This is a genomic window from Tianweitania sediminis, assembly GCF_017813335.1.
Lineage (GTDB): Bacteria > Pseudomonadota > Alphaproteobacteria > Rhizobiales > Rhizobiaceae > Tianweitania > Tianweitania sediminis.
Window position 1 is genome coordinate 1,200,834 of sequence record NZ_JAGIYY010000001.1, and the last position, 57,156, is coordinate 1,257,989.

General features: G+C 61.4%; 52 protein-coding genes (2 of these 52 running past the window's edge). 25 read left to right on the forward strand and 27 right to left on the reverse strand.

What is annotated here, in order from left to right; translation table 11 throughout:
• The 3 genes from J5Y06_RS05885 to J5Y06_RS05895 form a co-directional block, all read left to right on the forward strand.
• A protein-coding gene (locus J5Y06_RS05885) for a cell division protein FtsX (RefSeq protein WP_385931101.1) crosses the window boundary here: on the forward strand, positions 1–914 show its 3' portion. It extends 85 nt beyond the left edge of the window; 914 of the gene's 999 nt are visible here — the last part of the coding sequence; its start codon lies beyond the left edge, outside the window; it ends in the stop codon at positions 912–914.
• A 155-nt stretch (positions 915–1,069) separates the two neighbouring features.
• A complete protein-coding gene (locus tag J5Y06_RS05890) occupies positions 1,070–1,687 on the forward strand; it encodes a YdcF family protein (protein WP_245247577.1) in 618 nt (205 codons plus the stop codon).
• A 70-nt stretch (positions 1,688–1,757) separates the two neighbouring features.
• Complete coding sequence (locus J5Y06_RS05895) at positions 1,758–2,567, forward strand: lysophospholipid acyltransferase family protein (protein ID WP_209334094.1); 810 nt, start codon at positions 1,758–1,760, stop codon at positions 2,565–2,567.
• On the opposite strand, the gene J5Y06_RS05900 is transcribed toward J5Y06_RS05895, so the two are convergent.
• Complete coding sequence (locus tag J5Y06_RS05900) at positions 2,544–3,068, reverse strand: gamma-glutamylcyclotransferase (protein ID WP_209334095.1); 525 nt, start codon at positions 3,066–3,068, stop codon at positions 2,544–2,546. The genes J5Y06_RS05895 and J5Y06_RS05900 overlap by 24 nt on opposite strands.
• 102 nt (positions 3,069–3,170) lie before the next feature.
• Here J5Y06_RS05900 and J5Y06_RS05905 point away from each other — a divergent pair, with 102 nt between their 5' ends.
• Positions 3,171–4,160, forward strand: coding sequence for a DUF2125 domain-containing protein (locus J5Y06_RS05905; protein ID WP_209334096.1), 990 nt, complete (start codon positions 3,171–3,173; stop codon positions 4,158–4,160).
• On the opposite strand, the gene J5Y06_RS05910 is transcribed toward J5Y06_RS05905, so the two are convergent.
• Positions 4,157–5,086 carry a prephenate/arogenate dehydrogenase family protein gene (locus J5Y06_RS05910; RefSeq protein ID WP_209334097.1) on the reverse strand — a complete coding sequence of 310 codons (930 nt, stop codon included), beginning with the start codon at positions 5,084–5,086 and terminating at the stop codon, positions 4,157–4,159. The genes J5Y06_RS05905 and J5Y06_RS05910 overlap by 4 nt on opposite strands.
• An 11-nt stretch (positions 5,087–5,097) precedes the next feature.
• Positions 5,098–6,210: a histidinol-phosphate transaminase gene (gene hisC / locus J5Y06_RS05915; RefSeq protein WP_209334098.1), complete on the reverse strand. Its 1,113-nt coding sequence runs from the start codon at positions 6,208–6,210 to the stop codon at positions 5,098–5,100.
• A gap of 172 nt (positions 6,211–6,382) precedes the next feature.
• Here hisC and metX point away from each other — a divergent pair, with 172 nt between their 5' ends.
• Entirely contained in the window at positions 6,383–7,579 is a 1,197-nt protein-coding gene (gene metX / locus J5Y06_RS05920) for a homoserine O-acetyltransferase MetX (protein WP_209334099.1), read from the forward strand.
• Positions 7,576–8,214 (forward strand): methionine biosynthesis protein MetW, encoded by a 639-nt coding sequence (gene metW / locus J5Y06_RS05925; protein WP_209334100.1) that lies wholly within the window; start codon positions 7,576–7,578, stop codon positions 8,212–8,214. Before metX ends, metW begins: the two co-directional genes overlap by 4 nt.
• An 11-nt stretch (positions 8,215–8,225) precedes the next feature.
• On the opposite strand, the gene J5Y06_RS05930 is transcribed toward metW, so the two are convergent.
• The gene (locus J5Y06_RS05930) at positions 8,226–8,957 is read right to left on the reverse strand and encodes a class I SAM-dependent methyltransferase (RefSeq protein ID WP_209334101.1); all 732 of its coding nucleotides are present in this window, start codon (positions 8,955–8,957) and stop codon (positions 8,226–8,228) included.
• 101 nt (positions 8,958–9,058) lie between these two features.
• Here J5Y06_RS05930 and gloB point away from each other — a divergent pair, with 101 nt between their 5' ends.
• Positions 9,059–9,823 carry a hydroxyacylglutathione hydrolase gene (gene gloB, locus J5Y06_RS05935; RefSeq protein ID WP_209334102.1) on the forward strand — a complete coding sequence of 255 codons (765 nt, stop codon included), beginning with the start codon at positions 9,059–9,061 and terminating at the stop codon, positions 9,821–9,823.
• Here gloB and yddG read toward each other — a convergent pair.
• The 4 genes from yddG to J5Y06_RS05955 all read right to left on the reverse strand — a co-directional run bounded on the left by yddG (position 9,820) and on the right by J5Y06_RS05955 (position 12,271).
• Positions 9,820–10,707 (reverse strand): aromatic amino acid exporter YddG, encoded by an 888-nt coding sequence (gene yddG / locus J5Y06_RS05940; protein ID WP_209334103.1) that lies wholly within the window; start codon positions 10,705–10,707, stop codon positions 9,820–9,822. The two genes, gloB and yddG, sit on opposite strands and share 4 nt — an antisense overlap.
• A 62-nt stretch (positions 10,708–10,769) precedes the next feature.
• Positions 10,770–11,516: a DUF3108 domain-containing protein gene (locus tag J5Y06_RS05945; RefSeq protein ID WP_209334104.1), complete on the reverse strand. Its 747-nt coding sequence runs from the start codon at positions 11,514–11,516 to the stop codon at positions 10,770–10,772.
• 107 nt (positions 11,517–11,623) lie between these two features.
• On the reverse strand, positions 11,624–11,989 hold the full coding sequence (locus J5Y06_RS05950) for a cell division protein ZapA (RefSeq protein ID WP_209334105.1): 366 nt from the start codon (positions 11,987–11,989) through the stop codon (positions 11,624–11,626).
• Between the two features lie 12 nt (positions 11,990–12,001).
• A complete protein-coding gene (locus J5Y06_RS05955) occupies positions 12,002–12,271 on the reverse strand; it encodes a DUF4164 domain-containing protein (protein ID WP_209334106.1) in 270 nt (89 codons plus the stop codon).
• A 271-nt stretch (positions 12,272–12,542) separates the two neighbouring features.
• Between J5Y06_RS05955 and tkt the strand changes: the two genes are divergently transcribed.
• The 5 genes from tkt (at position 12,543) to J5Y06_RS05980 (ending at position 20,044) form a co-directional block, all read left to right on the forward strand.
• On the forward strand, positions 12,543–14,528 hold the full coding sequence (tkt, locus tag J5Y06_RS05960; RefSeq protein ID WP_209334107.1) for a transketolase: 1,986 nt from the start codon (positions 12,543–12,545) through the stop codon (positions 14,526–14,528).
• Between the two features lie 54 nt (positions 14,529–14,582).
• The gene (gene gap, locus J5Y06_RS05965) at positions 14,583–15,590 is read left to right on the forward strand and encodes a type I glyceraldehyde-3-phosphate dehydrogenase (protein ID WP_209334108.1); all 1,008 of its coding nucleotides are present in this window, start codon (positions 14,583–14,585) and stop codon (positions 15,588–15,590) included.
• A gap of 164 nt (positions 15,591–15,754) precedes the next feature.
• Positions 15,755–17,602 (forward strand): potassium/proton antiporter, encoded by a 1,848-nt coding sequence (locus J5Y06_RS05970; protein WP_209334413.1) that lies wholly within the window; start codon positions 15,755–15,757, stop codon positions 17,600–17,602.
• 93 nt (positions 17,603–17,695) lie between these two features.
• Positions 17,696–18,892: a phosphoglycerate kinase gene (locus J5Y06_RS05975; RefSeq protein ID WP_209334109.1), complete on the forward strand. Its 1,197-nt coding sequence runs from the start codon at positions 17,696–17,698 to the stop codon at positions 18,890–18,892.
• Between the two features lie 123 nt (positions 18,893–19,015).
• Complete coding sequence (locus J5Y06_RS05980; RefSeq protein WP_209334110.1) at positions 19,016–20,044, forward strand: class I fructose-bisphosphate aldolase; 1,029 nt, start codon at positions 19,016–19,018, stop codon at positions 20,042–20,044.
• Between the two features lie 57 nt (positions 20,045–20,101).
• On the opposite strand, the gene J5Y06_RS05985 is transcribed toward J5Y06_RS05980, so the two are convergent.
• From J5Y06_RS05985 to J5Y06_RS06050, 14 genes are all read right to left on the reverse strand, one after another.
• Positions 20,102–20,941 carry an alkaline phosphatase family protein gene (locus J5Y06_RS05985; RefSeq protein WP_209334111.1) on the reverse strand — a complete coding sequence of 280 codons (840 nt, stop codon included), beginning with the start codon at positions 20,939–20,941 and terminating at the stop codon, positions 20,102–20,104.
• Between the two features lie 66 nt (positions 20,942–21,007).
• The gene (locus J5Y06_RS05990; protein ID WP_209334112.1) at positions 21,008–22,597 is read right to left on the reverse strand and encodes an ABC transporter substrate-binding protein; all 1,590 of its coding nucleotides are present in this window, start codon (positions 22,595–22,597) and stop codon (positions 21,008–21,010) included.
• A 112-nt stretch (positions 22,598–22,709) separates the two neighbouring features.
• The gene (locus J5Y06_RS05995; RefSeq protein ID WP_209334113.1) at positions 22,710–24,374 is read right to left on the reverse strand and encodes an ABC transporter ATP-binding protein; all 1,665 of its coding nucleotides are present in this window, start codon (positions 24,372–24,374) and stop codon (positions 22,710–22,712) included.
• Positions 24,374–25,195 (reverse strand): ABC transporter permease, encoded by an 822-nt coding sequence (locus tag J5Y06_RS06000; RefSeq protein WP_209334114.1) that lies wholly within the window; start codon positions 25,193–25,195, stop codon positions 24,374–24,376. The genes J5Y06_RS05995 and J5Y06_RS06000 overlap by 1 nt, the downstream gene beginning before the upstream one ends.
• On the reverse strand, positions 25,192–26,151 hold the full coding sequence (locus J5Y06_RS06005; protein WP_209334115.1) for an ABC transporter permease: 960 nt from the start codon (positions 26,149–26,151) through the stop codon (positions 25,192–25,194). The genes J5Y06_RS06000 and J5Y06_RS06005 overlap by 4 nt, the downstream gene beginning before the upstream one ends.
• A gap of 16 nt (positions 26,152–26,167) precedes the next feature.
• On the reverse strand, positions 26,168–27,757 hold the full coding sequence (locus J5Y06_RS06010; RefSeq protein WP_209334116.1) for an ABC transporter substrate-binding protein: 1,590 nt from the start codon (positions 27,755–27,757) through the stop codon (positions 26,168–26,170).
• 427 nt (positions 27,758–28,184) lie between these two features.
• Positions 28,185–28,673, reverse strand: a complete 489-nt coding sequence (dps, locus tag J5Y06_RS06015; protein WP_209334117.1) for a DNA starvation/stationary phase protection protein Dps — start codon at positions 28,671–28,673, stop codon at positions 28,185–28,187.
• A gap of 138 nt (positions 28,674–28,811) precedes the next feature.
• Positions 28,812–30,296, reverse strand: a complete 1,485-nt coding sequence (locus tag J5Y06_RS06020; RefSeq protein ID WP_209334118.1) for a UdgX family uracil-DNA binding protein — start codon at positions 30,294–30,296, stop codon at positions 28,812–28,814.
• Between the two features lie 11 nt (positions 30,297–30,307).
• Positions 30,308–31,543, reverse strand: a complete 1,236-nt coding sequence (locus J5Y06_RS06025) for a putative DNA modification/repair radical SAM protein (protein ID WP_209334119.1) — start codon at positions 31,541–31,543, stop codon at positions 30,308–30,310.
• Positions 31,544–31,599: 56 nt separating this feature from the next.
• The gene (locus tag J5Y06_RS06030; RefSeq protein WP_209334120.1) at positions 31,600–32,985 is read right to left on the reverse strand and encodes a glutamine synthetase family protein; all 1,386 of its coding nucleotides are present in this window, start codon (positions 32,983–32,985) and stop codon (positions 31,600–31,602) included.
• 43 nt (positions 32,986–33,028) lie between these two features.
• A complete protein-coding gene (locus tag J5Y06_RS06035) occupies positions 33,029–34,003 on the reverse strand; it encodes a WD40 repeat domain-containing protein (protein ID WP_209334121.1) in 975 nt (324 codons plus the stop codon).
• Between the two features lie 2 nt (positions 34,004–34,005).
• Positions 34,006–35,091 (reverse strand): CobW family GTP-binding protein, encoded by a 1,086-nt coding sequence (locus tag J5Y06_RS06040; protein ID WP_209334122.1) that lies wholly within the window; start codon positions 35,089–35,091, stop codon positions 34,006–34,008.
• A 112-nt stretch (positions 35,092–35,203) separates the two neighbouring features.
• Entirely contained in the window at positions 35,204–37,267 is a 2,064-nt protein-coding gene (locus J5Y06_RS06045; protein WP_209334123.1) for a TonB-dependent receptor domain-containing protein, read from the reverse strand.
• A gap of 93 nt (positions 37,268–37,360) precedes the next feature.
• A complete protein-coding gene (locus tag J5Y06_RS06050) occupies positions 37,361–38,158 on the reverse strand; it encodes a creatininase family protein (protein WP_209334124.1) in 798 nt (265 codons plus the stop codon).
• Positions 38,159–38,268: 110 nt separating this feature from the next.
• Here J5Y06_RS06050 and J5Y06_RS06055 point away from each other — a divergent pair, with 110 nt between their 5' ends.
• Together J5Y06_RS06055 and J5Y06_RS06060 are read left to right on the forward strand one after the other, a co-directional pair.
• The gene (locus J5Y06_RS06055) at positions 38,269–38,754 is read left to right on the forward strand and encodes a MarR family winged helix-turn-helix transcriptional regulator (RefSeq protein WP_209334125.1); all 486 of its coding nucleotides are present in this window, start codon (positions 38,269–38,271) and stop codon (positions 38,752–38,754) included.
• 96 nt (positions 38,755–38,850) lie between these two features.
• The gene (locus J5Y06_RS06060) at positions 38,851–39,873 is read left to right on the forward strand and encodes a LacI family DNA-binding transcriptional regulator (protein WP_209334414.1); all 1,023 of its coding nucleotides are present in this window, start codon (positions 38,851–38,853) and stop codon (positions 39,871–39,873) included.
• Between the two features lie 69 nt (positions 39,874–39,942).
• Here the strand turns inward: J5Y06_RS06060 and J5Y06_RS06065 are convergent, their stop codons facing one another.
• Positions 39,943–40,296 carry a hypothetical protein gene (locus J5Y06_RS06065; RefSeq protein ID WP_209334126.1) on the reverse strand — a complete coding sequence of 118 codons (354 nt, stop codon included), beginning with the start codon at positions 40,294–40,296 and terminating at the stop codon, positions 39,943–39,945.
• Positions 40,297–40,508: 212 nt separating this feature from the next.
• On the opposite strand from J5Y06_RS06065, the gene J5Y06_RS06070 reads away from it, so the two are divergent.
• Positions 40,509–41,444, forward strand: a complete 936-nt coding sequence (locus J5Y06_RS06070; protein ID WP_209334415.1) for a 2-hydroxyacid dehydrogenase — start codon at positions 40,509–40,511, stop codon at positions 41,442–41,444.
• Between the two features lie 4 nt (positions 41,445–41,448).
• Here J5Y06_RS06070 and J5Y06_RS06075 read toward each other — a convergent pair whose 3' ends face one another.
• Complete coding sequence (locus tag J5Y06_RS06075; RefSeq protein ID WP_209334127.1) at positions 41,449–42,222, reverse strand: gamma-glutamyl-gamma-aminobutyrate hydrolase family protein; 774 nt, start codon at positions 42,220–42,222, stop codon at positions 41,449–41,451.
• 85 nt (positions 42,223–42,307) lie between these two features.
• On the reverse strand, positions 42,308–42,943 hold the full coding sequence (locus tag J5Y06_RS06080) for an exopolysaccharide biosynthesis protein (RefSeq protein ID WP_209334128.1): 636 nt from the start codon (positions 42,941–42,943) through the stop codon (positions 42,308–42,310).
• 234 nt (positions 42,944–43,177) lie between these two features.
• Between J5Y06_RS06080 and J5Y06_RS06085 the strand changes: the two genes are divergently transcribed.
• Entirely contained in the window at positions 43,178–44,287 is a 1,110-nt protein-coding gene (locus J5Y06_RS06085) for a TRAP transporter substrate-binding protein (RefSeq protein WP_209334129.1), read from the forward strand.
• Positions 44,288–44,417: 130 nt separating this feature from the next.
• Here J5Y06_RS06085 and J5Y06_RS06090 read toward each other — a convergent pair whose 3' ends face one another.
• Together J5Y06_RS06090 and J5Y06_RS06095 are read right to left on the reverse strand one after the other, a co-directional pair.
• On the reverse strand, positions 44,418–46,223 hold the full coding sequence (locus J5Y06_RS06090; RefSeq protein WP_209334130.1) for a TRAP transporter large permease: 1,806 nt from the start codon (positions 46,221–46,223) through the stop codon (positions 44,418–44,420).
• Positions 46,220–46,804 (reverse strand): TRAP transporter small permease subunit, encoded by a 585-nt coding sequence (locus J5Y06_RS06095; protein ID WP_209334131.1) that lies wholly within the window; start codon positions 46,802–46,804, stop codon positions 46,220–46,222. Before J5Y06_RS06095 ends, J5Y06_RS06090 begins: the two co-directional genes overlap by 4 nt.
• Positions 46,805–47,181: 377 nt before the next feature.
• On the opposite strand from J5Y06_RS06095, the gene J5Y06_RS06100 reads away from it, so the two are divergent.
• From J5Y06_RS06100 to J5Y06_RS06140, 9 genes are all read left to right on the forward strand, one after another.
• Positions 47,182–50,658 carry an indolepyruvate ferredoxin oxidoreductase family protein gene (locus J5Y06_RS06100; protein ID WP_209334132.1) on the forward strand — a complete coding sequence of 1,159 codons (3,477 nt, stop codon included), beginning with the start codon at positions 47,182–47,184 and terminating at the stop codon, positions 50,656–50,658.
• Between the two features lie 83 nt (positions 50,659–50,741).
• Positions 50,742–53,057, forward strand: coding sequence for a putative bifunctional diguanylate cyclase/phosphodiesterase (locus J5Y06_RS06105; protein WP_209334133.1), 2,316 nt, complete (start codon positions 50,742–50,744; stop codon positions 53,055–53,057).
• 222 nt (positions 53,058–53,279) lie between these two features.
• On the forward strand, positions 53,280–53,948 hold the full coding sequence (locus J5Y06_RS06110; RefSeq protein ID WP_342453372.1) for an N-acyl amino acid synthase FeeM domain-containing protein: 669 nt from the start codon (positions 53,280–53,282) through the stop codon (positions 53,946–53,948).
• A gap of 53 nt (positions 53,949–54,001) precedes the next feature.
• Complete coding sequence (locus J5Y06_RS06115) at positions 54,002–54,619, forward strand: NUDIX domain-containing protein (protein WP_342453373.1); 618 nt, start codon at positions 54,002–54,004, stop codon at positions 54,617–54,619.
• Positions 54,620–54,667: 48 nt separating this feature from the next.
• Positions 54,668–54,817: a DUF3096 domain-containing protein gene (locus tag J5Y06_RS06120; protein WP_209334134.1), complete on the forward strand. Its 150-nt coding sequence runs from the start codon at positions 54,668–54,670 to the stop codon at positions 54,815–54,817.
• A gap of 100 nt (positions 54,818–54,917) precedes the next feature.
• The gene (locus J5Y06_RS06125) at positions 54,918–55,151 is read left to right on the forward strand and encodes an aa3-type cytochrome c oxidase subunit IV (protein WP_209334135.1); all 234 of its coding nucleotides are present in this window, start codon (positions 54,918–54,920) and stop codon (positions 55,149–55,151) included.
• 44 nt (positions 55,152–55,195) lie between these two features.
• The gene (locus tag J5Y06_RS06130) at positions 55,196–56,461 is read left to right on the forward strand and encodes a Re/Si-specific NAD(P)(+) transhydrogenase subunit alpha (protein WP_209334136.1); all 1,266 of its coding nucleotides are present in this window, start codon (positions 55,196–55,198) and stop codon (positions 56,459–56,461) included.
• A complete protein-coding gene (locus J5Y06_RS06135) occupies positions 56,461–56,868 on the forward strand; it encodes an NAD(P) transhydrogenase subunit alpha part 2 (RefSeq protein ID WP_209334137.1) in 408 nt (135 codons plus the stop codon). Before J5Y06_RS06130 ends, J5Y06_RS06135 begins: the two co-directional genes overlap by 1 nt.
• A 4-nt stretch (positions 56,869–56,872) precedes the next feature.
• Positions 56,873–57,156, forward strand: the 5' portion of a protein-coding gene (locus J5Y06_RS06140; RefSeq protein WP_209334138.1) for an NAD(P)(+) transhydrogenase (Re/Si-specific) subunit beta. Its footprint extends 1,114 nt past the window's final position; only the first 284 of its 1,398 coding nucleotides appear in the window; it begins with the start codon at positions 56,873–56,875; its stop codon lies off the right edge, out of view.

The following is a 57,156-nucleotide window of genomic DNA, read 5'->3' on the forward strand; positions in this document are numbered from 1 at the left end:
GCACCTCGCCAATCGTGCCGGAACAGAATGTGGCCGGACGCGCGCTCGTGTTCGTGATCGCGATCATGACGTTCCTGTCGTGTCTGACACTCGGCGCGGTTTCCCTTGTTCGCGATACCGCGTCCGTTTGGGAAAGCCAGATATCGCGCGAAGCGACGATCCAGATCCGACCGGTTGACGGCTTGGACATGGAACAGGCGTTGGCGGACGCCGCGCGCATCGCGTCGGGCTTCGCCGGTGTGCTGAACGCCCGCATCGTGGATCGGGCCGCGACCGCGCGCCTGCTGGAACCCTGGCTCGGCAGCGGCCTTGATCTCGACGAGTTGCCGGTGCCGCGCCTCGTGGTGGTACGGATCGACGAAACGGCACCGCCGGATTTCGCCACCATGCGCAGCGCGCTGACATCGCAGATCCAAAGTGCGTCCCTTGATGATCATCGCACCTGGGTGGATCGGCTGGTGGCGATGGCCCACACAACCGTCACCATTGGGTTGGCCGTTCTCGTCCTGATGCTGTCGGCCACCACTTTGTCGGTTGTGTTTGCAACCCGCGGTGCCATGGACGGCAATGGTCACATCATCGAAGTGCTACACTTCGTGGGGGCGGAAGCGCGCTTCATCGCAGCCGAATTCCGCCGTCACTTTCTTTGGACCGGCTTGAAGGGTGCCTTGGTGGGCGGCGTCCTCGCTGTTCTAGTGTTTCTCGCCTTCGGCTGGTGGTCGTCGCGCAACTTCGCGACGCCCGAGGCGGACCAGGCCTCCGCCTTGTTTGGCAACTTCGCCATCGGACTGTCCGGGTATATCGGCGTGGCCCTGGTTGTGCTGGTGATCGCGGCATTGACTGCGGCCACGAGCCATTTCACCGTTGTACGGTCGCTGAGCGAGATCGACCTGTCGCAGCAAGCCTCAAGCTAGGCTTATGTTTGATGATGATGCTCATGGAGCGTTTACCCTCCCGATGCGTTGGAGGATAGTTTATTGTGTTGAACAACATGCCAGAGCAACAGGCAGTCAGGACCGAAAGTCCAGTTTCGCAGGTCACCTTACCGAGACCTGGCGCTGTTGCGCGCATGGTTCGCTGGTCTCTCGGCCTTTGCTTGACTTTGATTCTCGTGATCGGGATCGGCTTCATCGGCTTTGCCCGGCATGTGAGCACCCTTTCCACGCCCGATGACCCGGCACCCGCTGATGCCATCATTGTTCTCACTGGCGGCCTTTATCGGCTCGATGCTGGTGTGAACCTTCTGAACTCCGGCAAAGGAGAGCGCCTGCTGATCAGCGGGGTCAATCCAAGCGCCGGGCGCGACGATCTCAGGGCCGCTACAGGCGGAGACAAGCGCCTGTTTTCCTGCTGCGTCGACATCGACCACGCTGCGCTCGACACGATCGGCAATGCCGCGGAAAGCGCCAAATGGATCGACGTCCACAACTACCACAGCGTCATTCTGGTGACCAACAACTACCATATGCCGCGCAGCCTCCTGGAGATGCGTCGCCTGCTTCGGAATGCTGAAATCCGTCCATACCCGGTTGTGAACACATCCCTGGACGATGGCTCCTGGCTGACCAAGCCGGATGCGTTGCGGGTGATTGCAACGGAATACGCAAAATATGTTGCGGCGCTGGCGCGCGGCATGACCGGGACCACCGGCACGGCTGCTTACGCCGCCTCGAGCCGGATCGACTGACCGCCAAGCCCTATCGCCGCGGCTCAAGTTCGGGTAACCAGCGTTTTCCCGACCTCCCTTGCATCGTTCGATGATCGCTTTCCGCTCGCTCCTTTACAACGTTGCCTTTTACCTGAGCCTGATCGCCCAGATGATCTTCTGGACGCCGATCTACTTCTTTCTGACGCGCGCTCAGGCTTGGTTCATCCCGAAGTTCTGGGCGCGTTCCAGCCTTTGGCTGCAGGAAGTGATAGTGGGGACCAGAAACGAGATTGGCGGGTTAGAAAATCTTCCGGCCGAATCCTTCATCCTGGCACCCAAGCACCAGTCCTTTTGGGATGTGCTCGCCTTCTTTCCCTACCTTCGCGATCCGCTGTTCATTCTCAAACGCGAGTTGATGTGGATCCCCTTGTTCGGCTGGTACGTGGCCAAGATGCGGATGGTGCCTGTGGACCGTGGCGAACGCTCCAAGGCGCTGCGGGCCGTGGTGGCGCGCGCCAGTGAAGAGATGGCGCGCAACCGGCAGCTCATCATCTACCCAGAAGGCACGCGCCGCCCGCCAGGCGCGGAGCCGGCCTATAAATGGGGCATTGCCGAACTTTACAGTCGCTTGAACGTGCCGGTCGTGCCCGTGGCGCATGTCGCCGGCCTTTATTGGCCACGCCGACGCTTCATGCGCTACCCCGGCACGATCCGCGCCCGCTTTCTGCCGCCCATCGAGCCGGGGCTTGATCGAAAGGTTTTCCTGGAGCGCTTGATCCGCGAAACGGAAGCCGGCTGCGATGCACTCCTGGTGGAGGCTGCCCAGTCCGCCAATCCACCGCCGCTTCCTCCTTCGGCCGTAAAGCGGCTTGCTGAGCTTGGCGTTTCGGTTGCATCAGCCGGGGCTGTGAAGCCGTGACGCGACATCTTCCAGCCACGGGTCTCTAATGCGCAAGCCCTTCAGGTGCGCAACCGTGTTGAGGACGTAGTCCTCGTTCGGGCCGGAATAGCCGACTGCTCCCGAAACGATGCCGGCCGCTTCTTCCGCATCGAGGCTGCCGGCATACTGGGCATGCTTGCGGTCAACCACGTAGGTGAGGGCGGATACGCGTTCTCCGCCGTCGAGTGACACCGGCAGCATGCGTTCGAGATAAACGTGAGTGACCAGTTCGCGCTCGCGCAGGTAGGTCACGACTTCATCGCGCAGTCCACCCGGCACCCGGAACGCGAGGCCCACGCATGAGCCGCCGCGATCCAGCCCGAGGACCAGCCCCGGGCGCTGTTCCGTGCCGCGATGGCGATATGAGCGTACGCACAAGGAACGGCGAAAGCCGTAAAGACGAGCCCGCCTCGTTTCGACATGGGCGAAGCCCGGCCGCCAAATCAACGAGCCATAGCCAAACACCCAAAAATCGCCCATATCGCCGGAAGAAATGGCGTGTACTCCCTTTCGGACCGCCGGCAGCGCTTTGGCACCGGTTCGGTTTATCTTCTTTGCGGCGACAGAAAAAGCAGACCCTTCATGACGTCAAGTGACCAGCCGGGCTCCCCGATCCTCCGGCGCGTAATCGTTTTGGCCGTGATCATTCTCGTGGTGGTGTGTGCCTATGTTGCCGGCTGGTATTACCTTGCGGAACAGATGGAAACAGCCGTCAACCGCTCGCTGCGCGACATCCGCAGGGCCGGCGGGCAAGCCGACTGCGTGGAGCAGGATGTGCGTGGCTTTCCGTTCCGGATCGGCTTGTTCTGCGAACGTGTGACCTATGCGAACCCAGCCGGCGATATACGCGTGGAGGCGGGCGCGTTCCGCTCGGCTGCGCAGATCTATCAGCCGCGCACGGTGATCGGTGAAGTCGAGGGGCCGCTGCAGGCAGACCTTCCGGGCCTGGTTCCCTTGTCGGCAGACTGGGAGTTGATGCATGCCAGCGCGCGGCTCGCCGAACCCATGCCGAGCGCGCTTTCTGTTGAAGGACGCGATGTTGCCGTGCGCGAGGGTTCGGATGGCGCGCAGCTATTCACGTCCGAAAACATGCAGCTCCATCTGCGGACCAACGAAGGCGATGTTGATCTTGCCGCTCGCTTCGCAGGATTGCGGCTAACGGCGCTTGGTGCAACGGGTGAAACGCCGCCCTTCCAGGCCGTCGCGAACCTGACCGTATTCGACGGCGTGGCCCTTGCTGTTTCGCCAGAAGCAATCTCGCTTGGTTACAAGACCGAGATCCGAACCATGACCCTGTCGTTTGGTCCGGATGCCGAGATCAGCCTCAGCGGGCCGCTGGCAGTCGATCCGTCCGGTCTGATCGACGCGAAGCTTACCTTGACCGCGCGGCGGCCCGACGCCATCGCACGTGTTCTGACGGCGCTGTTCCCCGACCAGCGGCGCGAGATCGAAATGGCGTCGTCGGGTTTGATGATGCTTGGAAACGCTCCGTCCCTGCCTCTCACGATCAGCAAGGGGAGGGCTTCCATCGCCTTCATCACGCTCGGCGACATACCGCCGCTGCGGCCCTAGGTCTTCGAGGCGACAGCCTGTCGGCCGAAGTCCGGCAGGTCCACTTCCTGGCCGGCTTCGATGATGGAGCGGCGCACGGCGCGTGTGTGCGAAAAGAGCTCGAACAGCTTGTCGCCGTCACCCCAGCGGATCGCGCGCTGAAGCGATGAAAGATCTTCCGAGAAGCGCGCCAGCATCTCGAGGATCGCATCCTTGTTGTGGAGGCACACGTCGCGCCACATGGTTGGATCCGACGCTGCCAAACGCGTGAAGTCGCGGAAGCCGGAGGCAGAATATTTGATGACCTCCGACTGCGTCACCGTTTCCAGATCATCGGCTGTTCCGACGATGTTATAGGCGATGATGTGCGGCAGGTGCGAGACGATCGCCAGCACCTTGTCATGGTGGTTGGCGTCCATTGTATCGAGGCGTGACCCACAGGCTTCCCAGAAGGCGCCCAGCCGGTTGATTGCGTCCGCATCGGTTCCGGGCAGGGGCGTCAGGATGCACCAGCGGCCCTGGAAGAGGTCGGCAAAGCCAGCCGCAGGCCCCGATTTCTCCGTGCCGGCAATGGGGTGTCCCGGAATGAAATGGACGCCTTCGGGCATATGCGGTGCCATCTGCGCGATCACCGAGGCCTTTGTGGAGCCGACATCGGTGACGATGGCGCCGGGCTTCAGAGCTGGCGCGATCTGTTCTGCCACCGTGCCGGAGGAGCCGACAGGTACGGAAACGATCACGAGATCTGCATCCCGAACCGCCGTGGTCGCATCGTCCGCGTAGCTGTCGCCCAGATCAAGGGCGCGTGCCTCGTCCAGCGTGGCCTGCGACCGGGTGGCGATGGCGATGTGGCTCGTCAGCTTCTCGCGGCGGATCACCCGGGCAAGCGACGAGCCGATGAGACCGATGCCCACAAGGGCGATCTTCTCGAAGTGGGGTTTGGTCATTCCTGATGTTCTTACGTCTTGAGAAAGTCGCTCAAGGCCGCGACGACGCCACGATTGGCTTCTTCGGAGCCCACGGTCATGCGCAGCGCGTTCGGGAAACCATAGCCCGCGACGCGACGCAGAATATAACCGCGCGCCGACAGGTATTCGTCGGCTTTCGCTGCGGAATGCGCTTCGTTCTCAGGAAAATGGATCAGGATGAAATTCCCGACGCTCGGGGTCACCCGCAAGCCGAGCTGCGTCAGTTCGGCGGTCAGCCATGGTAGCCAATGGTCATTGTGTGCAACGGTGTTCTCGACATGCGAACGGTCGCGGATGGCGGCCACCCCAGCGTCTATCGCCGCCGCGTTGACGTTGAACGGGCCCCGCACGCGGTTCAGCGCGTCAACCACATGCGCCGGCGCGTAGATCCAGCCCAGCCGCATGCCGCCGAGGCCGTGGATCTTGGAGAAGGTGCGGGTCATCACCACGTTTTCGCTGGTGGACACGAGTTCCACGCCGGACTCATAGTCGTTGCGGCGAACATATTCGGCATAGGCGGCATCCAGCACGAGCAGCACATGCGGGGGCAAGGCAGCATGCAGCCGGCGCACCTCGGTGAAAGGGATGTAGGTGCCGGTTGGATTGTTGGGGTTGGCAAGGAACACGATCTTCGTGCGCGGCGTGATCGCCGCCAGGATTGCGTCGATATCCGCCGTTTCCGCGTTTTCCGTGACAGCCACGGGTACGCCGCCGGCTGACTGGATATAGATGCGGTAGACCAGAAACCCGTGTTCGGTGAACACGCCCTCGTCGCCGGGCTGGAGATAAACCTGTGCCAGGAGGCCGATCGCCTCGTCCGAGCCGTTGGTGCACAGGATGTTTGCGGGGTTGAGCCCATAGGCTTCGCCAATCGCTTCGCGCAGCGCGGTTGCGGAGCCATCCGGATAGAACTCCATCCGTTCCGCGGCTGTCCGCACGGCATCAACCGCCGCAGGTGAGGCGCCGAGCGGGTTTTCGTTCGACGACAGCTTGTGGACCTTGGAGACACCTGCGGGTGCCGAGGACTTGCCCGGAACATAAGCAGCGATATCCATTACGCCGGGCTTTGGGGTCGGACGGGCAGGGGAAGCGGGCGCGGTCATGACGGTGCTCAGAAGTTGGCCGGTGAAAGTTCGGAAAGCGGGTCGGGAATAGACCCGGTGCCAAAGAATGTCGAGCCGCAAGCCTCCCTGCAGCGGGCGCTGTTCAGCGGCGGCATTGACAGAGGCCGGGGAGCTTTCCTAGCTACGCCATCTTTCCCTGGGGTTGCCCGACATGACGATCTTTCCGAAAACCGCGCGTGCGCGCCGGCTGATTGCCGCCGATGAGGCAAACAATCCGACCAGCCCCGTTTTGAAGTTCGGACCCGACAAGCCGTTGATGCTTGATGCGGGCGTGGAGCTTTCTCCTTTCCAGATCGCCTACCAAACCTATGGCACCCTGAACGAGGCGCGCTCCAACGCGATCCTGGTGTGCCATGCGCTGACCGGAGATCAGCACGCCGCCAACAAGCATCCGGTGACCGGCAAGGATGGCTGGTGGGACGTACTGATCGGCCCGGGGAAGATCGTCGACACGAACCGCTTTTTCGTGATCTGCTCGAATGTCATCGGCGGCTGCCTTGGTTCAACTGGGCCAGCCTCCATCAACCCGACCACAAACAAGCCCTATGGCCTCGACCTTCCGGTGATCACCATTCCCGACATGGTCCGGGCGCAGGTGATGCTGGTGGACCATTTCGGGATCGACACGCTTTTTTGTGTGATCGGTGGCTCCATGGGCGGCATGCAGGTGCTGGAATGGGCATCGAGCTATGGCGAGCGGGTGTTCAGCGCCGTGGCGATCGCCACCGGTCCGCGCCATTCCTCGCAGAACATCGCGTTCCACGAGGTCGGGCGCCAGGCTGTGATGGCTGATCCCGACTGGTGTGGCGGAAAGTACTTCGACGAAAACAAGCGTCCCGCCAAGGGCCTCGCCGTGGCACGCATGGCGGCCCACATCACCTACCTGTCGGAGTCGGCTCTTCATCGAAAGTTCGGGCGCAACCTGCAGGATCGCGAGCAACTCACTTTCGGGTTCGACGCCGATTTCCAGATCGAAAGCTATCTGCGCCACCAGGGCATGACCTTCGTGGACCGCTTCGATGCCAACTCCTACCTCTACATGACGCGCGCCATGGATTATTTCGACCTTGCCGCTGATCATGATGGGCGGCTCGCGGATGCCTTTGCCGGCACCTCCACGCGTTTCTGTCTGGTCTCCTTCACCTCCGATTGGCTGTTTCCGACAGAACAAAGCCGGTCGGTGGTGCACGCACTGAACGCTTCCGGCGCGTCGGTTTCCTTTGTGGAGATCGAGACGGATCGCGGTCACGACGCGTTTCTTCTCGACGAGCCCGAACTGTTTGCGGCGATCCGGGGCTTCATCAGTTCGGCAGCGCGCGCAAAGGATCTCGCGGAGGTGACGCAATGATCCAGGCCGAGCCACAACTCACCATCGGTGACACCGAAGTTCGCTTCGACCTGGATGTCGTTGCTTCCTATATCAAGCCCGGGGCCAAGGTGCTCGATGTCGGATGCGGCAACGGGCTCCTCCTGGAACTGCTTGCCGCGCAGAAGAATGTCGATGGACGGGGCGTCGAGCTGTCGCAGCGGGGTGTAAACAATTGCGTGGCGCGGGGCCTGTCGGTGATCCAAGGGGACGCGGACACCGACCTCGTGTTCTACCCGGACCGCGGCTTTGACTTTGTGATCCTGAGCCAGACGCTGCAAGCAACGAAGAACCCGAAGGAGGTGCTGCAGCACCTTCTGCGCATCGGTGAACGGGTGATCGTCTCGATCCCGAACTTCGGCTACTGGCCGAACCGGCTTGCCTTGGCGCTAAAGGGACGGATGCCCGTGAACCGTCACCTGCCTTACAGCTGGTATGACACGCCCAACATCCATTTTTGTACGATCCGCGACTTCGTGAACCTTTGCGATGAAGTGGGCGCCAAGGTGGAAAGCGCGGCGGCTCTTGATGGGAGCGGGCAGAAGATCGGCCTGTCCATGCCCTGGTGGTTCTGGAACTTCTTTGGCCAGCAAGCGGTCTTCATGCTGCGGCGCTGATCTGTTCAGTGCTAGCCTCTTGCCGCTCCCTGCGGACTGAGGGCTGGTACCAGCACCCGCCGTGTCACGCGCTTGGCGACGGGGACACCCTGGTAGAGGCGCTTCTGCGCTTCCACCACGACCACGCCGGAAAAGATCGGCCAGAAGCGTCGACCCGCGCGCTCAAGAACCTGGCTGAAGCGGATCATCCAGCGTCCGCTTGAGGGCGGAAAGAACAGGGCATCTCCCCAGGCACCGGGGGTGAAGTTGGTTTCGCGCAGCAGCGCCAGCAGTTGTCCGTGGGAATAAGGCCGTCCGGTGCCGAATGGAGTATGTTCCAGGCGGGCCCAGATCCCCCTCCGATGCGGCACAACGAGGACGAGACGACCACCTGGCGCCAGCACGCGCCAGATTTCAGTTAGCGTTTCATGCGGATTTTCCGAGTGCTCAAGCAGATGAACCAGCAGCATCCGGTCCACGGAAGAGTTTGGCAGCGGGAGGTCTTCTTCCGACACGAGTGCTGTCGCTGAAGGTCCGGCGGCCGGCCAGTTCACCGCACCCTGCGTTGCTGGCATGAACGCGAAAACACGTTCCGCATCGGTGCCAAAGCGCTCGAGCCATGGAAGGGTATAACCGAGCCCGACCAGCCGCTCATTGGGGAGCGGGGTCCAAAGGGAAGACAAGGCCATCGCGATCGCCCGTTCTGCCAGATTGCCGAGCGGTGAGGCATAAAACGCGCGCAGATCAACGATATCGGTATTCATGAAGCGACCCTAGTGGCGCAGCCGTGACACTTCAACGCTCGCTTGGGCTGGCGCTTCGGGAATGCCACCATATCTTCAGCCCTGTGCATCGGGAGACCACAATGCTTCACATCGAGCAGTTCATTTGCCGCACCGACAACTACGGCGTGCTTGTTCATGACCCCGACAGCGGGGAAACACTGGTGATCGATGCGCCGGAGGAAGAAGCGGTTGTGGCAGCGCTCGAGCGGACAGGATGGACCCCCACCAAGCTCCTGATCACCCACCATCACGGCGATCATGTTGCAGGCAATCTCGGCCTCAAGAAGCGCTACGGCATGCCAATCGTCGGTCCCGCTGCGGAAGCCGACCGTATTCCGGGCATCGACCAAACGGTGGAAGAAGGGGACGTCGTGTCGCTCGGCGCGTATTCGGTGGATGTGTTTGCCACACCCGGCCATACCGCTGGTCACATCAGCTTTTACCTTCCAGATGCGAAACTGGCCTTCACCGGGGACACGCTGTTCGCGCTGGGCTGCGGCCGTTTGCTGGAATGCGGACCGGACGTGATGTTTGCTTCGCTGCAGAAGATTGCCGGGTGGCCGCGCGACACGGTTGTTTACTGCGGGCACGAGTACACGCAGTCCAACGCCCGCTTCGCGTTGACGGTTGATCCGGACAACGAGGCACTTCGCACGCGGGCTGCCGAGGTTGAACATCTGCGAGCGCGCAATTCGATGACCTTGCCCACCACAATCGGCGATGAACTCGACACCAATCCCTTCCTTCGCTTCCAAGCCCCTGAGGTGCGAAAGACGCTCGGAATGGAAAGCGCCGGGGATGCTGAGGTTTTTGCTGCCATTCGCAAGCGCAAGGACAGCTTCTAGGAAGCCCCGCTTCCGGTCCGGCGCTTGCCGCCAGACAACATCGACTTGGAAGCGAGAACCGCGCCGCCGGTGATGGCGAGGCAAGCAGCCACGATGCTGGCGCTCGCTTCAGCCGCGCCGGCTGCAATCAGCACCAGCGTCGAAAGCAGTGGCGCTGCATAGCTCGCTGCTCCCAGCACCTGGATGTTGCCGTGCTTGACGCCATGGTCCCAAGTGTAGAACGCAGCCCCGACCGGCAAAAGGCCGAGGCCCAGCACGGCCAGCCACTGGGTGGTATCCTGCGGCCAGACTGTTTGCTCAAGAAGCAAGTGGCAAACCAGCGACAACCCCGCAGTTGCGAGGCAATACCAGGTGACGATGCCCGTCGGCACGGCCTGGAACCGTCGCGACAAGAGGGAATAGGCTGACCAGAACAGGGCGCAAAGACCAGCCATCGCATAACCAAAGGCGAAACGGCTGTCGAACGACACGCTGCCACCCTTGGTGACAATCAGCACGGTCCCGCCGAGCCCAAGGAGGGCGCCGCAGATGTGGAACCACCGCAAGCGTTCGCCCGGCATGAGCGCGGAGCCAAGCACGATCAGAAGGGGCCAGAGATAAGCGATCAGGCTCGCTTCGATCACCGGTGCGGCGCGCAGGGCCGTGAAATAAAAGAAGTGGTAGCCGAACAGCCCACCGATTCCCACAAACCAGACCGACAGCGGCACCCGCGCCTTGGCCCCGGCCGGCTCCAGGATGCGAGCGGCAAGCCCGACCAGCGTGCCAATCGCGAACGTCATGGCCAGCAACTGGAACGGCGGCACGGCGCCGGAAGCGGCGGTGAGAACGGCAAGAAGCGCCCACATGGCGATAGCGGTAAAGCCGATCAGGGTTGCGCGGGCCATGATGTTCCAGATCAGTGATATGCTGCGCGCCTAGCAGCCACGGCTGTCTAATGCCAGCAGCATCAGACGCCGCTGATCTTGCCGACACGGAAATGCACGGTGCCGATGCGCGTTTCCACCTGGCCTTGCAGGGGAACAAAGAAGGAGGTTTTGCCCAGCCGAGCGAAGGTGACTTCCATCCGATTGCCGCCGGCCAGGTATTCGATCGTTTTCGAGCCCTTGCGGTAGCCAGATATTGGCGTGAAGCGAATGGCGCATGTGACGCCTTCGCCCTCGAAGTCCCCGACCTTTGCAGGCGCCTTGCGCAGGAAGCTGAGGCTGAGATCCGCCCGCAACTCTCCATCATAGATCCGTGCCGTGCGGTTGCACACATCGTCCGGGGACGCCGCCTGCACCAGCGTAGCGGTGAGCGGATCCACCACATCCGCGAGGTGGGCGGCTTCAACCGGGACCCAGCTATGCCGGCGCGGCTTGGGCGGAGGCGCGTTTTCGGTCGCCACGACGTTGCCGTCTTCGAGCCGCACCAGGGTCCACTGCTTCTTCTTGCCGGACGTGTAGTCCAACTCGTAGCGCTGCGGTTCGGCATCCTTATCTTCGAGGCGCCCCGACGCTTCCACTGTTCCCTTGGTGTCGTCGAAGATCGCAGCCAAACCCGAGCTCGAGACCTGCCCTTGGATCTCGTAGCTGGTTTCGGTCCACCGGCTCGTGAAGGTAGATCGCGCAATCGGCAGGCCGAAGATCGAAACCACGTATTCGGCCTGAAAGGTTTGTGCGCGCGCAGGCACGGCCGCGGCGACCAAGCCGCCCATGCACGCCGCTGCCACCATCGCAGAACAAAAAGCAGACCGCATCATCGCCTCCAGAGCCATCGGCTTCGGAGTTACGGGAAGTTCAAGGCAACAGGATGATGAAAAGATCAGCCCGGCTTGGGCGCCAGATTGGCCGTCAAAGCTTCGATCCGTTCTGCAACGTCGAGGAGGACGGTGCCTAGAGTTGCCTCATCCTGCGCTGCCTTTTGCAGCACCTCGTCACGGCTTTGCTGAAGCCCATCGAGCTCGCCTTCGAGGCTTTTCAGCCGCGTTTGCACCTCGCTGAGTTCGTCAAGGATCATGATCCCCGCCATCACGGTCAGGCGCTGGTCACCGATCTCGCCGAAATTGCTTTTCAGGTGGCCGACGTAACGATCAAACCGCTGCGCAAGTTCGAAAAGGTGCTCTTCCTGCCCTTCGTCGCAGGCCATCCGGTAGGCTTTGCCATCGATGGTAACGGTGACTTGCGGCATCGGCGACAGCCCTTATCGGTCCAGAACGGCGCGGATGGTTTCCATCGCCGTGACCAGGCGCCGCGACACTTCCTTGTTTGCTTCTTCCAGCCGTTCAGCGCGCGCTTCCGAGTTATCGAGCTCACCCGCCAGACGTGCACGATCCGCATTCATGCGCTGCACTTCGGCTTCCGCCTCGTGATAGTCGCTTTCTCGCTCAACACGCGCCGCCACGACAGCCTCCAGCGCGCCGAGCGCGCGGCCAAGCCGATCGATGACCTCGTTAAGCGACGTTTCCGCCATACCCTCGTCTTCCGACCGCTCGGCTCCGAAACAAACCTTATGCGAAGCGGCTCGAATCAGTTCGGGCGCCCGCTTGCAGCTGTTTTGCCAGTCTTGGCGTCTCGATTTTAGAACGTCAATGAAGTGTGGTTCGTTTCCCCCGCGAACAGCGCCGAGGGGCGGCGCGTTTGATTGACAGGCCGGTGCTGCCTGCTATGTGTCCGGCCACGCATCAAAACTGGCTCCGCCCCGCTGCATTCAGCCACTTCCTACGCAAAGAAAGCGACGCGCCATGACCTCACGCGACAAACACGATCGGATGGCGAACGCGATCCGCTTCCTTTCCATGGACGCGGTGGAAAAGGCGAATTCCGGCCATCCGGGCCTGCCCATGGGCGCGGCGGATATCGCCACCGTGTTGTTCAGCCGTTACCTTCGCTTCGATCCGCAGAACCCGAACTGGCCGAACCGCGATCGCTTCATCCTTTCGGCCGGCCACGGCTCCATGCTGCTTTATTCGCTCCTTTACCTCACGGGGTACGAGGACATGACGCTGGACGAGATCAAGAACTTCCGCCAGCTCGGTTCGAAGACGGCCGGCCATCCCGAATACAAGCATGCGGATGGTATCGAAACCACAACCGGTCCGCTGGGGCAGGGCCTCGGCAACTCCGTCGGCTTCGCCATTGCCGAACGCCACCTCAACGCCGCTTACGGCGATGACCTCGTGAACCACTTCACCTATGTGCTTGCCGGCGACGGCTGCTTAATGGAAGGCATCAGCCAGGAAGCCATCACGCTGGCCGGTCACCTCAAGCTGTCTAAGCTCATCGTGTTCTGGGACGACAACCAGATCTCGATCGACGGTCCCGTTTCGCTTGCAGACTCAACCGACCAGAGCGCGCGCTTCGAAGCCTCGGGCTGGCACACGCAGCGCATCGACGGGCACGATCCGGAAGCGATCGCTCAGGCGATCGAAGCCGCACAGGCTTCTGACAAACCGAGCATGATCGCGTGCCGCACCACGATCGGGTTCGGCTCACCAAACCGCGCAGGGACCAGCAAGGCGCATGGTTCGCCACTGGGCGCCGAAGAGATCGCCGCCACACGTCAGGCGCTCGGCTGGGAATTCGAACCGTTCGTGGTACCTTCGGACGTGCTGGACGCGTGGCGGCTGGCCGGCCTCAACGCCGCCAAGCACCAGAAGGCATGGCAGGAACACTTCAACGGCTTGGACGCCGAGCTGAAGGCGGAATTTGAGCGGCGCTTCCGTGGCGAACTGCCGGCTGGCCTGGATGAAGCTATTACCACCTACAAGCGCAAGCTTTCCGCGGACAAGCCGAAGGTCGCAACCCGCAAGTCGTCGGAAATGGCGCTGGAAGTCATCAACGGCGTGGTGCCGGAAACGATCGGCGGTTCAGCCGACCTGACCGGCTCCAACAACACCAAGACCAGCCAAACCAAGCCGCTGTCGGCCGATGATTATTCCGGCCGCTACATCTATTACGGCATTCGTGAGCACGGCATGGCCGCTGCCATCAACGGCCTTGCGCTGCACGGCGGCGTGATTCCTTACGGCGGGACCTTCCTGACCTTTTCCGATTATGCTCGTCCATCCATGCGGCTTGCTTCCTTGATGCACATCCGCTCGATCTTCGTGATGACGCATGACTCGATCGGTCTTGGCGAAGATGGCCCGACGCATCAGCCGGTGGAGCATCTTGGGGCGCTGCGCACCATCCCCAACCACTATGTGATGCGTCCAGCCGATGCGGTGGAAGCGGTTGAATGCTGGCAAGCCGCGTTGAAGTCTCAGTCGACGCCCTCGACGCTGGCACTGACGCGGCAAAACCTGCCGACGCTGCGCACTGAACACACGGATGAGAACCTTTCAGCACGCGGCGCCTATGAACTGGCGCCAGCGAGCGACGCTGATGTGACGATCTTCGCGTCCGGCTCGGAAGTCGAGATCGCGCTTGGCGCCCGTGAAAAGCTCAAGGCTGCAGGCATTGCTGCGCGCGTCGTGTCTGTGCCGTGCATGGAGCTGTTTGCAGAACAGGACGAAGCCTACCGCAAGGCGATTACCGGAACCACGCCCGTGAATGTGGCGATCGAAGCCGGTGTCCGCGAGGGCTGGGATCACCTGATCGGCCGCGATGGCATTTTCATCGGCATGAGCGGTTTCGGTGCCAGCGGCAAGATCGAGGATCTTTACCCGCATTTCGGGATCACCGCAGAGGCCGCCGCGGCAGCGGTCCAGAAGCGCCTGTCTGCTTGAGCATTGTTTTTGAAGTTGCGTTGAAAGCCTGATCCAAAGGCAAGGGAGAGCGGAATGACAGTGAAAGTCGCCATCAACGGGTTCGGGCGTATCGGCCGCAACATCCTGCGCGCCATCCATGAGAGCGGCCGCACGGACATCGAAGTCGTTGCCATCAACGATCTTGGCCCGGTGGAAACCAATGCTCACCTGCTGCGCTTCGATTCCATCCACGGCAGGTATCCTGGCAAGATCGAGGTCGACGGCGATTACATCGTCGTCGATGGAAAGCGCATCCGCGTCACGGCGATCAAGAACCCGGCCGAGCTGCCGCATGGTGACCTTGGCGTTGATATCGCGATGGAATGCACGGGCATCTTCACGTCCAAAGACAAGGCGTCCGCACATCTTTCGGCCGGTGCCAAGCGCGTCATCGTTTCGGCGCCTGCCGACGGCGCGGATCTCACCGTGGTTTATGGCGTGAACCACGACAAGCTGACCAAGGACCACATGGTCATCTCGAACGCGTCCTGCACCACAAACTGCCTGGCGCCGGTCGCTTATGTTCTTCACGAGGCCGTCGGCATCGAAAAGGGCTTCATGACGACCATCCACTCCTATACGGGTGACCAGCCGACGCTCGACACCATGCACAAGGACCTTTACCGCGCCCGTGCAGCCGCCTTGTCGCAGATCCCGACGTCGACCGGTGCGGCAAAGGCGGTCGGCCTCGTGCTGCCGGAACTCAAGGGCAAGCTCGACGGCTCGTCGATCCGCGTGCCCACCCCGAACGTGTCAGTGGTGGATCTGAAGTTCACGGCGTCCCGCAACACCAGCGTTGAAGAAATCAATGAGGCTGTGAAATCGGCTGCCAACGGCAAGCTCAAGGGCGTGCTGGCGGTCACCGATCAGCCAAACGTGTCGATCGACTTCAACCATGATCCGCACTCGTCCACCTTCGCGCTGGACCAGACAAAGGTGCTGGAAGGCAACTTCGTGCGCATTCTGTCCTGGTACGACAACGAGTGGGGCTTCTCGAACCGCATGTCGGACACCGCTGTTGCGTTCAGCAAGCTGATCTGACGCGCCACACCGCACGTTCAGCAGTTGATGACGAAAGCGCCCGACTTCGGGCGCTTTTTTCGTTCACGGATTGGTGACCCGACTCGCAAGCAAGCTTCGCTACGAGCGTGGCATATGGATGGGACTGGAAGGGAGGGTCGGCCTCCAGGGGACAGGTGTGGATGCTGGACGGCGTATATTTCATTACCTTGATCGGCACGCTGCTCGTGCTGGTTGCCGCCTTTTCCAGCCTTCTTTCGTTTCGCTTCGGCGCTCCCCTGCTTCTCCTGTTTCTGGGCATCGGCCTGTTGGCGGGGGAAGACGGCCTCGGGCTGACCTTCAGCAACTCCGCCGCGGCCTATTTCATTGGCAGCCTCGCGCTGGCTGTTGTTTTGTTCGACTCCGGCTTCGGAACTTCCATCGCTACCTTCCGCTTGGCAGCGGCGCCGGCAATTACCTTGGCGACCGCGGGTGTGATCCTGACCGCTGCGATCTTTGCCATCGCGGCTCACTTTTTTCTCGACCTGTCCACCCTCCAGTCGCTGCTGCTCGGCTCCATTGTTGCGTCGACGGATGCCGCGGCCGTGTTCTTCCTGCTGCGGATCGGCGGCATCAATGTGCGCGATCGGGTCCGCTCGGCGCTGGAAGTCGAGTCCGGCGCCAACGACCCGATGGCCATCTTCTTGACCATCTCGCTTGTGGAACTGATCACGAGCGGCGCGGGCATGGAAAAGATCGGCCTCGACCTTGCCGTTGATTTCCTCCTGCAGATGGGCGTCGGCGTTCTGGCCGGTCTGCTTGGCGGCATCCTGATCGTCGCCCTGATCAACCGCTTGAAGCTCGATCGAGGGCTGACGCCCATCTTCACCATCGCGCTCAGCATGCTGGTGTTTTCGGTCACGGGTGCGCTCGGTGGAAGCGGCTTCCTCGCCGTTTACGTGGCGGGCCTTTACGCCGGCAACCGCAGCATTCGCGCCCATGCCAGCATCCGACGCTTCAACGACGGTCTCACCTGGCTGGCGCAGATCATCATGTTCCTCGTGCTCGGGCTTCTTGCAACGCCATCGCAGTTCCCGGCCATTCTTCTGCCCGCGCTTGGGCTCGCGCTGTTCTTGATCTTTGTCGCGCGTCCGCTCGCCGTGTGGATCTGCCTTCTTCCTTTCAACTTCCACCGTACGGAAACCGCCTTTCTTTCGTGGGTCGGCCTACGTGGCGCCGTGTCGATCCTGTTGGCGATCGTGCCGGTTCTGGGTGACGTGCCCAACGGGCAGATCTTCTTCAACGCTGCCTTCATCATCGTTCTTGTGTCGCTGCTGGTGCAGGGCTGGACGATCGGCCCTGTGGCTCGCCGGCTGGGTCTCATCGTGCCGGCGCATATCGGCGCAGTGGACAAGGTGGAACTGGAACTGCCCGGCACCGCCCATCATGAGCTCCTGGTGTACCGCGTCGTGCCTAGCAGTCCTGTTGCCAAGGGGGAGCGCGTACCGCGTTGGGCCCGCCCGTCGCTGGTGATCCGTGATGGCCAGTCCATGCGCTACCAATATGCCGGACGCCTCAGGGCGAACGACTATGTTTATCTCTTTACGCATCACCGCTACCCGCGCCTCCTCGACCGTCTGTTTGCAAGCCCCGCGGTTCTGGATGGCGACGATGCCGAATTCTTCGGCGCCTTCACAATCGATGCGAAGCGTCCGGCGATCGAACTGCAGGCGGCCTATGGCCCGCAGTTGCATCCGGGCGAAGAAGACATGACCGTCGCCGAACTGATGACGGCGCGGCTCGGCGGACGTGCCGAATATGCCGACCGCGTTCCGATGGGACCGGTGGATCTCATTGTGCGCGACATCGATGACGATGGGATCATCCAGACCGTCGGGATTTCCTTGGAGCCGGAATCGCGTGCGCCCAATATTCCGGCCTTCTTCAACCTGCGCGAGATCGCGGACAAGGTGCGGGAAAGCTGGCGCAACCGGAAGGCCAGGACGGCCCCGGGTCCCGCAGAGCAGCCCGAAAGCAGCGAGCCTGCTCCTTAATCGATTTTGCTGCGGAGGCGCTTCGTGCACCGCTTGCACGCAAGCGTGGCATGACGTCTATATCGCGCGGCCGAAACAGGGAGTTAGACGATCATGGCAGCTTTCCGGACGCTGGATGATGTTGATGTCAGCAACAAGCGCGTTCTTGTGCGTGTCGACCTCAACGTTCCCGTGCAGGACGGAAAGATCTCCGACACGACCCGCATCGAGCGGATCAAGCCGACGATCACCGAACTCGCTGACAAGGGAGCACGGATCATCCTGCTGGCGCATTTCGGACGCCCCAAGAACGGGCCCGACGAAACGAATTCCTTGAAGCCGGTGGCAGAAGTTGCTGCCGGCATCTTCGGACGACCGGTTGCCTTTGTGCCCGACTGCATCGGCGATGTGGCGGAAGCCTCCGCCGCCGCCATCCAGGGCGGCGACATCCTTTTGTTCGAGAACACCCGCTTCCACAACGGGGAAGAAAAGAACGATCCTGAATTCGCAAAGGCGCTCGCGAGAAGCGGCGACATTTTTGTGAATGACGCGTTCTCGGCGGCGCATCGTGCGCATGCGTCCACGGAAGGGCTGGCCCATCTGCTGCCTGCCTATGCCGGGCGGACCATGCAAGCGGAACTCGATGCGCTGGAAAAAGGCCTCGGCAACCCCAAGCGGCCGGTGGTCGCCATTGTCGGTGGCGCAAAGGTTTCCACGAAGATCGACCTCCTGCAGAACCTCGTCGGCAAGGTGGATGCGCTTGTGATCGGCGGCGGCATGGCCAACACCTTCCTTGCGGCGCAGGGGATCGACGTCGGCAAGTCGCTTTGCGAGCACGATTTGGCCGAAACGGCCCGCTCCATCTTGAAGGCAGCCGAGCAGAGCGAATGTGCGATCGTTCTCCCGACGGATGCGGTTGTGGCGCGCGAGTTCAAGGCGAATGCAGAGAACCAGGTCGTATCTGTGGATGCAGTGCCATCGGACGCGATGATCCTCGATGTCGGTCCGCAAACAGTGGGCGCCATTGCAGGGTGGATCGACAAGGCAGCCACGGTGGTCTGGAACGGACCGCTCGGCGCCTTTGAGATCGCGCCGTTTGACAAGGCAACTGTGGCAGCAGCCAAGCACGCGGCGGCGCGTACAACCGATGGTGGACTTGTCTCCGTTGCCGGCGGCGGCGATACCGTGTCGGCCTTGAACCATGCCGGGGTCGAAGATCAGTTCACCTATGTGTCCACCGCTGGCGGCGCATTCCTGGAGTGGATGGAAGGCAAGGAGTTGCCAGGCGTGCAGGTCCTGAAGCAGACCTGATCCCGGCTCAGCCTACGGGCTAAACCGATTTAGGAAAGTTTCAATCGGTTCAATGACTTAGAAGATGTTCCCCTCCCGCTATCTGTCTGTTATGGCCGCGACAAGGACCATCAGGAGAGCATCATGACCACCGAACGGCTTGAAGATATCGCAGTGGCGATGGTTGCGGACGGCAAGGGCATCCTCGCTGCAGACGAGAGCTCGGGCACCATCAAGAAGCGCTTCGATAGCATTCAGGTCGAGTCGACCGCCGACACGCGGCGCGATTACCGCGAGATGCTTTTCCGCGCCGATGACGCGATGAAGAACTATATCTCGGGCGTCATCCTGTATGACGAAACCCTGCGCCAGAAGGCCGTCGACGGCACACCTCTCGCCGAACTGATCAAGGCCGCCGGGTCGATCCCTGGCATCAAGGTCGATGCGGGCGCAAAAGACCTGCCGAACTTTCCGGGCGAAAGCATCACCGAGGGCCTGGATGGCCTGCGCGAACGCCTTCAGGAATACTACGGGCTCGGCGCTCGCTTTGCGAAATGGCGGGGTGTGATCGCGATTTCTGACGGTCTGCCGACTTGGGGTGCGGTGAAGCAGAACGCGCAGGCACTGGCTCGCTACGCAGCGCTGTGCCAGGAAGCCGGCATCGTGCCGATCGTGGAGCCGGAAGTTCTCATGGACGGCAAGCCGGGCGATCACTCGATCGACCGCTGCTACGACGTCACCGAATGGGTGCTGAAGACGGTCTTCACCGAGCTGTACGACGCCCGGGTTTCGCTCGAGGGCATGATCCTGAAGCCGAACATGGTGATCGATGGCAAGAATGCCCGCAAGGCAAGCGTCGAGGAGGTGGCCGAAAAGACGGTTCGCTGCTTGAAGGCAACCGTACCGGCTTCCGTGCCGGGCATCGCGTTCCTGTCCGGCGGCCAATCGGACGAGGAAGCCACGGCGCATCTGTCGGCGATGAACTCCGCCTACGACATGCCATGGAAGCTGACCTTCTCGTATGGCCGTGCGCTGCAAGCCGCTGCGCTGAAGGCGTGGGGCGGCAAGACCGAGAACGTGGCGGCCGGCCAGCGCGCATTTGCGCACCGTGCCCGCATGAACTCTATGGCTGCAGCCGGCACCTGGAAGACGGACCTCGAGAAGGCGGCCTGAGCTTCCTGCTCGACGAATGGAAGAAGGCCGCTCTTGGGGCGGCCTTTTTGTTTCGCCTCACCTCAAGAAGGGCTTGGCCTTCATCGTGTCCGGCACGGCCACGCCAAGCCGGGTGAGGACCGTTGGCGCCAGTTGAAGCTGGTCGAGCAGCGTGTCGGGCGAGGGGCCCTTGCCTGAGCCAAAGTAGTAAAGCGCGAAGTCCTGCATCTCGTCGTCGTGTCCGCCGTGATGGCCTCGGTTGGTTTGTCCGTGGTCAGCGGTCACGATCACTTCGAAGCCCGCATCGCGCCACTTCGGCAGAAAGGCTGCCAGCATCACATCCATCATGGCGAGCGCCTCGTCCATCTCGTGGCAGTCGTGGCCATAGCGGTGGCCCATGGAGTCCAGCGTGCAGGTGTGCAGGATGCCGTAGTCGATGCCGAAGCGCTTGGTCAGCATGGTGAGCGTGGCGAAAAGGTCCATGTCGCTCGGCGTCATCTGATTGCGCAGATTGTAGCCGGTCATGGAATGAAAACGGCCATAATTGATTGGGCCGGATGGCTCGTCATATTCAAGGTCTTCCAGGAGATCGAAGGGGTAGGAACGAAAGAACTCCGACCAGTAGGAATGGGTCACGGCGCCCGTCTTGCCCCCAGCTTTTGACACTTCGGAAAAGATGTCCGGTTGCGTCACGCGGTGGCGAATTGAGTTGGACAGAACTCCATGCACCTGCGGCGGCACGCCAGTGTGGATCGACGCGTAGCAAGGCCCGGAGATTGACGGAACGACGGAGCGCATGCGCCATTTCTGCGCATCGCCCGACCGGACCCAGCCTTCCAGATTGCCCATGAAGGGCTTCCAGTTGCGCCAGGGGAGCCCGTCGAGAATGATCAGGAGGAGCTTGGAAGAAAGAGCCATGGCGCGTGTTCCCGGACAGCAAAAAAGCGGCGGACTAGGCCCGCCGCTTTCTTCAATAAGCCAAGATCAGGCGGTGAGCCAGCACTCGGCGAGAGCGTAACCATCCATCATTTCTGCCTGGCTGTGCTTCTCGTAGCCGCCGCATTTCGGGCCGGAGGCATCGATGAACTCGCTGAAGAACGGCACGATCAGGCCGCCTTCATCGCGGATCAGCATCGCCATGTCGCGATAGATCGCCTTACGCTTTTCCTCGTCCAGTTCGCCCTTCGCCGTTTGCAGCATCTGGTCAAATTGCGGGTTCTTGAAGCGCGTGTCGTTCCAGTCCGCATCGGAGGCATAGCCGGTGGCGTACATCTGCGCCTGCGTGGAGCGACCACCCCAATAAGACATATGGAACGGCTGCACGTTCCAAACCTGCGACCAGTAGCCGTCGCCCGGCTCGCGGCGGATATCGATGGTGATACCGGCTTCAGCAGCGCTTTGCTGGTAAAGCTGTGCTGCATCGATTGCGCCCGGGAAGGCCACTTCCGACGTGCGCAGCAGGATCGACCCGCTGTGGCCCGACTTCTTGTAGAACTCGCCTGCCTTTTCCGGATCAAAGGCCCGTTGTTCGATGCCCTCGGGAAACAGCGGGTAAGCGGAGTTGATCGGGAAATCGTTGCCGAGCGAGCCGAAGCCCATCAGAACCGTGTCGAGCAGTTGCTGGCGGTTCATGGCGAGCTTCAGCGCCATACGCAGGTCGTTGTTGTCGAACGGTGCCGTGTCGCAGAACATGTTGAAAGGATAATAGCCGCGTCCGGCGACGTTCTGGATGGTGACACCCTGAAGGCGCTTGATGAGGCTCACCGTCTTCGGATCGAGGCGGTTGATCATCTGGACCTGCCCGCTTTGCAGCGCGGCATTGCGTGCGGTCGCGTCGTTGATCACGATGATCTCGACCTGGTCAGCGAAGCCCATATTCTCCGCGTCCCAGAAGTTGGCAAAGCGCTCCCCACCGTGACGGATGCCCGGCTCGTTCACGGTCACCTTGTAGGGGCCGGCGCCGATCCCCGCATTTGGATCGTCCTTGCCGCCGTTAGGCTGGATCAGGAGATGGTAGTCAGCCATCAGGTAAGGGAAGTCGGCATCGGGGGAGGAAAGCTCCACGATGACTTCCTTGCCGCTGACGCGCACGCCCGTGATGCCGATCAGGATGCCGGCAGCGCCTGACTGGGACTTTTCGTTGGCATGGCGCTCGATCGTCGCGGCCACATCTTCGGCAGTCACCGTCTTGCCGTTGTGGAACTCGATTCCGTCGCGCACCTTGATGGTCCACGTCTTGGCACCGTCTGTGGATCCGATCTCCTCGGCGATCCGGTTTTCCAAGCCGCCGTCGCGGGTAAGACGAACGAGAAACTCGCCCCACTGCTTGCAGAAGTTGAATGGCACGGAGCTCTGGTTCAGTGCGGGATCCAGGCTGTCGGTGGAATTGCCGCCCTGCAGGCCGGCGCGAAGAAGACCGCCGCGCTGCGGCGTTTGAGCGAAAGCGGCGCCCGAGAGCAGCGAATTGGCAGTGGCGGCCGTGAGGCCGAGTGCGGCGGCACGACCAAGGAAGTCCCGGCGGGACAGTGCGCCGCGCAGAACGCTGCGGCTCAGATGATCTAGTTCGGATGTCATGCGGGTGCTCCTCGTGATGTGATTCACATCCCTTCGCGGCTTCGCATGACATTCTTATGATCCGAGGCGAAATTCCTCCTTCGAAGCGCCGGATCTTAGTTCTGGCACCGGATCAGTTGCCAGCGCCGACCATCTTGCGACCCTGGATCGCCTTTTCCAGCCAGCCGATCTCCATTTCCGGCACCGAGCGCAGGAGAAGGTCGGTATAGTCGTCGAACGGTGGCGACAGTACCTGGCTCTTCGGCCCGTAGCGCACGACTTCGCCGCGATACATCACCGCAATGGAATCCGCGATCGACTTCACCGTCGCGAGATCGTGCGTGATGAAAAGGTAGGCGACGTCTTCTTCCTTTTGCAGGCCGAGCAACAGCTTGAGGATGCCATTCGCCACAAGCGGGTCGAGCGCGCTGGTGACCTCGTCGCAGATGATGAGCTTCGGTTTGGCAGCAAGAGCGCGGGCGATGCACACGCGCTGCTTCTGACCGCCCGACAGTTCTGCCGGGTAGCGATCGGCGAAACCCTTGCCCATCTCGATCTTTTCGAGCAGTTCGGCCACGCGCTGATCGCGTTCGCGCCCCCGCATCTTGAAGTAGAATTCGAGCGGGCGGCCGATGATGGTGGCCACCGTTTGGCGCGGGTTCATCGCAACGTCCGCCATCTGGTAGATCATCTGCAATTCGCGCAGATCAGCGCGCGGCCGATCGGCCAGCCGATTGGCCAAGGTGCGATCTTCGAAGGCCACGGAGCCGGATTCAGGCGGCAAGAGGCCGGTGATGGCGCGAGCCAGCGTTGATTTGCCGGAACCGGACTCGCCGACCACCGCGAGTGTTTGGCCCGGGTAGATGTCGACCGAAACGTCCTTCAGAACCTTGATCGCGCTGTTGCCGTAAGACGCCGTGACGTTCTTCACCGACAGGAGCGGCTTATTTCCCGGCGCATGCTCCTGGTGCTCGATGTGGTGCACGGACACCAGCGCGTTGGTGTATTCCTGACGCGGCTCCTTGATGATCTGCTGCGTGCCGCCCCATTCCACCAGCTTGCCGTGGCGCAGCACCATGATCTCGTCGGAAACCTGCGCCACCACCGCAAGATCATGCGTGATGTAGAGGGCGGCCACATGCGTGTCGCGAATGGCCTCCTTGATCGCCGCAAGAACATCGATCTGAGTGGTGACATCAAGCGCGGTGGTCGGCTCGTCAAAGACGATCAGGTCAGGCTCGGAGCACAGCGCCATGGCGGTCATGACCCGCTGCAACTGACCGCCCGAAACCTGGTGCGGATAGCGATCGCCAATGGTTTCGGGTGAAGGAAGGCTGAGCTTGCGGAAGAACTCCACGGCCCGTTTTTCAGCCTCGGCGCGCGATGACACGCGATGCTCCACCGAGGCTTCCACCACCTGGTCCATCAGCTTGTGGGCGGGGTTGAAGGCGGCCGCGGCCGATTGCGCGACATAGCAGACTTCCTTGCCGCGCAAGCGCCGCACGTCGCCCGTGTTGCCCTTTCGAATGTCGCGGCCGTTCAGCAGGATTTCTCCGCCGGTGATCCTCACACCGCCACGCCCAAAGCCCATGGAAGACAGGCCGATGGTGCTTTTTCCCGCGCCCGACTCTCCGATCAGGCCCAGCACCTTGCCCCGTTCGAGTTTGAGCGAAACGTCGTCCACAAGCACGACATTGCGCGGTTGCTCGCCGGGAGGGTAGACGGTCGCCTCGATGCGCAGGTTGCGGATGTCGAGAAGCGGGCCGTCCTTGCGCCCCTTCGTTGGTGTTCTTGCCATCAGCCGCGGCCTCCCTTCAGGCTCGTGGTCCGGTTCAGAACCCAGTCGGCGACCAGGTTGACGGAGATCGCCAGGGCCGCGATGGCGGCCGCAGGGATCAAGGCTGCGCCGATACCAAAGACGATCCCGTCCTTGTTTTCCTTGACCATGCCGCCCCAGTCGGCCTCAGGCGGCTGAACGCCCAGGCCAAGGAATGACAGCGCCGACAAGAACAACACGGCATAGATGAAGCGAAGGCCAAGTTCGGAAATCAGCGGCGACAGCGCGTTTGGCAGGATTTCGCGAAAGATCACCCACACGGTTCCTTCGCCACGCAGGCGGGCCGCTTCCACGAAGTCCATCACGTTGATGTCGACCGCGACGGCTCTCGCCAGACGATAAACGCGGGTGGAGTCCAGGATACCCATAACCAGGATCAGGGTAACAATCGTGGTTGGAAGCACGGAAAGCACCACGAGCCCGAAGATCAGGGTGGGGATGGCCATCAGGAGATCAACGAGCCGCGACATCACCATGTCGAACCAGCCGCCGACCACCGCCGCGGTGAAGCCCAGAACTGCACCAAGGGTGAACGACAGCATGGTCGCAAGAACCGCGATGAAGATCGTCGTCCTGGCCCCGAAGATGATGCGGGAAAGAAGATCTCGGCCGATGTTGTCCGTGCCGAGCCAGTGGGTGGAGGACATCGGCGCCCAAACATCTCCCACGATCTGTGCCTTGCCGAACGGCGCAAGCCACGGCGCGAAGATCGCTGCAGCAAGGAACAGGAAGGTGAGAAGGAGGCCGATGGCGGCTCCGATTGGAATGCTTCGGAAGCTCATTTCGGATGCCTCAGGCGCGGATTGGCAGCAATGGCGGCGATATCGGCTACGATGTTCAGCGTGATGTAAACGGCGGCGAAGATCAGGCCGACGGCTTGCACGACGGGAACATCGCGCTTGGCGACGTGGTCGACGAGATATTGCCCCATGCCGGGATAAACGAAGATGACCTCCACCACGACCACCCCAACCACGAGGTATGCGAGGTTCAGCATCACCACGTTGACGATAGGGGCGATGGCGTTCGGAAAGGCGTGACGCCGGATGATGTCGAGCGGCCGCAATCCCTTGAGCTCGGCCGTTTCGATATAAGCGGACTGCATCACGTTGAGGATGGCCGCGCGCGTCATGCGCATCATGTGCGCCAGAACAACCAGCGTCAGGGCAGCAGCGGGCAAGGCGATGGCCTGCAGCTTTTGCCAGAACGGCATGGAGTCATAAACGGTGGAGATCGGCGGAAACCACTGCCATTTCACGGCAAAGAAATACACGAGCAGGTAACCGACAAAGAACTCCGGCACCGAGGTCGATGCCAGCGCGAAGCCCGAGATTGCCTTGTCGACCGGACCGTTGCGGTAGCGCACCGCAAGCAAACCGAGCAGGATCGCCAAAGGCACGGCCACAACGGCGGCCCAGAACGCCAGGAACAGCGTGTTCCAAAGGCGCGGCAAGAGCGTGGTGGCAATGTCCTGACGCGTCGTCAGCGCCGTACCTAGGTCGCCGGTCAGGATGCCGCCGAGCCAATCGAAATACCGGACATATGCCGGCTGGTTGAGACCGAGTTGCTCGCGCAGGTTGGCGACCGCCTGAGGCGTTGCCGATTGGCCGAGAATTGATTGTGCCACATCGCCGGGCAAGATCTGGGTTCCGGCAAAGATCAGAACCGACACGGCGAAAAGCAGGAGGAAGCCCAGCGCAACGCGCTGGGCAATAAGCTTGACTAAAGGTGACCCCATCCCCTCATGTCCCGGCTTAAGCCGCGACCCAGCACTCTGCGAGTGCGTAACCGTCCATGAGTTCGGCCGCTGGGTGAGGGTCGTAACCACCCACCGCCTTGCCAGTGGCATCGATGAAGTCGTTGAAGAACGGCACGATCAGGCCGCCTTCATCGCGCATCATGATGGCCATGTCGCGATAGATGGCCTTGCGCTTTGCCTCATCCAGCTCGGCCTTGGCCTTCAGCAGCATGGCATCGAACTCGGGGCGCTTGAACCGCGTGTCGTTCCACTCAGCGTTCGATTCGTATGCCGTGGAGTACATCTGGTTCTGCGTCGAGCGACCACCCCAGTAGGACAGGGAGAACGGCTGCTTGTTCCACACTTCCGACCAGTAGCCGTCGCCGGGTTCGCGGCGCACGTCGATCGTGATGCCGGCCTGTGCGCAGCTTTGCTGGTAAAGCTGGGCCGCGTCGACGGCGCCTGGGAAGGCGACGTCGGAGGTGCGAAGCAGGATGGGACCGCTGTGACCGGACTTCTTGTAATAGGACGCAGCCTCCTCAGGATCAAAAACGCGCTGCTCGATGTCGTCGGGAAACAGCGGGTAGGCCGAATTGATCGGGATGTCGTTGCCCACGGTGCCGTAGCCGCGCAGGATGGTTTGCAGCATTTCTTCGCGGTTGACAGCAAGCTTGAGCGCCATGCGCAGATCGTTGTTGTCGAAGGGTGCGGTGTCGCAGAACATGTTGAACGGGTAGAAGCCGCGGCCCGAAACGTTCTGAATCGTGACGCCAGGCACCCGCTTCACCAGGTCGACGATCTTTGGCTCGACGCGGTTGATCAGATGCACCTGACCGCTTTGCAAGGCAGCCGTGCGGGCCGTCGCGTCGTTGATGACGATGATCTCGATCTGGTCGGCGTGGCCCATCTCGTCGCCACCCCAGAAGTTGGCGAAGCGCTGGCCGCCGTAACGGACGCCGGGTTCGTTGATGGCCACCGTGTAGGGCCCTGCGCTCACGCCCTCAGCTGGATTGTCCTTGCCGCCGTTTGGCTGGATCACGAGGTGATAATCCGCCATCAGGTAGGGGAAATCGGCATCTGGCTCCTTCAAGGTGACAACGACGTTCTTGCCGTCGACCTTGATCGTATCGATGCCCGTGAGGATGCCATGGGCGCCGGACTGCGACTTCTCGTCGGCATGGCGCTCGAGCGTCGCCGCAACGTCCTCAGCCGTGACGGTCTTGCCGTTGTGGAACTCAATGCCGTCGCGGATCTTCATGGTCCAGGTCTTGGCGTCGGCCGAAGAACCGATCTCCTCGGCGATCCGGTTCTGCAAGGAACCGTCGCGGTTCAGTCGGACCAGGAATTCACCCCATTGCTTGCAGAAGTTGAACGGCACCTGGCTCAGATTCAAAGCGGGGTCGAGGCTGTTGGTGGATTCGCCACCCTGCATGCCGGCGCGCAGGATGCCGCCCTTCACAGGACCCTGGGCGCGGGCGGCCGAAACCAGAAGGCTGTTTGCAAAAGCGGCAGTGGCGCCGAGAGCAGCGGCACGGCCAAGGAAGTCGCGCCGGCTCATCTTGCCCAGAACGGCATAGCGGCTGAGAAAATCCAGTTCGTTTGACATTTGATGTTCCTCACTCTGTTGGTGTTTGTTTGGATCGGTGTACCGATCATCATTAACAACGATATTGCAGTTGAATGGCCGATCGCCATTGGACCGGTTGCGACATCAAGTGGCGTAAATGTTGTGTCGCGTTTGGTCTGAAACTGCTGCCGTTCAGATGCGTTTCAAAACGATGGCGATCCCGAAAATGCGTGTAAAGCCAATGATGTGGCCGATTCAGCCGGCGGCCTTTGCCGACGATTCGCATGTCGCTTTATCGTGGAACCACGCCGGAACCCCCCGATGGCTTCACTTTCATGCTGCTCAACCCCCTGACCGGGAATAGTCCCTTCACGCCCGGTTTTGCAACCGCTTACCCGCCGCTAAAGCCAGGCGTGTACAAAAAAGGGGCCTCGCGGCCCCTCTGCTTGTTGGCTGACAATGATGCTCAGGCCGGTTCCTGCACGTGGGCTTCGAGGAACCAAAGATTCTTGTCGAGCACGCGCGAGAAGGCCGTGAAAATGTCAGCGGTGTCGGCATCGCCTGCTTCTTCCGCTTCGTCGATCGACTTGCGAACGGCATTCGCCGTATCGCCATAACGGTCAATCAGCGCGTGCAGGTGATCCTTCACCTGGTAGATATCGGTCGGATAGGGCTTCAGCTGGCTTTTCTCGCTAACGGTTTCCTTGGTCCCGAGGGCGGTGCCGCCGAGCTGGACAACGCGTTCCGCCATGGTGTCGACATGCACGTCTATGTCCTTGCGGAACTGATCCAGAAGTTCATGAACGGCGATGAACTGCGGTCCCTTAAGGTTCCAATGGGCCTGCTTGGTGATCAAGGCCAAGTCGATAGCGTCGGCAACCCTGGCGTTCAAGAGTTCCATTGCGACCTGCTTCGTGTTGGAAGCGAGATCGATGCGGGTGGAATGGGTGGTCATGGATCGTCTCCATTGAAATGCAATCAACACGAACGGCTTCAGTTTAGAACTGTTCCAAAGTAGCGTGGAATGGCAGCCCTGCGCAAGGTGATTGGCTCGCCTTGAACGCGCGCGGCGTCGTTCATGAAACGCCGACGGTCAGGCGGCCATCAGCTGCTTGACCGCACGCATATCGGCCACGAAGCGCTCACGCTCGGCTTCCTTGTCGCTGGGATCCGGGATGCGCAGGATGAAGGACGGGTGGATCGTCAGGAAAACGCGCAAACCATCGTCGCGCGTCACCACCTGACCGCGCATCTTGGTCACGGCAATAGACTTGCCGAGCAGGGATTGCGCCGCTGTGGCACCCATGGCGACTGCAAGATCCGGCTTGATCAGCGCTAGCTCATGATCGAGCCACCATCGGCAAGCACTGATCTCGCCCGCATTCGGCTTGGAATGGATGCGGCGCTTGCCGCGCGGCTCGAACTTGAAGTGTTTCACGCCGTTGGTGACATAGGTGATCGAGCGGTCAACGCCAGCTTCCTCTAAAACGCCGTCGAACACTTTCCCGGCGGGCCCGACAAACGGCTTGCCCGCCAGATCCTCCTGATCGCCAGGCTGTTCGCCGACAAAAACAATCCTGGCGTCTTCCGGACCTTCGCCAAACACGGTTTGCGTGGCATCCGCCCAAAGCGGACAGCGGCGGCAGGCTTTTGCAGCGTCACGGAGCTCAGCGATCGAGGAGGCGTCTGCGCCGTCGCCGGACTCGGCTTCCGGCTTGTTCGACCAGTGCTTGGCGCGCACCGTCTCATGATGAGGGGCTGGGATTGTCGGCATCCTGGCTATCATCTCCTGCGCGGACTTGTCGGCGCCTGCGATCAGATCAGGAATGAGCGCGGCCTCCGGCAGGTTCCGCCAATATTTCTTCGGCATCTCGGCCTGCATTGCCTTCACCTTCAGCCGGGCAGGGTTGAAGATGTTGGCGTAATAGGTCTTCCAAAGCGCTTCTAGATCATCGTCGCTCGGAGCCGCGCTGCGATTGGCACCGGGCCCAAAGCGGAGATCCTCTCCATCCCAGTCAGCCGACAGATAGGGCGTCAGAATCGTCCAGCGCATGCCGGTGAAGCGGCGCACAAAAAAGGCAGCGTTGCGTTCCACGATGTAATGCTGCGGCTCGAACCAGGAGACATAGCGCTCGCCGTCAGCTTCTTCGATTTTCCGGAAGCGCACGAAAGCCCGCATCTTGTGGATGTCACGGCGCACTGCCTTGGCCAGTTCGTTCAAGCGGATCACATCCGTGTCCGATGCGATCTTCAGAAGGTCCGGCTCGCTGCGCAAGCGCGAGAGAATGCGGTAGAGGAGGGCAAAGCGTTGCGGTTCCGAATGGCACGTGACGAGTTCGGCAAGGTCGATGAAGTCGCGGGGCACGTTCATTGTCGCGCCGGCGGGAATTTCGGGCAGAGGATCGCGCGAGCCGAACAGATCGCCATCCCGACCGGTGGACCAGGTTACCGTCTCGGGCGCCACGTTGTTGAGCGCCAGACGCCGGGCCGCATCGCGCCAGCCGGCGAAATCCGTTTCACCTTCCAGCAGAACTTCCATCGCCTGCATGTGCCGGTAAGGTTGCGCGGAACCCGCCATCGCTCTTCTCGTCAGAAAAGACTCAGTTGCTGAGGTTGAGGAACGAGTTTCGCGCGCAAATGCTCCGCATCCGTTTGACCTCCGGGCGACCACCCTTCCGCGACGATAAAAGGGCGAACCTTGGCGATGGAGGCGCAAAGGCGGCCAACATCTTCCAGCCGCAGCCGCCGATGCCGCCGCACTTCCAGGATCTTTTTCACGGCCTTCGTGCCGAGGCCCGGCACCCGCCACAGGGTTTCTCGCGGAGCGCGGTTTACATCCACGGGAAACTGAGCGCGGTTGGCCAAAGCCCAGGCAAGCTTTGGATCGACCTGCAGATCAAGCATGCCGTTTGGCTGACTGGCCACGATCTCGTTTTGGTCGAAGCCATAAAAGCGCATGAGCCAATCGGCTTGGTAGAGCCGATGCTCTCGCATCAACGGCGGTCGCATCGACGGCAGAGCCGATGATGAATCGGGGATCGGACTGAAGGCAGAAAAATAGATGCGACGCAGGTGGTATGAGCCGTAAAGACGCGCGCTGGTCTTGAGGATCGTGGCATCGGTGGTGGCATCTGCGCCAACAATCATCTGCGTCGATTGTCCACCCGGTGCGAAACGCTCGCGCCGTTTGGTTCGCAGTGTCGGCTCCGATCTTTCTTCCATCTTGGCGCGCAGGTTCGCCATGGAAAGACGAATTGTTTCGGGCCGCTTTTCCGGCGCCAAACGCTTCACGCCCTCGTCGGTTGGCAGTTCGACGTTGATCGACAGGCGATCCGCATAGCGACCCGCTGCTTCCAGCAGTTCGGGCGCGCACTCTGGAATGGTCTTGAGGTGAATATACCCACCGAACTTGTGGTCCTCACGCAGGCGCCGCGCGATCTCAACCATCTCGCCCATCGTTTCATCCGGCGAACGGATCACGCCCGATGACAGAAACAGGCCTTCGATGTAGTTGCGCTTGTAAAAGTTCAGCGTGAGTTGAACGACTTCATCGATCGTGAAGCGCGCCCGCTTCGTGTTCGAAGACGATCGATTGATGCAATACGAGCAGTCGTAGATGCAGAAGTTCGTCAGCAAAATTTTTAGGAGCGAAATACAGCGGCCATCCGGTGCATAGGCATGGCAGATGCCGGAGCCCTCCGTCGAACCGATGCCGCCAGACTTCAGCGAATTGCGCTTGGCTGCCCCCGAGGATGCGCAGGAGGCGTCATATTTTGCGGCGTCGGATAGGATTGCGAGCTTTTCGCGTGTGGAAAGAACGGCCATCCGTTCATTATATGTTCTCGGGCGCGCACTTCCAGCGCTAGGTTGCAGCCATGATGTCACACCTCGTGGAGGTAAAGATGGTAGTCGAGCTCGCTGACGGTTCGCGCCACCCGTAGATATTCGGCCTGCTTGATGGCCGTGAAAGTGCGGTGCATGTCTTCGCCGACCGCGCCCTTCAGAAAGCTCGATGCCTTCGCGGCTTCGATGGCCGAGCGCCAGTCCGGCGGCATCGTGGACGGCGCGTCCGACTGGTAGCCGTTGCCGGTGGTTTCCGGGCCCGGATCGAGTTTTTCGTCGAGGCCTTTGGCAACACCGGCCAGCACCGTTGCTGCAACGAGGTATGGATTGGCATCGACGCCGGATGGCCGATGCTCGATGCGTCGCGCCTTCATGTCACCCGCTGGTATCCGCAGGGCCACCGAACGGTTGTTGACGCCCCAGGTCGGAGCCATGGGCGCATAGCTCTGCGACACAAAGCGGCGCCAGGAATTGGCATGCGGGGCAAAGACCAGCATGCTTTCGGCCATGGTTGCGGCCAATCCACCAATCGCTTGGCGGATCGTGGGCGACCAGTCCCCCTCAACCTCTTCGGTGAAGATGTTGGTGCCTTCGGCGTCGCGCATCGAGAGATGCACATGCATGCCTGAGCCGGCATAGGCCTCAATCGGCTTGGCCATGAAGCAGGCAGTGACACCGTGCCGTCGCGCCTGCAGACGCACGATGCGCTTCAGCATTACCAAATCGTCGGCCGCGCGCATCAGGTCCGTGCGGTAATTCAGCGTCAGCTCGTACTGACCGGGCGCATATTCCGAGATCACCGTTTCAGCCGGAATGCCTTGCGCTCTCGCCGCCGCATAGATGTCGGAAAACAGCGGCTCCATGCCGTGGAGGTGGTCCACGGAATAGACTTCCGTCTTGTCGCTTGAACGGCCGTCGAGCACCGCGCGTGCCGGCTGCACCGCACCATTGCCGTCCCGCTCGTTCGACAGCAGGAAGAATTCGAGCTCGAAGGCTCCGGCAGGGTAAAGACCCTTGGCCGCAAGAAGGTCGACCTGCCGCTGCAAGGCATGGCGTGGGTCGGAGGACATCGGCACGCCATCGAGATGATACATCGCCATCAAGACCTGACCCCGCGGCGGCATCGTGCCATGAAGCGGCACCAAAGTCCCGGGAATAGGCCAGGCGCGCAGATCGCCATCTCCGGAATCCCAGATCAGGCCGGTTTCGTGGACATCCTCGCCGGTGATGTCGAGACCGAGAATGGAAATCGGCAGGTGCCGGCCGCCGGTGTAAATGCCTTCCAGCTCATGCCGCCGGATGATTTTCCCGCGCCCGATGCCGTTGGCGTCGGTGAGCACGATGTCGAAGGCCTCGATTTCGGGATGGGCCGCCAGAAAGGCGCGCGCTTCGTCGAGGGTGGAGCCAATAGGGGAGGTGGTCATGGTGGCGACATATCACGGAAGCGTTTCAACGAGGTTGCCGAAACTAGCCGGCGATATCGATCACCCCGCAGTCGCCGGTCTCGGTGCCAAAGGCCAGCCGGCGATCGTCCTTGTCCCAGGTCATGGAGGAAATCGGTCCCTTGCCTTCGCGCTTGAGCAAGATCTCTTTCTGGTCGGCGACACGCACCGCGAGCACCATGCCGTCGGCATAGCCCACCGCAACGATCTCTTCCGTCGGGTGGAAGGCAACAGCGGTCACCATGGTGTTGCCGCGGGTTCCCAATTCGAGCGGCGGCTTGCCCATCGGCCCTTCCTTGCCCTGGAAGGGCCAGACAATGGCTGCGGGCGCCCCGGACGACGCCAGCCATCGACCTTTCGGGGCCCAGGAGAAGCTCTTGATCTTGGCGGGGTAGCCCGTCATGCGCATGTGACGGCCGTCCGAAAGCTTCCAGCCGTGCAGCGCGTTTTCCTGCATGGTGGTCACCAGGAACTCGCCGTTGGGTGAGAAGGTGACGCTGTTGTGTGCGCCGGCCCATTCCAGTTCCGTCGGTTTCCCTTCGGTGCCGGGGAAATGAAGCGTGACGCCGTTGTAGCGTGCAACGGCAAAGCGCAGACCCTTCGGGGCAAAGGCCAGGCCTTCCACCGTGCGGGGATGATCGAACTGCTTGATCTTGCCATCCGCAAGTCTTGCATAGGCGCTCTTGCCCGTTGCAAAGGCGAGGGCGCCTTGCGGCCCGGCCGCGACCGACGAGATCCATTTGCGCCCGATCTCGTGAACAACCTCGACGGCGTGGTCGCCGCCCGAGCGGCAGACCTTGCCATCCTCGCCGCCTGTCAGCAGCGTCTTGCCCGCCTGATCCACGGTTGCGCAAAGCAGCCCGTCATGGACTGCCGTCCACTTGTGGCCGTGGTCGAGGCGGTGGACCGTGCCATCGGCCAGCGCGAAGTGCGGGACGCCTTCAAGGAAGACGGCGGCCAGGCAGTGGCCGTCGAGGTCGAGCGGAGCAACGGTCGGCATGCTTAAGCGGCAGCCTGGCAGGCTTCAAACGTGCGCGTCAGCTTTTCGCGATCGAGATCACGCCCGATGAAGACGAGCCGAGTTTCATGCTTCTCGTCTTCCTTCCACGGACGCTGGTGATCGCCTTCGATGATCATGTGAACGCCCTGAACGACATAGCGGTCCGGATCGTCCTTGAGCGCGATGATCCCTTTGAGGCGCAGGATGTTTGGCCCTTCCGCCTGAGTGATCTTTTCAAGCCACGGGAAGAAGCGCTTGGGGTCCATCTCGCCGCCGCGCAGGGAAATCGACTGCACCGTCACGTCATGGATCGGCGCAACAGCCCCGTGGCCATGATGATGCTCACCATGGTGATGATCGTGGTCGCAATCTGGACCGCAAACATGGTCGTCGCCGTGGGCATGATCATGTTCATGCTCTTCTGCCAAGAAGTTCGGTTCATTCGCCAGAACGCGCGTCAGATCGAAAGCGCCGCGGTCGAGCACCTTTGCAAGGTCAACGCCCGAGCGCTCCGTGCGGTGGATCTGAGCGGAGGGATTTATGGCACGGATCGTCGCCTCGACCTGAAGCAACTCGTCTTCCGACACGAGGTCCACCTTGTTCAGCACCACGACATCGGCGAAGGCAATCTGGTCTTCGGCCTCGCGGCTGTCCTTCAGGCGCAGCGGCAGATGCTTGGCGTCAACCAGCGCAACAACCGCATCGAGGCGCGTCTTCGCGCGCACATCGTCATCCATGAAGAAGGTCTGCGCGACCGGAACCGGATCGGCCAGGCCGGTTGTTTCCACAACGATGGCATCGAAGCGTCCGGGGCGCCGCATCAAACCTTCCACCACGCGGATCAGGTCGCCGCGCACGGTGCAGCAGATGCAGCCGTTGTTCATTTCGTAGATTTCCTCGTCGGACTCCACGATCAGGTCATTGTCGATGCCGATCTCGCCGAACTCATTCACGATCACCGCGTAGCGCTTGCCGTGGCTTTCGGAGAGGATGCGGTTCAAAAGCGTCGTCTTGCCGGCGCCAAGATAGCCCGTCAGCACCGTGACCGGGATCTGGTTGGAAGCGTTGGAGGTTGCGGCTTCGCTCATGGCGGGACCTTTCCAGGTGTAATAGTATATCGCCGCCATATAGGATGATGCGCCGCCGATTGCACGACCAAAGTCCTGCCTCGAAGGGCGCATCAAGATATTTGAAGCTCAATTAGAAGCGGGCGGTTGCGCTCAAGCGGAACGAGCGCCCTGGGTCATAATGCGGCTTCACACCCAGGAAGTCCTGCCCGTAAGCCGCGCGATCAGTATAAAGCTCGTCGAAGATGTTCGTGACTTCCGCCCGGAAGGTGAGGTTTTCGTTGGCGGGTGGCGTCCATTCGGCAAAGGCGTTGGCCACGGTGTAGGAAGGCAGCGCGTTCTTTGCGCTGTCTGGTTCATTGGGATGACGCGCCAGGGTGTCGTTGTTTTCCAGCACGAACTCCACATCGCCGCCGATCTGGAGACCCCAAGGCTCGTAGGTGTAGCCTGCAGTTACCGCGATGCTTTGCCCCAGCGGCGTCGTCAGGTAGCGACCGATCTCCGAGTCGGCGGTGACGCCATTTACCTTGCCCTGAACGTCAGCATATTTGACGCTGATGAAGGCAAGATCCCACTCATAGATAGCGCCAAGCTCGAAGCCACGCGTGTCGAGATCGAGGGTTCGCAGGGATGTCGCTTCCGGCGCGAAGGGTGACCTGCCGTAGACGGGCAAACGGGCATCGGAAATCCTCGTGCGGAAGATATTGGCTTCCAGCGTCACCCCATGGAACCGCGCTTCCAGACCGGCGGTGACATTGTTGGAAGTCACCGGCTCCGGTCCGCTGCCATAGGTCCAGACCGGGTTCTGGATGAAATTCTCCGCGAGCGGCACACCGCCCCAGATGCGGGAGGCGCCGGCCTTCGCGGTGAGGAAATCCCCAAGCAGATCGATTTCACCTCCCACATTGCCGCTCAGGCCAGAATTGGTGAACTGCGAACCGTCAACGCCCGTGAACCACTGGTGGTCGGCCCGTGCGCCGAAGGAAAGTCGCGACCAGTCCGAGGGCTCGAGGCGCGCTTGCGCATATCCGCCGATGTTGCTCGCCTTCTCGTCAGACAGTTCGGGTGCGCCGGGATAAGCGTAGATCAGGTCGGCCTTGTCGGAATAGAAGTCGAAGCCGGCGGTGATGCTGCCATTTTCCAGGGCAAAGCGATTTTCCGCCTTGCCGTTGAAGGAGCGCGTTTCACCGGCGGCAGTTGCCGTTAAACCGGCCTGCGGACCACGCGGCGTGGTGACGAGCGTCTCGATTTCACTTTTGGAATAAGCCAGGACCACCTTTGGATCCCACCATCCGACCGGACTGATGTTTGTGTAGGTGAAAACGGTATTCTGCCGATTGAACTCGTAGTTGCGCGTGGCAGGTTCGGCGCCATTGTTGATGTAGACATTGGCGCGATAAGGGCGGAGTGCATCGTCCCGCACTCGCTCGTGACTAATCTCGAAGCGATGACCATCGACATGGTCGTAGGCCAGTTTGCCGAGCCCGGAGATCAGGTCCGTGCCTGTTCCGAGCATTTCCTCGCCATTCCCGGCTTCGAAATTGCCGCCCGTGGCATAATTGATCGTACCCAGATACTCGAAGCCGGAAGCGCGGCCGAAAGCCGCCAGGCCCGTGCGGTAGGTTTCGCTGTTTGTATCCCATGTGCCTGTGACGAAGCCGCCGAAGTCACGGCCGGGCTCCAGAAGATCTGCTGCATCCTTGGTTTCGAAGCCAAGCGAGCCAGCCAAGGCGCCCGGACCCGCATCGGCCGGCGCCACGCCGGCCTGCACCGAGGCGGATTTCAAAAGAGCGGGATCAAGCAGGTAGGTGCCGTTGTGGTGGAACACCTTGTTGTTCTGGCGCGAGCCATCCACTGTCACTACCAGATTGTTCTCGTCGACGCCGTTGACGTAGATCTTCTGGGTGCTGGGAATGGCTCCGCCAACCGCAACCTGCGGTTCGCCGGCAAACACCTCGCGCAGGTTCTGCGGTTTTTTGCGCTCGATTTCCTCGGGCGAAATGCTGATGAGGTCCGCTCCAGCCGTGGCTTGCGCGCCGGCGCCGACGTCCACAACCACCTGGTCGAGAAGAATGGTGCCTTCTCCTGCCTGAACGGTGTCGTCTCCGGTGGTGGTGGTTTGCGCCGAAGCCGGAACACCCAACAACAGTCCGAGCGCCGACCCAAGCGCAAGCGTGCGCATCCAATGTCTTGTCATATCTGTCCCCTTCCATGCCCGCTCATCCCCAGCAGGCAATGCACCCGAGTTTTGGCGGGTCAGGTCACTGGCTAGATAAGATGACAATACGAGTCAAGATATATAAGAAGGACCCGCTGGTGGGTGTTGATCTTTGTCGAACAGGCCGAGATCGAAGCGCGCGACGTCCCGCAACAGCTCCAGAATGCCCGTGGAAGCAGACTGAAGGATCTGCTCGCCGATGGCTGCCGTTGCACCTGCGGCGTTTCCTACCACGCCGCTGGGGGAGAGATCCGTCATCAGCCAGCCGAACGCATGCGGACCATAAGCGCGAAGGTGTCGGAACTCGCGAGCGAAGTGACTTTGCCGCGATGCGAAATCGGCTGCCTTTGCCATGTCCACAAGATCCGGACGCAATGCCAGCATCACGGATGTTTCGATCAGTCCACCATGAATGCCGATCGTTCGTTCCCCTGGGTCGATCAGGTTGTTCGGAAGCGCGAAGCGCGTCCAACTCGTTGCAACCGCAAGCATGGCGAAGCGGCGGCGCAGTTCCGTTGCCACGACCGTCATCAGCGGGGAGTTGCCGCCATGTGCGTTCAACAGAACAAAACGCCGGACCCCATGCGCTGCCTGCTTTTCACCGATGCCGATCCAGCGCTCCACCGCCTCATGGTAGGGGAGGCTTCGGGTGCCTTCCGCATAAAGATGCTCGGGTGAGTAGCCGATCGGCTCCGCTGGCAGGAAGCGGACGTCGAGGTCGTGCGGCATGCGGGACCGCAGTCGTTCCACGATTCCTCGCGCGATGATGGTGTCGGTTTCGAACGGAAGGTGCGGACCGTGCTGTTCGGTCGCGCCAAGGGGCAGCACGGCAATCGGCGCGGATCGTTTGTCGGCTTCTGTTTTCGTCATCTGCTTGTTACATCGCTCTGGCAAGCGATCATTGCGCAAGAAGGGTGGCGGTTGCTGCACAGGCATTGCAACCGACATTCACCAAGGGTCAAGCGTTGCGAGGGAGCAAAATGGCTAAAACCGACAAGGGGGCTGTTCTTTCCCGTCTCCAGTCCAGCGCGCGATTGACCCGGACGGCGTTGGCCGCGCGGCTCTTGATGCATGGATTTTATGCGGGGCAGGACCAGATCATGCTGGCGCTTGCCGCTGAAGAAGGCCAGACGCCCAGCCAATTGGCGAACCGGCTCGGCGTTCGTCCCCCAACCATCACCAAGACGATCAACCGCCTGCAGATGCAGGGCTTTCTGAACAAGTCGGCATCCACCGAAGATGGACGGCAGGCGCATATTACCCTCACCGAAACTGGGCGCGACGCGATCAAGTCGATCGAGAAGTCGATCCGCAAAACGGAAAAGCAGGCCCTGAAGGGTTTGGACAAGAAGGACCAGCGCACGCTTCTGAAGCTGCTCGGCAAGATCGAAGGCAACTTCAACGGTGCCGTGGACGAAAGTCTCGATGAGGCTGCCGAGTTGGACGAGCCGGTGCCGGCTGAGTGACGGGACGAGCTTCCGCATTCCCTTCGTCCATGCCATAAGCCCCTTTAAACTGTTTAAGGGGTAGAGCACCCCTGAACCGCTGCAGGGGAGGGAGCGCTGCCGCAGAAGATCAAGCTGTCAACGATCGCCGACTCGCTTGGCGTGTCCACGGCCACGGTTTCGCTGGCCCTGCGCGACAGCCCACTGGTAGCGGGCACGACACGGGAGCGCATCAAGGAGCACGCCCGCGCGATCGGCTATATCTACAATCGCCGCGCGGCCAGCCTGCGTACCTCCCGATCCGGCATTGTAGGCGTCGTGGTTCACGACATCATGAACCCGTTCTTCGCAGAAATTCTGCGCTCGATCGAGACCGAGCTCGATCGCAGCCGTCAAACGTTCATTCTGTCCAACCACTACGATCAGCTGGAAAAGCAGCGCACTTTCCTCGACACGCTGCTTCAGCTCGGAGCCGATGGGGTGATCATGTCGCCCGCAATCGGGACGCCGGCCGCCGATATCGAGATGCTGGAAGGCAACGGCTTGCCGGCGGTTTTGATCGCACGCGAGGTAGTAGGGGCTGAAGTCCCGGTGTTTCGCGGCGATGATGCCTTCGGAATCGGGCTTGCAACCGATCACCTGATTGCGCTGGGTCACCGGCGTATTGCCATGGTGGGTGGCACGGACCAGACATCGACAGGGCGCGACCGGTACCGCGGTTACGTGGCGGCGATGGAGAAGGCAAGAATTGTAGTTGATCCGAACTGGCGCGTGGCCGGGCCCCGGACGAAGCAGGGCGGCTTCGAGGCTGCGCCGCGCTTTCTTGCCATTGCGGATCGGCCCACTGCTGCCGTGTGCTGGAACGATCTCGTGGCGATCGGCCTCATGAACGGGATCGCGCGAGCGGGCCTGACGCCGGGCGTGGAGATTTCCGTCACCGGCTACGACGACCTTGAAGAGGCGGCGATTGCCACCCCCGCTCTTACCTCCGTGTGGAATGGTCAGCGCGAGGTCGGTCGGCGTGCGGCGCGCGCTTTGCTTGACCGGCTGAACGGCGTGGCGTTTCACGCTCCGCAGGACCTCATCACGCCCGAACTGCATGTCCGGCAGTCAACCGGCAATCCGCTTGAACGCGGCTGACCGACCGGGTGCACAAACGAAAACAGCGAGCCGAAGCCCGCTGTTCTCCACTTCAACCGAAGTCGAAGATTACATCGCGTTGACCTTGCGGCACACGTTCAGGGTCGATTCCGGCAGATCGCGCTGCTGCGCTGCGATGCCTTCTTCGCTACAGCCAGCCTTGGCTGCTTCCTGTTCCTGAACCGTCAGGCCGCCCCACCAGGTTGCCAGGTCCGCATCCGACTTCATCGTCGTGCGAGTGCTGTCGGTGTAGAAGCTGTCGATCATTTCATTAGGCAGCATTGGCACGCCGCGCTCGTTCTGCTGAGCAGTCGCATTGGAGCCACCCGACTGGGTCTGCTGCGTCGTCGTCGAGGTTTGAGCGAAAGCCGTGCCGGCAGCCATGGTTGCGGCGAGGGCGAGAGCAAAAATCTTGGTCTTCATAGAGGTGATCCTTTGTTTGACAATTGGACGACCATCGTAGCGGACGATCGAGGGGGGAACGCCCGTTTCGCAGTGGGGTTCCCACTTCGCGTCACCGGGTCCGAAATTGTTGCAAGAGAAAGCTTTGCGTGATTTGGCAGCGAAAGGAAAAAACGCGCGGAGCCGGATCATTGGCCACTGACCACCCACTTGTTCTGATTGTCGGCTCTTTGATGCGGCATGCCGTGGAGCAAATCGAAGCGGAGTTTGCCACGCGGCAGATACGGGCAGGGGATGTCGCCCTTCTCCAAAACGAAGAACGTGAAGCCGTTCGCGCGATTGCGCCGCACATGATCCCGATCACAGCGGAGTTGATGGACGCTTTGCCGAACCTTGAGATCGTCGCGTCCTTCGGAGTCGGCTATGACAGCGTGGATGCAGCGTATGCGGGCCGCAGCGGCATCATGGTGACCAACACTCCGGATGTGCTCACCGAAGAAGTGGCAGATACGGCGATCGCCCTGCTCCTGAACACGGTGCGCGGCTTCAACCGTGCCGAGCAGTATCTGCGAAACGGACGCTGGGAGCGCGAAGGCTCTTTCCCCCTGTCTGCCGGAACGCTGCGCGGCCGCACGGTTGGCATCTTTGGAATGGGGCGGATCGGCCAGGCCGTTGCACGGCGCCTGGAGGGCTTCGACGTGTCCATCGCCTACCACAACCGCCGGCCAGTGGAAGGCGCGGGCTACGCATATTACCCGTCGCTGCTCGACTTGGCGCAGGCCGTGGACACCTTGATCAACGTGGCGCCGGCGACCACCGAAACACGTGGCGCGGTGAACGCTGACGTTCTGGCGGCCCTGGGCCCTTCAGGCGTGCTCATCAACATCGGCCGGGGCTCAACCGTGGACGAGAACGCCCTGATTGACGCGTTGCAGCGCGGTACGATCTTTGCTGCCGGGTTGGACGTCTTCGCAAATGAGCCCAGCGTGCCAGAAGCGCTGCTACAAGCGCCCAACGCGGTTCTCCTGCCGCATGTTGGTTCAGCGTCGCAGCACACGCGGCAAGCCATGGCGGACCTTCAGGTCGCCAACCTGCGCAGCTGGTTTGAAGGCGGCAAGGCTTTGACCCCGGTGCCGGAAACCGTGCACGTGACCCGCAAGGGGAGCTGACCTACTACTCCGCAGCACTCCGCATTGCCTGCATGCCTTCAGCGCGGGCACGAACGGCATCGCCGAACGCGCGGAAGATCCGAGCGGACGCGTCGTCGCTGCTCGCCCAATATTCGGGATGCCACTGCACGCCGACGGCAAAGGCACGCGCGCCGCGAACGGAGACCGCTTCCACGGTGCCATCTGGCGCAACCGCCTCGACCTGAAGCTGGCTGCCCAGCCGATCGATGGCTTGCCTGTGGACGCTGTTAACCTGAATTTCGCCGGCCCCAAAAATGTCTGCGAGACAGGTGTCCGGTTTGATCTCGACGGCTTGCCGGATGCCGAAGCGGACATCGTGATGATCGCCCGGCGGTGCGCGGTGATCGTGGCGGCCTGGCAGATCCTGGATTTCCGTGGCGAGCGTGCCACCGAGCGCCACGTTCAATTCCTGAATGCCGCGGCAGATCGCAAGCAGAGGCACGCCGCCCTCGATCGCCGCACGGATCAGCGGCAAGGTGGTCGCGTCGCGCTGCGGATCATAGGGGCCGTTTTCTTCGGTCGCTTCCTGTCCATACAATTCAGGATGAACGTTGGACTTGGAACCGGTGATCATCAGCCCATCAACGCGGCTCAAGAGATCGGCGGGATCGATGCGATCACCAAGCGCGGGCACCAGAAGCGGCACCACGCCTGCCACCTCGCGAGCAGCTATCAGATATTGCTGCGGCGTCGCATGCCAGGTGTAGTTGTCGAACAGCCGGACATCGGTTGGAACGGCGACAAGCGGCAAGGTCATGATCAACTCCTTGCGGCGGGACAAGCGGACCCGCCTCACATCAGCGTTGTCTACGACGCGCCCGCTTCATTTCCAAGCCATCCGTTCAGCTTCCGAGGAAATCTGCCAGGCCTCGCCCGGCGGCAAAGGCGCCGTAGCCAAGCGCGATGAAGTAGATCACCGTGGCAATGAGCGTGAGGTAGCCGAAAAGCACGAAGAGCCCGTCGCGCTGGGAAATGCCCAGGCACAAAAACAACACCGCGAAAGCGGGCAGCGTGTTGGAGAACGGCACGAGGCCAAGGGGGAAAAGCAACAAGATGCCACCGGCCATGATGGCAAATCCGTTGAAGCGGCTGATCAGGCTGCCATCCGTCAGCGCACGCATCCTCGGCTTGATCACAGTCTCGATCTTGGCCACGATCTTTGCGCCACGCTTCAGAATGTCCTTCAACTTCTCGGCATCGATCGGACGCTTCATGATCTTTTCTGGCAGCCAGGGCGCCCGATTGGTGATGATGCCAACGCTGATCAGGATGATCGCTATTCCAAACACCGTGGAAACGCCGGGGATGGACACCGGCAGAAGAAACGGGATGGTCAAAAGGGCGCAAAGCAGGAGAAGACCCTGTTCGCCAATCATTGCGACGAGTTCCTGCAGCGTGACGTGTTCACCGCGTATGGTGTCGATCGTGCGCTTCAGGGCGTGTCGCAGCGTTTCGGTCGTCTCGTTGAAGGCTGTCATCGGATCCCTGCCAAGTCGCTGCCACACCATCTATGGTGAGCCTGCCATAGCGGCCAGACCCTAAGCCGTTCTTACCAGCCTTGCGCGGGCGGAAGTGCAGTGCGGCTAAGTGTTTAGGTGCAGACTGCTAGACTAAGCACCACCACCGTGTATGTATGGCCTACCATTCCGGTCGCCAGCCGTGGCGACGGGGGGAACCATCGAGAATACGTTCTACAGATCCGGAGGAGCTTTATGGATCGTCGTACCTTTATCACCAAGGCCGGGTTTGCTGGCGCCGGCGCTGCAGCAGCGGCGACCACCTTGGCCGCACCAGCCATCGCTCAAACCAACCCAAAGATCACTTGGCGCATCGCGTCTTCTTTCCCGAAGTCGCTGGAAACCATCTATGGCGGTTCCGACGATCTTTCGCGGATGGTGAGCGAAGCCACGGAAGGCAACTTCACGCTTCAGCCGTTCGCAGCCGGTGAAATCGTTCCTGGTCTCCAGGCCGCTGACGCGGCAACGGCTGGCACGGTGGAAGTCGCCCACACGGTTGGTTACTACTACGTCGGCAAGGATCCGGCCTGGGCGCTCGGCGCAGCGGTTCCGTTTGCGCTTTCCTCGCGCGCCATGAACGCCTGGCACTATCATGGCGGCGGTATCGACCTTTATAACGAGTTCCTCGGCAAGCAGGGTCTGATCGGTTTCCCGGGCGGCAACACCGGCACCCAGATGGGTGGTTGGTTCCGCAAGGAGATCAACACCGTTGCCGACATCAACGGCCTGAAGATGCGCATCGCCGGTCTGGCCGGTCAGGTGATGACCAAGCTCGGTCTTGTTCCGCAGCAGCTTGCTGGTGGCGACATTTATCCGGCGCTCGAGCGCGGCACGATCGATGCGGCCGAGTGGGTTGGCCCCTACGATGACCAGAAGCTCGGCTTCCAGAAGGTCGCGCCGTACTACTACTATCCCGGCTGGTGGGAAGGTGGCCCGACGGTCCACTTCATGTTCAACAAGGCAGCCTATGAAGGCTTGCCGGAGCACTACAAGTCGCTGTTGCGCACAGCCTGCCAGGCGACCGACGCGAACATGCTGCAGAAGTATGATCATCTGAACCCGACGGCCATTCGCAACCTTGTTGCCAATGGCGCTCAGCTGCGTCCGTTCAGTGCAGAAATCCTGAACGCCTGCTATGATGCGGCCAACGAGCTGTATGCCGAGATCGAAGGCCAGAACGAAGGCTTCAAGAAGATCTGGGATTCGATCAAGGCGTTCCGCAAGGACCACTACCTGTACACGCAGGTTGCGGATTACACCTACGACAGCTTCATGGTTCAGCTGCAGCGCGCCAACAAGCTCTGATCAGACACCACTGCACAACAAGAGCCCCGGCATCCGCCGGGGCTTTTTTTGTCCGTGAGCGGGTCCAGAAAAACAATTCCTAAAGCCCAAAAGAAAAACCCCGGCGCGCAGGCCGGGGTTGGTGTCCACCTCAGTTGAAGGACGGTGGTGGCGGGATCGCCGGTGCGGCTGGGGCAGGCGCGGCCGGGGCAGGTGCCGCAGGAGCCGGTGCAGCAGGCGGCTGCGTCGGTGCGGTCTGGCCCGGGAACGCCGGCGGGGCGCCGAAGCTGGGTGCTTCCATGCTCGGAAGACCGAAGCTTGGCAGACCACCACCGTCACCGCCGAAGCTCGGGATCTCGATCTGGATCGTCGACGGATCAACCGGCGCGACATTCCCCTTGTAGCGCATTACCATGCCAGGGAAGGCGATCACGAGCGCAACCATCAGCAGTTGGACGAACACGAAGGGTGTTGCGCCCCAGTAGATCTGCCCGGTGGTCACCGGCGCGATGGTCTTTCCCGTCACGCGATCGACATAAGGCACGCGGGCCGCAACCGATCGCAGGAAGAACAAGGCAAAGCCGAACGGCGGATGCATGAAGCTGGTTTGCATGTTCACACCAAGCAGCACGCCGAACCAGATCAGATCGATCCCGAGCGAATTCGCGGCCGGCGCTAGTAGCGGCACGATGATGAAGGCGAGTTCGAAGAAGTCGAGGAAGAACGCCAGGAAGAAGACCAGGATGTTCACCACGATCAGGAAGCCCATCTGGCCGCCCGGCAGCGAAGTGAGCAGGTGCTCAACCCAAAGGTGACCGTTCACGCCATAGAAGGTGAGCGAGAAGACGCGTGCACCAAGCAGGATGAACAGCACGAAGGATGACAGCCTTGTGGTGGCGTAAAGGGCGCCTTTGACGACCTCCATGTTCAGACGGCCCTTGAAGGCTGCCAGGATCAGGGCGCCGACTGCACCCATTGCGCCACCCTCGGTCGGCGTTGCGATGCCGAGGAAGATCGTGCCAAGCACAAGGAACACCAGCGCCAAAGGCGGGATCAGGACAATGATGACCTGCTGCGCCAGTCGCGACATGATGTTGAGCCCCATTGCGCGATCAATGATCGTGAACAGGTAGATGGCCAGCACGCCCACGACCCCGCCGAGGATGTCGGCGTTCGCGCCTTGTGACTCATAAAGAAGGACATGAGCGCCGTAGCCGATTGCGGCGCAGACGACCAGGGCCACAAGAAGCGAAGTCACGCCATTGCCGAGAGTGCGCGCTTCAAGCGGCAGGGCGGGCAGCATTTGCGGCCGGAAGATCGACAAGCCGGCGATGTAGATGAGGTAAAGGCTGGTCAGCACGAGGCCGGGCACCAGCGCGCCCGAATACATGTCGCCAACCGAACGACCAAGCTGATCCGCAAGCACGATCAGCACCAGCGATGGTGGGATGATCTGCGCGAGCGTGCCGGAGGCAACGATCACGCCCGAGGCGATACGGCGATCATATCCATAGCGCAGCATGATCGGCAGCGAGATGAGCCCCATGGCGATCACCGATGCTGCCACCACGCCGGTCGTGGCAGCAAGGAGCGCGCCCACGAGGATCACGGCGTAAGCCAAACCGCCGCGGACCGGGCCGAAAAGCTGCCCAATCGTGTCGAGCAGGTCTTCCGCCATGCCGCTTTTTTCCAGCACGATCCCCATGAAAGTGAAGAAGGGGATGGCCAGCAGCGTTTCGTTGGCCATCGTGCCCCAGAAGCGGTCCGGAAGCGCGTAAAGAAGCGGCCATGACAGCGTGATGTTTCCGCCGGACAACGGTGCCAGTTCCACACCGATGAAGAAGAACAGCAGTCCGTTGGCTGCGAGCGAAAACGCGACGGGGTAGCCGAGGATCAGGAAGAAGATCAGCGAAACGAACATGATCGGCGCCATGTTCTCGGCAATCAGAGCCATCATGGACGCGCATCCTCATTGGGGGTTTCGCCGGCGAGTGCGGCGGCTCCATGGGCGGAAACAAAAGGCGAGGGATCATCTATGCGCCCGGTCATCACGGCGATTTTCTTGATGATCTCCGAGAAACCCTGCAGCCCCAGTTGAGCGAAGCCGATTAGCAGCAGGCTCTTGGCCGGCCAGATCAGAAGACCGCCGGCGCTCGAGGACACCTCGCCGTTTCGATAGGACAAAAGGAAATAGGGAATGAAGTACCAGATCATTAGAAGCACGAATGGCATCAGGAAAAAGAGATGGCCGAGGAGGTCGATCCAGTGCTGCGTACGTCGCGACCACATGCCGTAAACGATATCGACGCGGATATGCTCGTTCTGTTTCAGCGTATAAGCGGCCGCCAGCAGAAAGGCCGCACCGAACAGGTACCACTGCAGTTCAAGCCAGGCGTTCGATGACATGTTGAACGTCTTGCGCACGACCGCATTGCCGGCGCTGACGAGGATTGCAGCAAGGATCGCCCAAGCGATGGCCTTGCCGATCACCTCGTTGAGGCGATCGATGGCCCGTGACAGGGCAAGGAGAGCGGACATTTCATGACCTCCCAAACAAACATCGACGCGGTGTTCCGCGTCGGACTCCCTCCGGCGTGCAGCTTGCACGCTCAAGCTTTTGTGCCGGACGGGCTGATCGCACGGGCGACTAGCAGCTTTGCGGCGGTGGGGAAAGTGCGCCAGGGAGCGCAAACCCCAGCTATTCAGCCGGCTTGCGAGGAAGTGATCGCACCGGTGCGTCGGAGTGGTAACCGGGCTCCTGGCTTCTGCGTCATAAACACGCCCATGACTTTTGCTTCTTGCAAGCCTTGGGTGGGCGATATTGTTTGACGACCTGCGCGCGAGCCTGAACATAGTCGGCAACGGATTCCACGCTGGCACGGAAGATCGGTGCCTACGCAGAGGAGGATCTCCCAATGACGCTGCATGCCGTTTCGCTGGACGACAAGTTCGACCTGTCCAAGGAGCGCATCTTCTTGAACGGCTCACAGGCGGTTGTGCGCATGCTCCTGATGCAGCGCGAAAGCGATCGCCGCGCTGGGTACAACACGGCAGGTTTCGTTTCGGGCTACCGCGGTTCGCCGCTTGGCGGCCTCGACCAGCAATTGTGGAAAGCACGCCAGCAGCTTTCGGGGTCCGACATCGTGTTTCAGCCGGGCCTCAACGAGGAATTGGCTGCAACAGCCTGTTGGGGCACGCAGCAAACGGAACTGCTGGGCGAGGGCAAGCACGATGGGGTTTTTGCGCTCTGGTACGGCAAGGGACCCGGGGTTGACCGATCGGGCGACGTGTTCCGCCACGCCAATCTGGCCGGTTCTTCCCCGCACGGCGGTGTGCTGGCCCTGATGGGCGACGACCACACGGCAGAATCATCAACCAACGCGCATGCCACGGAGTTTCTGTTTGTTGATACGATGATCCCGATCTTCAACCCCGCCGGCGTGCAGGAGCTGATCGACTACGGCCTTTATGGCTATGCGCTATCGCGTTTTGCGGGCACCTGGGCTGCGCTGAAATGCGTGAAGGACAACATCGAGTCCACCGCCTCCGTTGATGTGTCGCTTGAGCGGCTTGGGATCGTGCTGCCGGAAATCGACTTGCCTCCAGGCGGATTGAGCATCCGTCACGAGATCGACCAGCTCGGTCAGGAAGGACGCCTGCACAACTACAAGCGTGCCGCAGCCGCGGCGTTCATTGCAGCGAACAACCTCAACCAGATCGTCTTTTCGGGCGGCGTTGACGCGAAGATCGGGATCATCACCACCGGCAAGAGTTATCTGGACGTCCGCCAGGCGCTGGAAGACATCGGCATCGACGAACGTCGCGCCAACCAGATCGGCATCCGGTTGTTCAAGATCGCCTGTCCGTGGCCGCTCGACTACCAGCACCTGCGAGAGTTTGCCCGCGGTCTCGAGATGGTGATCGTCGTGGAAGAAAAGCGCTCGCTGATCGAAACACAGGTGCGCGAAAATCTCTACGGTACGGCCAGCCAGCCGGTCGTCGTGGGCAAGCGGGACGAGCGCGGCGAAACGCTGTTTTCTCCGCAAGGGGCGCTCGATCCCAACGATATCGCCATCGCGCTCGGGGAACGGGTTTTGCGCGTGATCGGCCCGGCGGAAGACATCGCCGCCAGGGTGAACAAGCTCAAGCAGTTCCAGGCCATGCTGGCCGACACAAAGGATGTGGCCGGGCGAACGCCCTATTTCTGCTCGGGCTGCCCGCACAACTCGTCGACGAAGGTGCCGGAAGGCTCCCTTGCCGGCGGCGGCATCGGCTGCCATTTCATGGCGTTGTGGATGGACCGCTCGACGGTGGGCTTCACCGCCATGGGCGGGGAAGGCGCGCAATGGGTGGGGCAGGCACCGTTTTCCAAGCGCGAACACCTGTTCCAAAACCTCGGCGACGGCACCTATAACCATTCCGGCTCATTGGCGCTGCGCTTTGCGCTCGCGAGCGGGGCGAACATCACCTACAAGATCCTCTACAACGACGCGGTGGCCATGACCGGCGGCCAACCGCATGAGGGCAGCCTGACCCTCGACATGATCGCAGCGCAGGTTCGCGCCGAAGGTGTCCAGCGCATCGCCGTTGTGACGGACGAGCCGACGAAATATGCTGGTAAGGTTCAGTTTCCCGCCGGTGTCACCATCGATCACCGGGACGACCTTGATCGCGTGCAGCGTGATCTGCGCGAGCTGAAAGGCGTCAGCGTTCTGCTTTATGACCAGACCTGCGCCGCGGAAAAGCGCCGTCGGCGCAAGCGCGGCACATTTCCCGACCCGGACAAGCGGGTCATCATCAACGATCTCGTGTGTGAAGGCTGTGGCGACTGCGGTGTGCAGTCGAACTGCGTGTCCGTGCAGCCGCTCCAAACGGAGTTTGGTCGCAAGCGGCGCATCGACCAATCGAGCTGCAACAAGGATTTCTCCTGCGTTAAGGGCTTCTGCCCTTCCTTCGTGACGGTGCACGGGGGCAAGCTTCGCAAGACAGAAGGGCTGGCGGGGACGGAAGACCCGCTGGCCGGCGTGCCTGACCCCGAGCCGGCGGTGCTTGGAAAAAGCGGCTGGGCTGCGGTGATCGACGGTGTCGGCGGCACGGGCGTTGTTACCATCGGCGCAGTGCTCGGAATGGCAGCGCATCTCGAAGACAAGGGCTGCGGGATGATCGACATGGCCGGCCTCGCGCAAAAGGGTGGCGCCGTGTTCAGCCATGTCCGCATCGCGCCGACACCCGCCGACATCCACGCGATCCGGGTTTCCGCAGGCAAGGCAGACCTGATCCTTGGCTGCGACCTCGTTGTGTCCGGCAACAAGAAGGTGCTTTCGGCTGCTCGCGAAGGAGAGACGCTGTTTGTTGCCAACACTGCCGAGGTGATGCCCGGCGACTTCGCGCGCATGGCCGACTTCTCCCTGCCTACCGAACGGCTGAAGAAGGCGATCCGCACGGCTGTGGGCGAAGACCGCGCCTTTTTCTTTGACGCGACCCGTGCGGCTTCCGCCCTGTTCGGCAATTCGCTTGGCGCCAACATGCTGCTTCTCGGCATGGCCTTTCAGAAGGGTGGCCTGCCCTTGAGCGCGGCTGCGGTCGAAAGGGCGATCGAGCTCAACGGTGAAGCCGTGGCCATGAACATCGCCGCGTTCCGCTGGGGCCGGCGGGCGGCTTGTGACCCGGCATTTGTTCGCGACCTCGCAGACAAGCGCACAGCCGGCTCCTCAGAGCCGGCGCTTGCCCTCACGCTGGCCGAGATTGTCGAGCGGCGGGCGGCGTTTCTTGTTGGCTACCAGAACGAAGCCTATGCACGCCGCTACAAGGATCGGGTGGCGCAACTTGCCGCAGCGGAAGATCGCGTGGCGCCGAACTCCACGGTTGTGGCGGAAGCCGCCGCGCGCAGCCTGTTCAAGCTGATGGCGATCAAGGACGAGTATGAGGTTGCGCGGCTTTACACCGACGGAAGCTTCGCGCGCCAGTTGAGCAACCAGTTCAGCAGCTATGATCGGCTGGAGTTTCATCTTGCACCACCGATCCTTGGCCGGCGCGACGCGGCTGGTCGCGCGAAGAAATCGAGCTTCGGGCCTTGGATGTTGCGCGGCTTCAACGTGCTCGCCAGGCTGAAGCGCCTGCGCGGAACGCCGCTCGACCCGTTCGGCTACATGGCAGAGCGGCGCATGGAGCGCACACTGCTCGCCGACTTCGAAGCGGATCTCGATCTCATCGAGGCGCAGCTTGCACCCGGGCGCATCGAAGCTGCCGCCGCGTTGGCCTCCTTACCCCTGACCATCCGGGGCTTCGGGCACGTGAAGCACGCCAACGCCGAGAAAGCGCAAGCGGAGCGCCTTCGCTTGCGTGAACGCCTGCAAGCGGCATTGCCCGTGCAGCTTGAAGCAGCTGAATAGCCGGGGAACGACGTATTTTACCCCCGGCTAAACCTTTGTTAAGCCGGGTGTGGCAGTGTTCTGGCACCTTGGTGTGCCGGACCATGCCCAACTCAAATCCCAAAGCGATCTCGGACGATATCTATGTAGGGTTCGTCCAGTCGCTCTTCACGAATCCGGCTGTGCTCCTCGTCGGAGCCTTGTGCCACGGCCTGCTTGGCGCCTTGGTCTACCTCCGAACCGGCGACCCGATCTATGGCGTTCTGGCCCTCGTCATGTTTGCCGCGGGCGCATTCCGTTTCTGGATGGTTGGGCGTGTCGAGGAATCGACGATTGGCGATATCAAGCAAGCCATGAGGCGCGAAAAGCAGTACATTCTGCTTGGGACGCTGCAAGGCGCAGGAGTCGGTGCTTTTGCATTTGTCGCCTTTTACGTTCGCCCGGATGCCTTTGCGGAGCTAGCGGCCCTGTCCGCGGCGCTCGGCGGCGCCATCACCATCGCCGGCCGCAATTATGGCTCGCGCAAGATGGTGATGATCCTGTCCGTGACGGCCGTCGTGCCGATCTCGCTCGGCCTGATGCTGAAGGGTGACATCTTCAACATCGTTCTCGGCCTCCTGATCTTCCCGTTCATGTTCATCACGAGCAAGATCGCAGACCTTGTTCGGACGGTACTTTTCACCGCCATCGAGCAAAGCAAGCGCTCGACCAAGCTCGCGCATCAATTTGACCGGGCGTTGAACACGATGCCTGACGGTCTGATCATGTTCGACCATACCCGGCATGTGGTTGTTGCGAATACCCAAACCGCTGAAGCTCTGGGTTTCGCGTCACCGGAAACGATGACGGGGCGCACGCTCCTTAGTCTCCTGCTGCGGGCAGTGGCCGCCGGGCTGCTGGACTACAAGGAGGCACGCTACATCGAGGCGCAGCTGGCGCGGGCCCTGCAGGAAAAGCGTGACCGGAAGATCCTGGTCGGGTTTTCGGACGGACGTCACTTCGAACTGTCGGCGCGGGGCGGGTCGGACGAATTGGCGGTCGTGACCTTTGAAGACATCACAACCCGAGTCGCGGCCGAACAGAAGATCCAGCACATGGCGCGCTACGATCTCCTCACCGGCCTGCCCAATCGCGGCTACTTCAACGAACTCGTACTGCAAGCCATGGAAACGGGAACGCAGAACCGCTGTTGCGCCGTCATCATCTTTGACCTCGACGACTTCAAGACCATCAACGACACGCTGGGTCACCCTGTCGGCGATGGCCTGATTGACGCCCTAGGAAAGCGTCTTTCCGCCCTTATCGGTCCAGGCACTTTCGTTTGCCGTTTTGGCGGCGACGAATTCATGCTCTACCTGGACGATCTTTCCGACGAAGCAGAGTTGACGACCTGGCTTGATGCCATGCTCGAAAACCTGGATCAGACCGTGGACGTGTCAGGACACCGTATCCGCTGCCAGATGAGCGCTGGCGCCGTTGTTGGCACACCTGCAAAAGACAATCTGAACGACATGGTCACGCGAGCAGACCTGGCCCTCTACAGGGCGAAGGAGCTCGGCAAGAACGGTTGGCATCTGTTTGAAGCCTCGCTCGACAAGGCATTGCGCGAGCGACAGCTGATGCGCGCTGAACTCCGCGAGGCGCTTGCCGGATCTGGGCTTCACGTCGTTTACCAGCCAATCGTCTCGCTACAGACGATGCGCATCGACAGCTGTGAAGCCCTTTGCCGCTGGCAAAGCGATGTGCTCGGCACCGTTCCGCCGGCACTCTTCATCCCGCTTGCGGAAGAAATGGGAGTGATCTCCGAAATCACCGCATTCGTCTTGAACGCGGCCTGCCAGGAATGCTGCGCGTGGCCAAACGAGCTTTCCGTATCGGTCAATCTTTCCGCTTGGGACTTCGCCGATGGTGATCTGGTGAATGTCGTGAAGTCTGCCTTGGAACGGACAGGGCTGGCCTCGCACCGCCTTGAACTGGAAATCACCGAAACCGCCGTTCTCCAAGACAAAGGCGCAACGGCGGAGGTCCTGGACCAGTTGAAGGCTCTGGGCGTTAGAATTGCGCTTGATGATTTCGGAACGGGCTATTCGAGCCTCAGCTACCTGCACCGCTTGCCGCTAGACAAGATCAAGATCGACCGTTCCTTCCTTGTCGACGTCGACAGCAATGAACGATCAATGGAGCTGTTGAAGGGCGTGGTTTCACTTTCCAAAGCGCTTGGCTTGCAAGTCACCGTTGAAGGCGCTGAAACCACGGAACAGCTCAAGATGTTGTCTTCGTTGATCAAGCCTGACTTTGTGCAGGGCTTTGTCTTCGGATCAGCCCTCAGCGGCAAAGGCGTGGAGGCAATTTCGCGCTTCATCTTGCCGATCAAGAAGGATGAACCGGGGCGAGTTCCGGCCCTGACAAGCGCCTTCTGATCCGGGCCCTCTGCGAGTTAAGGTTAACGGAACGTAAATTAGCGGCTCTGCATTCACATCTATTCCTGACAGGGGGATCAAGCTACGGTCTTCCCCAGGCGGACGGACGAGGCAAGCGGCGTGCAGGCAATATTCGGGAGCGCCTCAAGCGAGGCGGCGGCATCTCCCACCGTGGGCATACAAAACTCCTTCACTAGAAACGTTTCTGCGCTTCTGGAGAAAGTGGAATACCGGCGCTGCGATAGTGGCGAAGACGCCGAAGCGATCTACCGGCTGAGATACAAAGCTTACCGTGCCTTTGGGTTCGTGTCTCCCAACGAGCGGTGCTTCACGACCGACCATCTGGACGACGCCGAAAACTGCTATCGGTTTGGCGTTTATCTTGAAGGAAATCTTGTCAGCACGGTCCGTGTCCACCACCAAACAAGGGACACGCCCGATGCGCCGGTGATGAGCGTCTTCGGGGATGTGCTGCTTCCAAGGCTGAAAGCCGGCGAAAGCTTCATTAATCCCAGTTTGCTGGCAGCGGATCCGGAGTTCACGCGTATCTACAAGGCGCTGCCTTACATCACGCTTCGCCTCGCCGTCGTGGCAAACAACTACTTCCAAACGACGAGCTGCGTTTGCATGGTTCGTGACGAACATACAGCCTTTTACCAGCGCATCTTCGGATCCGTTCAGGCTGGAGATCCGCGCAGCTATCCGCCGTTCAGCGTTCCTGTTTATCTTTATGACTCGGATTGCGCGACAAACCTGGCCAAGACGATCCAGCGCTTTCCCTTCTTCAAGGCAACGCCGCTGGAAGAGCGTTTGCTGTTCAGCAAGCGCGGGCATCAGGAACTCCCCTCCTTGACGGTTCTTCCTTCCACGAAATACATCCGGGCCGCCTGAAGCGCTCGCAGGAGCACGCCGAGGGGAGCGAACAATTGTTTCGGAGAAGCGCGGTGGGTGAAGAACTTCATGAGCGCTCGGATGCCGATGGCGCATCCGACAACGTTGCAATCCGCGACATCTCCGTCCTGTCGGACAACTGGTACACGTTGCGCAAGTACGTCCTCGACGTGAAGCGACGCGACGGCACTTGGCAGCGTCAGGAGCGGGAAGCTTACGACCGGGGCAACGGCGCCGGCGTCCTGCTTTACAACTCCCGGTCCAGGACCATCGTGCTGACGCGCCAGTTCCGCTTGCCCACCTTCGTGAACGGCGTGGAAGATGGGATGATGCTGGAAGTGCCGGCCGGTTTGCTGGACGGGCGTGATCCCGCGGAGGCGATCCGGCGCGAGGTCGAGGAAGAAACCGGCTACACCATTGAAGCGCCCGTGAAAGTAACCGACTGCTTTGCCAGCCCCGGCTCCGTAACGGAGCGGCTGCATCTCTTTGTCGCTGAATATGATCCAGCGTCTCGCCCCACGGCAGGCGGCGGACTTGCCGAGGAAGGTGAGGACATCGAAGTGGTGGAGATGGACTTCGATGCAGCACTGGCCGCCGTGGGGAGCGGTGAAATCCGCGATGCCAAGACGATCCTGCTGATCTACCACGCACGCGTTCACGGGCTTCTTTGAACCTCGTGCTCTCAGGCTCGTTGTGCGAGCAGCACATGGAGGTTCCGCATGAGTTTCGAAGCGCTGACGCTAACGCCGCTGATTTCTTTGATAGCGGGCGTGCTGATCCTGATCATGCCGCGGCTCCTGAACTACATCGTCGCGCTCTACCTCATTGTGATCGGATTGGTTGGCTTGTTTCCGCAAGTCGCAGCCTAGGCGGATCGCTCGCCGGAACTTCCAACGCGCGACAATCCGGCCATTGCCGAAGCCAACCACATTCGTTAAGGGCGAAGGCAGCAACAGGTGGGGATCGATTATGGCTGATCATGGACCAACTGGCCCTTTCGAGACAGGCGCCGAGATGGACTACAGTGAGCACGAGAGGACCTATTCGGGTTTTCTGGCGCTGGCGAAGTACGGCACGCTTTCCGTCGTCGCGCTCATGATCGCCATGGCCTTCGGCTTTTATGCCGGCGGCGGCTTCATCGCGTCCTTGATCCTGTTCGCGCTCATCTGCGGCATCGGCACCTATTTCATGCGGGCGGCCTGATTTCCCAGCCACCGGTTCTTCAACAACGGAGAGGGGGCTCGCTGTTGGCTCGGACTGTTTTCATCCCGAAGGAAGTCGATCAAGCCGAGCCGCGCGTGGCGGCATCTCCCGATACCGTGAAGCGCATGAAGGCGCTCGGGCTCGACGTCGTGGTGGAAAGCGGTGCCGGAACTGCGTCCCGCATTCCTGACGCCGAGTTCGAGAAGGCGGGAGCGAGCATCGGCAGCGCTGGCGATGCAGGCCGCGCTGACATCATTCTCAAGGTGCGCAGGCCCACCTCCGACGAGATCAGCGGCTACAGGTCCGGCACCGTTGTGATCGCCATCATGGATCCCTACGACCGGCAGGATGCCGTGGACGCCATGGGCGAGGCCGGACTTTCAGCCTTCGCGATGGAGTTCATGCCGCGCATCACGCGCGCCCAGGTCATGGACGTGCTGTCCTCCCAAGCCAATCTCGCCGGCTATCAGGCCGTGGTCGATGCGGCGGCCGTTTACGACCGCGCGCTTCCGATGATGATGACCGCCGCCGGCACCGTTCCTGCCGCCAAGGTCTTCGTGATGGGCGCAGGTGTCGCGGGACTTCAAGCCATCGCAACCGCGCGGCGGCTCGGCGCCGTGGTCACCGCAACGGACGTACGGCCAGCCGCCAAGGAGCAGGTCGCTTCCCTCGGCGCGAAGTTCGTGGCGGTGGAAGACGAGGAGTTCAAGGCCGCCGAGACTGCCGGCGGCTATGCCAAGGAAATGTCCAAGGCATACCAGGACAAGCAGGCGGCGCTGGTTGCCGAGCACATCGCCAAGCAGGACATCGTGATCACAACGGCGCTGATCCCTGGGCGTCCTGCTCCGAAGCTTGTCAGTGCTGCCATGGTTGCGGCGATGAAGCCTGGTTCGGTGATCGTCGATCTCGCGGTTGAGCGCGGCGGCAATGTCGAAGGCGCCAAGCCCGGCGAAGCAGTGACCAACGACAATGGCGTGACGATCGTCGGCTACAACAATGTTCCCGGCCGGATCGCCGCTTCCGCGTCGCTGCTTTACGCGCGCAACCTTTTTGCCTTCCTTGAAACGCTGATCGACAAAAACACCAGGGACCTCGCGATCGACCGCGACGACGAACTGGTGAAGGCCACTCTGCTGACCCATGAGGGACAGGTGGTGCACCCGAACTTCACGCGGCCGGTCGTGGAACCGAAGCCGATCATCCCCGGCCAGAACCGCGGCGACGATCCGGCAACGGATGTCAGTGCAGCACCGCAAGCATCAGAAGACAGCGAAGCGTCCACGTCCGCGAAGATGGAAGGGGGAGTGTGATGGAGAACAACTCCGTTGAAACCGCTCTTGATCAGCTCGATCGCGCCGTTGCCAACCTGCGGCTGACCCTCGACAACGCCGACAGCGTGGCTGATGCCGTGCATGTGGCGTCCGGCGGGGTTGTAGACCCGTTCGTGTTCCGGCTCGCGATCTTCGTGCTGGCGATCTTCGTCGGCTATTACGTTGTGTGGTCGGTCACGCCGGCTTTGCACACGCCGCTGATGGCGGTCACCAACGCCATCTCTTCCGTGATCGTGGTGGGGGCGCTGCTTGCCGTGGGAATTTCGGCATCAGGGCTCGCCACCGGCTTCGGCTTCATTGCGCTGGTGTTGGCCGCCGTCAACATCTTCGGCGGCTTCCTTGTGACCCAGCGCATGCTGGCGATGTACAAGAAGAAGGAGCGCTGAGCCGATGAGCGTGAACCTCGCTTCTTTTCTTTACCTCGTTTCCGGCGTCCTGTTCATCATGGCCTTGCGGGGCCTGTCTCATCCCACCACCAGCCGTCAGGGCAACACCTACGGCATGGTCGGCATGGGGATCGCGATCCTCACCACGCTGGCGCTGGCGCGCCCCACCCTGGGCGGTTTTTTCCTGATCCTTCTCGGGCTCGCCATAGGTGGCGGAGCCGGTGCGCTGATTGCGCGGCGCATCGCGATGACGTCGATGCCGCAACTGGTGGCCGCGTTCCACAGCTT

Coding starts and splice junctions, on each gene's coding strand:
- J5Y06_RS05890 (WP_245247577.1), top strand. CDS start 1,070: ATGGTTCGCTGGTCTCTCGGCCTTTGCTTGACTTTGATTCTCGTGATC.
- J5Y06_RS05895 (WP_209334094.1), top strand. CDS start 1,758: ATGATCGCTTTCCGCTCGCTCCTTTACAACGTTGCCTTTTACCTGAGC.
- J5Y06_RS05900 (WP_209334095.1), bottom strand. CDS start 3,068: ATGGGCGATTTTTGGGTGTTTGGCTATGGCTCGTTGATTTGGCGGCCG.
- J5Y06_RS05905 (WP_209334096.1), top strand. CDS start 3,171: ATGACGTCAAGTGACCAGCCGGGCTCCCCGATCCTCCGGCGCGTAATC.
- J5Y06_RS05910 (WP_209334097.1), bottom strand. CDS start 5,086: ATGACCAAACCCCACTTCGAGAAGATCGCCCTTGTGGGCATCGGTCTC.
- hisC (WP_209334098.1), bottom strand. CDS start 6,210: ATGACCGCGCCCGCTTCCCCTGCCCGTCCGACCCCAAAGCCCGGCGTA.
- metX (WP_209334099.1), top strand. CDS start 6,383: ATGACGATCTTTCCGAAAACCGCGCGTGCGCGCCGGCTGATTGCCGCC.
- metW (WP_209334100.1), top strand. CDS start 7,576: ATGATCCAGGCCGAGCCACAACTCACCATCGGTGACACCGAAGTTCGC.
- J5Y06_RS05930 (WP_209334101.1), bottom strand. CDS start 8,957: ATGAATACCGATATCGTTGATCTGCGCGCGTTTTATGCCTCACCGCTC.
- gloB (WP_209334102.1), top strand. CDS start 9,059: ATGCTTCACATCGAGCAGTTCATTTGCCGCACCGACAACTACGGCGTG.
- yddG (WP_209334103.1), bottom strand. CDS start 10,707: ATGGCCCGCGCAACCCTGATCGGCTTTACCGCTATCGCCATGTGGGCG.
- J5Y06_RS05945 (WP_209334104.1), bottom strand. CDS start 11,516: ATGGGCGGCTTGGTCGCCGCGGCCGTGCCTGCGCGCGCACAAACCTTT.
- J5Y06_RS05950 (WP_209334105.1), bottom strand. CDS start 11,989: ATGCCGCAAGTCACCGTTACCATCGATGGCAAAGCCTACCGGATGGCC.
- J5Y06_RS05955 (WP_209334106.1), bottom strand. CDS start 12,271: ATGGCGGAAACGTCGCTTAACGAGGTCATCGATCGGCTTGGCCGCGCG.
- tkt (WP_209334107.1), top strand. CDS start 12,543: ATGACCTCACGCGACAAACACGATCGGATGGCGAACGCGATCCGCTTC.
- gap (WP_209334108.1), top strand. CDS start 14,583: ATGACAGTGAAAGTCGCCATCAACGGGTTCGGGCGTATCGGCCGCAAC.
- J5Y06_RS05975 (WP_209334109.1), top strand. CDS start 17,696: ATGGCAGCTTTCCGGACGCTGGATGATGTTGATGTCAGCAACAAGCGC.
- J5Y06_RS05980 (WP_209334110.1), top strand. CDS start 19,016: ATGACCACCGAACGGCTTGAAGATATCGCAGTGGCGATGGTTGCGGAC.
- J5Y06_RS05985 (WP_209334111.1), bottom strand. CDS start 20,941: ATGGCTCTTTCTTCCAAGCTCCTCCTGATCATTCTCGACGGGCTCCCC.
- J5Y06_RS05990 (WP_209334112.1), bottom strand. CDS start 22,597: ATGACATCCGAACTAGATCATCTGAGCCGCAGCGTTCTGCGCGGCGCA.
- J5Y06_RS05995 (WP_209334113.1), bottom strand. CDS start 24,374: ATGGCAAGAACACCAACGAAGGGGCGCAAGGACGGCCCGCTTCTCGAC.
- J5Y06_RS06000 (WP_209334114.1), bottom strand. CDS start 25,195: ATGAGCTTCCGAAGCATTCCAATCGGAGCCGCCATCGGCCTCCTTCTC.
- J5Y06_RS06005 (WP_209334115.1), bottom strand. CDS start 26,151: ATGGGGTCACCTTTAGTCAAGCTTATTGCCCAGCGCGTTGCGCTGGGC.
- J5Y06_RS06010 (WP_209334116.1), bottom strand. CDS start 27,757: ATGTCAAACGAACTGGATTTTCTCAGCCGCTATGCCGTTCTGGGCAAG.
- dps (WP_209334117.1), bottom strand. CDS start 28,673: ATGACCACCCATTCCACCCGCATCGATCTCGCTTCCAACACGAAGCAG.
- J5Y06_RS06020 (WP_209334118.1), bottom strand. CDS start 30,296: ATGGCGGGTTCCGCGCAACCTTACCGGCACATGCAGGCGATGGAAGTT.
- J5Y06_RS06025 (WP_209334119.1), bottom strand. CDS start 31,543: ATGGCCGTTCTTTCCACACGCGAAAAGCTCGCAATCCTATCCGACGCC.
- J5Y06_RS06030 (WP_209334120.1), bottom strand. CDS start 32,985: ATGACCACCTCCCCTATTGGCTCCACCCTCGACGAAGCGCGCGCCTTT.
- J5Y06_RS06035 (WP_209334121.1), bottom strand. CDS start 34,003: ATGCCGACCGTTGCTCCGCTCGACCTCGACGGCCACTGCCTGGCCGCC.
- J5Y06_RS06040 (WP_209334122.1), bottom strand. CDS start 35,091: ATGAGCGAAGCCGCAACCTCCAACGCTTCCAACCAGATCCCGGTCACG.
- J5Y06_RS06045 (WP_209334123.1), bottom strand. CDS start 37,267: ATGACAAGACATTGGATGCGCACGCTTGCGCTTGGGTCGGCGCTCGGA.
- J5Y06_RS06050 (WP_209334124.1), bottom strand. CDS start 38,158: ATGACGAAAACAGAAGCCGACAAACGATCCGCGCCGATTGCCGTGCTG.
- J5Y06_RS06055 (WP_209334125.1), top strand. CDS start 38,269: ATGGCTAAAACCGACAAGGGGGCTGTTCTTTCCCGTCTCCAGTCCAGC.
- J5Y06_RS06065 (WP_209334126.1), bottom strand. CDS start 40,296: ATGAAGACCAAGATTTTTGCTCTCGCCCTCGCCGCAACCATGGCTGCC.
- J5Y06_RS06070 (WP_209334415.1), top strand. CDS start 40,509: ATGCGGCATGCCGTGGAGCAAATCGAAGCGGAGTTTGCCACGCGGCAG.
- J5Y06_RS06075 (WP_209334127.1), bottom strand. CDS start 42,222: ATGACCTTGCCGCTTGTCGCCGTTCCAACCGATGTCCGGCTGTTCGAC.
- J5Y06_RS06080 (WP_209334128.1), bottom strand. CDS start 42,943: ATGACAGCCTTCAACGAGACGACCGAAACGCTGCGACACGCCCTGAAG.
- J5Y06_RS06085 (WP_209334129.1), top strand. CDS start 43,178: ATGGATCGTCGTACCTTTATCACCAAGGCCGGGTTTGCTGGCGCCGGC.
- J5Y06_RS06090 (WP_209334130.1), bottom strand. CDS start 46,223: ATGATGGCTCTGATTGCCGAGAACATGGCGCCGATCATGTTCGTTTCG.
- J5Y06_RS06095 (WP_209334131.1), bottom strand. CDS start 46,804: ATGTCCGCTCTCCTTGCCCTGTCACGGGCCATCGATCGCCTCAACGAG.
- J5Y06_RS06100 (WP_209334132.1), top strand. CDS start 47,182: ATGACGCTGCATGCCGTTTCGCTGGACGACAAGTTCGACCTGTCCAAG.
- J5Y06_RS06105 (WP_209334133.1), top strand. CDS start 50,742: ATGCCCAACTCAAATCCCAAAGCGATCTCGGACGATATCTATGTAGGG.
- J5Y06_RS06120 (WP_209334134.1), top strand. CDS start 54,668: ATGAGTTTCGAAGCGCTGACGCTAACGCCGCTGATTTCTTTGATAGCG.
- J5Y06_RS06125 (WP_209334135.1), top strand. CDS start 54,918: ATGGCTGATCATGGACCAACTGGCCCTTTCGAGACAGGCGCCGAGATG.
- J5Y06_RS06135 (WP_209334137.1), top strand. CDS start 56,461: ATGGAGAACAACTCCGTTGAAACCGCTCTTGATCAGCTCGATCGCGCC.